This window comes from Streptomyces cinerochromogenes (assembly GCF_014648635.1).
GTDB lineage: Bacteria > Actinomycetota > Actinomycetes > Streptomycetales > Streptomycetaceae > Streptomyces > Streptomyces cinerochromogenes.
The window spans coordinates 57,422-112,253 of record NZ_BMRM01000022.1; the positions used below are offsets into that span (position 1 = coordinate 57,422).

55 protein-coding genes (1 of these 55 only partly in view) are annotated in these 54,832 nt (G+C 72.8%); 25 read left to right on the forward strand and 30 right to left on the reverse strand.

Annotated features, from left to right (window positions below; all coding sequences use genetic code 11):
• Window positions 1–743 carry the 3' portion of an OFA family MFS transporter gene (locus tag IEZ20_RS33320; protein WP_189305635.1) on the forward strand. Its footprint begins 664 nt before the window's first position, so the window shows 743 of its 1,407 coding nt (coding positions 665–1,407); the start codon falls outside the window, past its left edge; its stop codon occupies window positions 741–743.
• Window positions 744–796: 53 nt separating this feature from the next.
• Here IEZ20_RS33320 and IEZ20_RS33325 read toward each other — a convergent pair whose 3' ends face one another.
• Both IEZ20_RS33325 and IEZ20_RS33330 read right to left on the reverse strand, forming a co-directional pair.
• Entirely contained in the window at window positions 797–1,474 is a 678-nt protein-coding gene (locus IEZ20_RS33325) for a GntR family transcriptional regulator (RefSeq protein ID WP_189305637.1), read from the reverse strand.
• Between the two features lie 130 nt (window positions 1,475–1,604).
• Window positions 1,605–2,552, reverse strand: a complete 948-nt coding sequence (locus IEZ20_RS33330) for a beta-ketoacyl-ACP synthase III (protein WP_189305639.1) — start codon at window positions 2,550–2,552, stop codon at window positions 1,605–1,607.
• 353 nt (window positions 2,553–2,905) lie between these two features.
• Between IEZ20_RS33330 and fdhD the strand changes: the two genes are divergently transcribed.
• Window positions 2,906–3,754 (forward strand): formate dehydrogenase accessory sulfurtransferase FdhD, encoded by an 849-nt coding sequence (gene fdhD, locus IEZ20_RS33335; RefSeq protein WP_189305641.1) that lies wholly within the window; start codon window positions 2,906–2,908, stop codon window positions 3,752–3,754.
• A gap of 11 nt (window positions 3,755–3,765) precedes the next feature.
• On the opposite strand, the gene IEZ20_RS33340 is transcribed toward fdhD, so the two are convergent.
• Window positions 3,766–4,203, reverse strand: a complete 438-nt coding sequence (locus IEZ20_RS33340; RefSeq protein WP_189305643.1) for a MarR family winged helix-turn-helix transcriptional regulator — start codon at window positions 4,201–4,203, stop codon at window positions 3,766–3,768.
• 123 nt (window positions 4,204–4,326) lie between these two features.
• Here IEZ20_RS33340 and IEZ20_RS33345 point away from each other — a divergent pair, with 123 nt between their 5' ends.
• Window positions 4,327–5,244, forward strand: a complete 918-nt coding sequence (locus tag IEZ20_RS33345) for a quinone oxidoreductase family protein (protein WP_189305645.1) — start codon at window positions 4,327–4,329, stop codon at window positions 5,242–5,244.
• A gap of 115 nt (window positions 5,245–5,359) precedes the next feature.
• Complete coding sequence (locus IEZ20_RS33350; protein ID WP_189305647.1) at window positions 5,360–7,237, forward strand: sialidase family protein; 1,878 nt, start codon at window positions 5,360–5,362, stop codon at window positions 7,235–7,237.
• Here IEZ20_RS33350 and IEZ20_RS33355 read toward each other — a convergent pair.
• Window positions 7,187–8,254, reverse strand: coding sequence for a bile acid:sodium symporter family protein (locus IEZ20_RS33355; RefSeq protein WP_189305649.1), 1,068 nt, complete (start codon window positions 8,252–8,254; stop codon window positions 7,187–7,189). The genes IEZ20_RS33350 and IEZ20_RS33355 overlap by 51 nt on opposite strands.
• A gap of 144 nt (window positions 8,255–8,398) precedes the next feature.
• On the opposite strand from IEZ20_RS33355, the gene IEZ20_RS33360 reads away from it, so the two are divergent.
• Window positions 8,399–9,268, forward strand: a complete 870-nt coding sequence (locus IEZ20_RS33360; protein ID WP_189305651.1) for a LysR substrate-binding domain-containing protein — start codon at window positions 8,399–8,401, stop codon at window positions 9,266–9,268.
• Window positions 9,269–9,607: 339 nt separating this feature from the next.
• Window positions 9,608–11,437, forward strand: a complete 1,830-nt coding sequence (locus IEZ20_RS33365; protein WP_189305653.1) for an AMP-dependent synthetase/ligase — start codon at window positions 9,608–9,610, stop codon at window positions 11,435–11,437.
• 12 nt (window positions 11,438–11,449) lie between these two features.
• On the opposite strand, the gene IEZ20_RS33370 is transcribed toward IEZ20_RS33365, so the two are convergent.
• Window positions 11,450–12,238, reverse strand: a complete 789-nt coding sequence (locus IEZ20_RS33370) for a heparin lyase I family protein (RefSeq protein WP_189305655.1) — start codon at window positions 12,236–12,238, stop codon at window positions 11,450–11,452.
• A 324-nt stretch (window positions 12,239–12,562) separates the two neighbouring features.
• Here IEZ20_RS33370 and IEZ20_RS33375 point away from each other — a divergent pair, with 324 nt between their 5' ends.
• Window positions 12,563–13,399 carry an aldo/keto reductase gene (locus IEZ20_RS33375; RefSeq protein WP_189305657.1) on the forward strand — a complete coding sequence of 279 codons (837 nt, stop codon included), beginning with the start codon at window positions 12,563–12,565 and terminating at the stop codon, window positions 13,397–13,399.
• A 107-nt stretch (window positions 13,400–13,506) separates the two neighbouring features.
• Here IEZ20_RS33375 and IEZ20_RS33380 read toward each other — a convergent pair whose 3' ends face one another.
• Window positions 13,507–14,118: a hypothetical protein gene (locus tag IEZ20_RS33380; RefSeq protein WP_189305659.1), complete on the reverse strand. Its 612-nt coding sequence runs from the start codon at window positions 14,116–14,118 to the stop codon at window positions 13,507–13,509.
• A gap of 209 nt (window positions 14,119–14,327) precedes the next feature.
• Between IEZ20_RS33380 and IEZ20_RS33385 the strand changes: the two genes are divergently transcribed.
• The gene (locus IEZ20_RS33385) at window positions 14,328–15,032 is read left to right on the forward strand and encodes a glycoside hydrolase family 75 protein (RefSeq protein ID WP_189305661.1); all 705 of its coding nucleotides are present in this window, start codon (window positions 14,328–14,330) and stop codon (window positions 15,030–15,032) included.
• A 13-nt stretch (window positions 15,033–15,045) separates the two neighbouring features.
• Here IEZ20_RS33385 and IEZ20_RS33390 read toward each other — a convergent pair whose 3' ends face one another.
• From IEZ20_RS33390 to IEZ20_RS33405, 4 genes are all read right to left on the reverse strand, one after another.
• Window positions 15,046–15,753, reverse strand: a complete 708-nt coding sequence (locus IEZ20_RS33390) for an SDR family oxidoreductase (protein ID WP_189305663.1) — start codon at window positions 15,751–15,753, stop codon at window positions 15,046–15,048.
• Between the two features lie 73 nt (window positions 15,754–15,826).
• Window positions 15,827–16,756: a class I SAM-dependent methyltransferase gene (locus IEZ20_RS33395; RefSeq protein ID WP_189305665.1), complete on the reverse strand. Its 930-nt coding sequence runs from the start codon at window positions 16,754–16,756 to the stop codon at window positions 15,827–15,829.
• A 144-nt stretch (window positions 16,757–16,900) separates the two neighbouring features.
• Window positions 16,901–18,733: a glycoside hydrolase family 6 protein gene (locus IEZ20_RS33400; protein WP_189305667.1), complete on the reverse strand. Its 1,833-nt coding sequence runs from the start codon at window positions 18,731–18,733 to the stop codon at window positions 16,901–16,903.
• Window positions 18,734–18,849: 116 nt separating this feature from the next.
• The gene (locus IEZ20_RS33405) at window positions 18,850–20,325 is read right to left on the reverse strand and encodes a cellulose binding domain-containing protein (RefSeq protein ID WP_189305669.1); all 1,476 of its coding nucleotides are present in this window, start codon (window positions 20,323–20,325) and stop codon (window positions 18,850–18,852) included.
• Window positions 20,326–20,587: 262 nt separating this feature from the next.
• Here IEZ20_RS33405 and IEZ20_RS33410 point away from each other — a divergent pair, with 262 nt between their 5' ends.
• From IEZ20_RS33410 to IEZ20_RS33425, 4 genes are all read left to right on the forward strand, one after another.
• Window positions 20,588–23,500 carry a glycoside hydrolase family 48 protein gene (locus tag IEZ20_RS33410; RefSeq protein ID WP_189305671.1) on the forward strand — a complete coding sequence of 971 codons (2,913 nt, stop codon included), beginning with the start codon at window positions 20,588–20,590 and terminating at the stop codon, window positions 23,498–23,500.
• 100 nt (window positions 23,501–23,600) lie between these two features.
• The gene (locus IEZ20_RS33415) at window positions 23,601–26,270 is read left to right on the forward strand and encodes a cellulose binding domain-containing protein (protein WP_189305674.1); all 2,670 of its coding nucleotides are present in this window, start codon (window positions 23,601–23,603) and stop codon (window positions 26,268–26,270) included.
• Window positions 26,271–26,557: 287 nt separating this feature from the next.
• Window positions 26,558–27,016: a cyclic nucleotide-binding domain-containing protein gene (locus IEZ20_RS33420; protein ID WP_189305676.1), complete on the forward strand. Its 459-nt coding sequence runs from the start codon at window positions 26,558–26,560 to the stop codon at window positions 27,014–27,016.
• A 101-nt stretch (window positions 27,017–27,117) separates the two neighbouring features.
• The gene (locus IEZ20_RS33425) at window positions 27,118–27,447 is read left to right on the forward strand and encodes an STAS domain-containing protein (protein ID WP_189305678.1); all 330 of its coding nucleotides are present in this window, start codon (window positions 27,118–27,120) and stop codon (window positions 27,445–27,447) included.
• Here the strand turns inward: IEZ20_RS33425 and IEZ20_RS33430 are convergent.
• Both IEZ20_RS33430 and IEZ20_RS33435 read right to left on the reverse strand, forming a co-directional pair.
• Window positions 27,444–28,211, reverse strand: a complete 768-nt coding sequence (locus IEZ20_RS33430; RefSeq protein WP_189305680.1) for a class I SAM-dependent methyltransferase — start codon at window positions 28,209–28,211, stop codon at window positions 27,444–27,446. The genes IEZ20_RS33425 and IEZ20_RS33430 overlap by 4 nt on opposite strands.
• A 5-nt stretch (window positions 28,212–28,216) precedes the next feature.
• Window positions 28,217–28,522 (reverse strand): 4a-hydroxytetrahydrobiopterin dehydratase, encoded by a 306-nt coding sequence (locus tag IEZ20_RS33435; RefSeq protein WP_189305682.1) that lies wholly within the window; start codon window positions 28,520–28,522, stop codon window positions 28,217–28,219.
• 86 nt (window positions 28,523–28,608) lie between these two features.
• Between IEZ20_RS33435 and IEZ20_RS33440 the strand changes: the two genes are divergently transcribed.
• From IEZ20_RS33440 to narJ, 3 genes are all read left to right on the forward strand, one after another.
• On the forward strand, window positions 28,609–29,436 hold the full coding sequence (locus IEZ20_RS33440) for a helix-turn-helix domain-containing protein (RefSeq protein WP_189305684.1): 828 nt from the start codon (window positions 28,609–28,611) through the stop codon (window positions 29,434–29,436).
• Window positions 29,437–29,533: 97 nt separating this feature from the next.
• The gene (locus tag IEZ20_RS33445; protein WP_189305686.1) at window positions 29,534–30,397 is read left to right on the forward strand and encodes a Sco1979 family transcriptional regulator; all 864 of its coding nucleotides are present in this window, start codon (window positions 29,534–29,536) and stop codon (window positions 30,395–30,397) included.
• Between the two features lie 116 nt (window positions 30,398–30,513).
• A complete protein-coding gene (narJ, locus tag IEZ20_RS33450) occupies window positions 30,514–30,981 on the forward strand; it encodes a nitrate reductase molybdenum cofactor assembly chaperone (protein ID WP_189305689.1) in 468 nt (155 codons plus the stop codon).
• Between the two features lie 63 nt (window positions 30,982–31,044).
• On the opposite strand, the gene IEZ20_RS33455 is transcribed toward narJ, so the two are convergent.
• The 3 genes from IEZ20_RS33455 to IEZ20_RS33465 all read right to left on the reverse strand — a co-directional run bounded on the left by IEZ20_RS33455 (window position 31,045) and on the right by IEZ20_RS33465 (window position 34,336).
• The gene (locus IEZ20_RS33455; protein ID WP_189305691.1) at window positions 31,045–31,470 is read right to left on the reverse strand and encodes an OsmC family protein; all 426 of its coding nucleotides are present in this window, start codon (window positions 31,468–31,470) and stop codon (window positions 31,045–31,047) included.
• A gap of 192 nt (window positions 31,471–31,662) precedes the next feature.
• Window positions 31,663–33,759 carry a phage holin family protein gene (locus IEZ20_RS33460; RefSeq protein ID WP_189305694.1) on the reverse strand — a complete coding sequence of 699 codons (2,097 nt, stop codon included), beginning with the start codon at window positions 33,757–33,759 and terminating at the stop codon, window positions 31,663–31,665.
• 145 nt (window positions 33,760–33,904) lie between these two features.
• Window positions 33,905–34,336 (reverse strand): hypothetical protein, encoded by a 432-nt coding sequence (locus IEZ20_RS33465; RefSeq protein ID WP_189305696.1) that lies wholly within the window; start codon window positions 34,334–34,336, stop codon window positions 33,905–33,907.
• Window positions 34,337–34,420: 84 nt separating this feature from the next.
• On the opposite strand from IEZ20_RS33465, the gene IEZ20_RS33470 reads away from it, so the two are divergent.
• Window positions 34,421–35,194, forward strand: a complete 774-nt coding sequence (locus IEZ20_RS33470) for an MBL fold metallo-hydrolase (protein WP_189305826.1) — start codon at window positions 34,421–34,423, stop codon at window positions 35,192–35,194.
• Window positions 35,191–35,826 (forward strand): DedA family protein, encoded by a 636-nt coding sequence (locus IEZ20_RS33475; protein ID WP_189305698.1) that lies wholly within the window; start codon window positions 35,191–35,193, stop codon window positions 35,824–35,826. Before IEZ20_RS33470 ends, IEZ20_RS33475 begins: the two co-directional genes overlap by 4 nt.
• Here IEZ20_RS33475 and IEZ20_RS33480 read toward each other — a convergent pair.
• From IEZ20_RS33480 to IEZ20_RS33490, 3 genes are all read right to left on the reverse strand, one after another.
• Entirely contained in the window at window positions 35,809–36,933 is a 1,125-nt protein-coding gene (locus IEZ20_RS33480) for an MBL fold metallo-hydrolase (RefSeq protein ID WP_189305700.1), read from the reverse strand. The two genes, IEZ20_RS33475 and IEZ20_RS33480, sit on opposite strands and share 18 nt — an antisense overlap.
• Window positions 36,930–38,186, reverse strand: coding sequence for an aminotransferase class I/II-fold pyridoxal phosphate-dependent enzyme (locus tag IEZ20_RS33485; protein ID WP_189305702.1), 1,257 nt, complete (start codon window positions 38,184–38,186; stop codon window positions 36,930–36,932). The genes IEZ20_RS33480 and IEZ20_RS33485 overlap by 4 nt, the downstream gene beginning before the upstream one ends.
• A 109-nt stretch (window positions 38,187–38,295) precedes the next feature.
• On the reverse strand, window positions 38,296–39,150 hold the full coding sequence (locus tag IEZ20_RS33490; RefSeq protein ID WP_189305704.1) for a hypothetical protein: 855 nt from the start codon (window positions 39,148–39,150) through the stop codon (window positions 38,296–38,298).
• Between the two features lie 393 nt (window positions 39,151–39,543).
• Between IEZ20_RS33490 and IEZ20_RS33495 the strand changes: the two genes are divergently transcribed.
• From IEZ20_RS33495 to IEZ20_RS33510, 4 genes are all read left to right on the forward strand, one after another.
• Entirely contained in the window at window positions 39,544–41,340 is a 1,797-nt protein-coding gene (locus IEZ20_RS33495) for a thiamine pyrophosphate-requiring protein (protein WP_189305706.1), read from the forward strand.
• Between the two features lie 76 nt (window positions 41,341–41,416).
• Window positions 41,417–41,794, forward strand: coding sequence for a DUF2795 domain-containing protein (locus tag IEZ20_RS33500; RefSeq protein ID WP_189305708.1), 378 nt, complete (start codon window positions 41,417–41,419; stop codon window positions 41,792–41,794).
• Window positions 41,791–42,444, forward strand: coding sequence for a diguanylate cyclase (locus tag IEZ20_RS33505; RefSeq protein WP_189305710.1), 654 nt, complete (start codon window positions 41,791–41,793; stop codon window positions 42,442–42,444). The genes IEZ20_RS33500 and IEZ20_RS33505 overlap by 4 nt, the downstream gene beginning before the upstream one ends.
• Window positions 42,445–42,449: 5 nt before the next feature.
• Window positions 42,450–42,992, forward strand: a complete 543-nt coding sequence (locus IEZ20_RS33510) for a type 1 glutamine amidotransferase domain-containing protein (RefSeq protein WP_189305712.1) — start codon at window positions 42,450–42,452, stop codon at window positions 42,990–42,992.
• A gap of 142 nt (window positions 42,993–43,134) precedes the next feature.
• Here the strand turns inward: IEZ20_RS33510 and IEZ20_RS33515 are convergent, their stop codons facing one another.
• Window positions 43,135–43,422: a DUF6158 family protein gene (locus tag IEZ20_RS33515; protein WP_189305714.1), complete on the reverse strand. Its 288-nt coding sequence runs from the start codon at window positions 43,420–43,422 to the stop codon at window positions 43,135–43,137.
• A 57-nt stretch (window positions 43,423–43,479) separates the two neighbouring features.
• Here IEZ20_RS33515 and IEZ20_RS33520 point away from each other — a divergent pair, with 57 nt between their 5' ends.
• Entirely contained in the window at window positions 43,480–44,598 is a 1,119-nt protein-coding gene (locus IEZ20_RS33520) for a baeRF2 domain-containing protein (RefSeq protein WP_189305716.1), read from the forward strand.
• Window positions 44,599–44,664: 66 nt separating this feature from the next.
• Here the strand turns inward: IEZ20_RS33520 and IEZ20_RS33525 are convergent, their stop codons facing one another.
• Window positions 44,665–46,284, reverse strand: a complete 1,620-nt coding sequence (locus IEZ20_RS33525; RefSeq protein WP_189305718.1) for an ATP-binding cassette domain-containing protein — start codon at window positions 46,282–46,284, stop codon at window positions 44,665–44,667.
• A gap of 42 nt (window positions 46,285–46,326) precedes the next feature.
• A complete protein-coding gene (locus IEZ20_RS33530; protein ID WP_189305720.1) occupies window positions 46,327–47,007 on the reverse strand; it encodes a histidine phosphatase family protein in 681 nt (226 codons plus the stop codon).
• Between the two features lie 75 nt (window positions 47,008–47,082).
• Between IEZ20_RS33530 and IEZ20_RS33535 the strand changes: the two genes are divergently transcribed.
• The 3 genes from IEZ20_RS33535 (at window position 47,083) to IEZ20_RS33545 (ending at window position 49,768) form a co-directional block, all read left to right on the forward strand.
• The gene (locus IEZ20_RS33535) at window positions 47,083–48,573 is read left to right on the forward strand and encodes a bifunctional phosphatase PAP2/diacylglycerol kinase family protein (RefSeq protein ID WP_189305722.1); all 1,491 of its coding nucleotides are present in this window, start codon (window positions 47,083–47,085) and stop codon (window positions 48,571–48,573) included.
• Window positions 48,574–48,733: 160 nt separating this feature from the next.
• Entirely contained in the window at window positions 48,734–49,555 is an 822-nt protein-coding gene (locus IEZ20_RS33540; RefSeq protein WP_189305724.1) for a methyltransferase domain-containing protein, read from the forward strand.
• Window positions 49,556–49,597: 42 nt separating this feature from the next.
• Window positions 49,598–49,768, forward strand: coding sequence for a hydrophobic protein (locus IEZ20_RS33545; RefSeq protein WP_189305726.1), 171 nt, complete (start codon window positions 49,598–49,600; stop codon window positions 49,766–49,768).
• A gap of 30 nt (window positions 49,769–49,798) precedes the next feature.
• On the opposite strand, the gene IEZ20_RS33550 is transcribed toward IEZ20_RS33545, so the two are convergent.
• Genes IEZ20_RS33550 through IEZ20_RS33590 form a run of 9 tightly spaced genes read right to left on the reverse strand, consistent with a single transcriptional unit; the run spans window position 49,799 to window position 54,817 of the window.
• Entirely contained in the window at window positions 49,799–50,095 is a 297-nt protein-coding gene (locus IEZ20_RS33550) for a gas vesicle protein K (RefSeq protein WP_189305728.1), read from the reverse strand.
• Between the two features lie 9 nt (window positions 50,096–50,104).
• Window positions 50,105–50,290, reverse strand: a complete 186-nt coding sequence (locus IEZ20_RS33555; protein ID WP_189305730.1) for a gas vesicle protein — start codon at window positions 50,288–50,290, stop codon at window positions 50,105–50,107.
• On the reverse strand, window positions 50,287–51,135 hold the full coding sequence (locus IEZ20_RS33560) for a GvpL/GvpF family gas vesicle protein (protein ID WP_189305732.1): 849 nt from the start codon (window positions 51,133–51,135) through the stop codon (window positions 50,287–50,289). The genes IEZ20_RS33555 and IEZ20_RS33560 overlap by 4 nt, the downstream gene beginning before the upstream one ends.
• Window positions 51,132–51,473: a gas vesicle protein gene (locus IEZ20_RS33565; RefSeq protein ID WP_189305734.1), complete on the reverse strand. Its 342-nt coding sequence runs from the start codon at window positions 51,471–51,473 to the stop codon at window positions 51,132–51,134. Before IEZ20_RS33565 ends, IEZ20_RS33560 begins: the two co-directional genes overlap by 4 nt.
• Window positions 51,470–52,699: an SRPBCC family protein gene (locus IEZ20_RS33570; protein ID WP_189305736.1), complete on the reverse strand. Its 1,230-nt coding sequence runs from the start codon at window positions 52,697–52,699 to the stop codon at window positions 51,470–51,472. Before IEZ20_RS33570 ends, IEZ20_RS33565 begins: the two co-directional genes overlap by 4 nt.
• Complete coding sequence (locus IEZ20_RS33575) at window positions 52,696–53,337, reverse strand: DNA primase (RefSeq protein ID WP_189305738.1); 642 nt, start codon at window positions 53,335–53,337, stop codon at window positions 52,696–52,698. The genes IEZ20_RS33570 and IEZ20_RS33575 overlap by 4 nt, the downstream gene beginning before the upstream one ends.
• 1 nt (window position 53,338) lies before the next feature.
• Entirely contained in the window at window positions 53,339–53,596 is a 258-nt protein-coding gene (locus IEZ20_RS33580; protein WP_189305740.1) for a gas vesicle protein GvpG, read from the reverse strand.
• A 31-nt stretch (window positions 53,597–53,627) separates the two neighbouring features.
• Window positions 53,628–54,398, reverse strand: coding sequence for a GvpL/GvpF family gas vesicle protein (locus tag IEZ20_RS33585; RefSeq protein WP_189305742.1), 771 nt, complete (start codon window positions 54,396–54,398; stop codon window positions 53,628–53,630).
• Window positions 54,395–54,817: a gas vesicle structural protein GvpA gene (locus tag IEZ20_RS33590; RefSeq protein WP_189305744.1), complete on the reverse strand. Its 423-nt coding sequence runs from the start codon at window positions 54,815–54,817 to the stop codon at window positions 54,395–54,397. Before IEZ20_RS33590 ends, IEZ20_RS33585 begins: the two co-directional genes overlap by 4 nt.
• Window positions 54,818–54,832 lie beyond the last annotated feature (15 nt).

Below are 54,832 nucleotides of genomic sequence, written 5' to 3' on the forward strand. Positions count from 1 at the left end.
CGTTCTTCTTCAGGGACCCGCCGAAGAACTGGTGGCCCGCCGAGATCGACCCGCTCACCGTCTCCGGCGACCGCGGGAACGCGGCCTCCCTCGCCCAGAACCCGCCCGCGGTACGGCAGTTCACGCCGCGCGAGGCCGTCCGGACCGGGATGCTGCCGCTGATGTGGGTCTCGATCGTGATGACGGCCGGTGTGTCGATCTTCGGCATCTCCTTCCAGGTCGACTTCGCGAAGGACGTCGGCTTCGGCCCGCTGGTCGCGGCCTCCTCCATGGGCGTGATGGCGGTCATCAACGGCGTCGGCCGCGGGGTCGTGGGCTGGCTGTCGGACCGGTGGGGCCGCAAGAGGACCCTCGTCTTCGTCATCGTCGTCCTGGGGCTCGCCCAGTTCGGTGTCATCTGGGCCGGTGACGTCCGCAGCGAGCCGCTGTTCCTGGTCTTCGCGTTCCTGTCCGGCTTCGGCGGCGGCGCGTTCTACCCGCTGTTCGCGGCGCTCACCCCGGATTACTTCGGCGAGAACTACAACGCCACCAACTACGGCCTGGTGTACAGCGGCAAGCTGGTCAGCGGCCTGTTCGGCGGCGGTCTCGGCTCGATGGTGGTCGGCGCCTGGGGGTACGACGGGGCGTACGCACTGGCGGGCGGGGTGTCCATGGTGGCGGCGGGACTCGCCCTGCTGCTGCGGCAGCCGGGCCGGACCGGCGGACCGGCGGTGCCTTCCGCGAGGCCGCACCCGGCCTCCTGACGTCCGGCGGAGGGCGGGGAGCCGACCGCTCCCCGCCCTCCGCCGTGCGTTGCTCAGCTCGCGTCGCGTTCGTGGTACGACCGCCGGGTGTGCTCGGTGTGTTCGCGCATCAGCTCGGTGGCGCGCTGCTCGTCACGGGCGGCGATCGCGGTGATCAGCGCGCGGTGCTCGATCCACGACTGCCGGCCGCGCTGCCGGGCCACCGGCGTGTAGTACCAGCGGACCCGCCGGTCGACCTGGGCGGCGAGTCCGGTGAGGACGGTGTTGCCGGCCAGCTCCATCACCTTGGCGTGGAAGGCGGCGTTGAGGGCGACCGCGCGGTCCACGTCCTCGTCCGCCACCGCCTGCTCGCCCTCGGCGCACAGCTCCTCCAGCGCGGCGATGCCGGGGCTGCCCGCGTGCGCGGCGGCCAGCCGGGCCGCCTCCGCCTCCAGCAGGGTGCGGACCGTGAGCAGCTGGTCGGCCTCCTCCTCGGTCGGCTCGTGCACGAACGCGCCCTGGGCGGGCCGCAGATCGACCCATCCCTCGGTGTTGAGCCGCTGGAGCGCCTCGCGCACGGGCTGCCGCGAGACACCGAGGTGCCCGGCGAGTTCGCTCTCCACGAGGTGCTGGCCCGGCTGCAGGGCGCGGGTGGTGATCAGCTCCAGCAGTGCCTCGTACACGCGGTCGCGCAGCGGTCCGGGCCGTTCCAGTCTGGGCACCGCCCCCGGCGGCAGTCCGGTCGACAACATCGCGGTCCCCTCCTGGGCGGGTCTGGACGCGTGGGCGCTGGACGCAGGCGCTGGACGCTCAGTATCGATTGTCTTTCGTCTACAGTCTACGGCGCACGGCATCCGGGGGCGGGGCGCACGGAGTCCCTGTTCAGGGGCAGCGCACGACCTGTCCGGCGTACGACAGGTTGCCGCCGAAGCCGAAGAGCAGCACGGGGTCGCCGGTGCTGAGCGCGCCCTGTTCGAGCAGCTTGGAGAAGGCGAGCGGGATGCTGGCGGCCGAGGTGTTGCCGGACTCGGTCACGTCGCGGGCGATCACCGCGTTGACGGCGCCGAGCTTCTCGGCCAGGGGCTCGATGATGCGCAGGTTGGCCTGGTGCAGGACGACCCCGGCGAGGTCCTCGGGCGCCACCCCGGCCTTCTCGCAGGCCTGGCGGGCGATGGCCGGCAGCCGGGTGGTGGCCCAGCGGTAGACGCTCTGGCCCTCCTGGGCGAACCGCGGCGGCGTGCCCTCGATCCGCACGGCGTGCCCCATCTCCGGCACCGACCCCCACAGCACCGGTCCGATCCCGGGCTCCTCCCCCGGCGGGCAGGACGTCAGGACGGCGGCCCCGGCTCCGTCGCCGACCAGGACGCAGGTGCTGCGGTCGGTCCAGTCGGTGACGTCGGACATCTTGTCGGCGCCGATGACCAGGGCGCGGGTGGCCGCGCCGGCCCGGAGGGTGTGGTCGGCGGTGGCCAGGGCGTGGGTGAAGCCGGCGCACACCACGTTGACGTCCATGGCGGCGGGCTGCGGGATGCCGAGCCGGGCCGCGACGCGGGCGGCGGTGTTCGGGGAGCGGTCGATCGCGGTGGAGGTGGCGACGAGCACCAGGTCGATGTCGCCGGGGGTGAGCCCGGCCGCGGCGAGGGCCTTGGCGGCGGCGTGCGCGGCCAGCTCGTCCACGGGCTCGTCGGGGCCGGCGATGTGCCGGGTGCGGATGCCCACCCGGCTGCGGATCCACTCGTCACTGGTGTCGACCATGCCCGTCAGGTCCTCGTTGGTGAGCACCTGGGCGGGCTGGTAGTGACCGATGGCGGCGATGCGTGAGCCGTTCATTCCGGGAATCCCCCTCGTGGCCGTGGGTAGCGGGATGCACCAGTCTGATCAGTGACTCACGGGTACGACGGCAGGTGAAGCCACAGGAATCGGGCGCCGGGATTGTCGGCTCTCCTCAGACCCCCGGGTGTACGCGCGTCCACCACGGCACCGTCCGCCCTCCGCACCGAGCAGGGCGCGGCCGGTGCGCACGGCCGGTCTCCGGGCCCGCGCCGGGCGGGGCCCCGCCGGACCAGTCGTCCTCGGCGCCCTTGTCCGGCAGTGGCCTGCACGCCGTCCTTCCCGTGCAGGACAATGAGCCGTGAAGGGCCGTTTCGGCTGCCAGCGCGTACAGAACCGGGGCTGATCAGAACATGGGACGAGTCACGGAACGCCGCAAGGTCCTGCGCATCCGGGACGGCGCGGTCTCCGCCCGGCCGGACACGCTCGTCGCCGAGGAGCCCCTGGAGATCCGGCTGAACGGCAAGCCGCTCGCGATCACCATGCGCACCCCCGGCGACGACTTCGCGCTGGCGGCCGGCTTCCTGGTGAGCGAGGGCGTCCTGGCCTCGGCGGCCGATCTGCAGAACATCGTCTACTGCGCGGGCGCCACGGCGGACGGCTCCAACACCTACAACGTGGTCGACGTGAGGACCACGCCCGGTGTGGTCCTGCCCGACTTCACCCTGGAGCGCAACGTCTACACCTCCTCCTCGTGCGGGCTGTGCGGCAAGGCCAGCCTGGACGCCGTCCGTACGACCACGCGCTGGCCGATCGCCGACACTCCCCCGCTCCGGGTCACGCCCGAGCTGCTGGCGGCCCTGCCCGACCGGCTGCGGGCGGCGCAGCGGGTCTTCGACCGGACCGGGGGCCTGCACGCGGCGGCGCTGTTCGACGAGGACGGGCAGCTGCTGGACACCCGGGAGGACGTGGGCCGGCACAACGCGGTCGACAAACTGATCGGACGGGCCCTGCAGGACGACGCGCTGCCGTTGTCCCGGACGGTCCTCATGGTCTCCGGCCGGGCCTCCTTCGAGCTGGCGCAGAAGGCGGTGATGGCGGGCATACCCGTGCTCGCGGCGGTGTCGGCGCCCTCGTCGCTCGCGGTGGACCTGGCCGCGGAGACGGGGCTGACCCTGGTGGGCTTCCTGCGCGGCAGCTCGATGAACGTGTACGCGGGCGAGGAGCGGATCGTCCTGCGGGAGCCGGCCGCCCGGGGCTGAGCCGGCGCCGGTCAGGCGTCCGTGCCGGAGATCCGCAGCAGCAGGTCCAGGAACCGGTCCCGTTCGGCGGCGGACAGCGGGGCGAGCAGCGCGTCGTTGGCCTCGCGTGCCGCCTTCTCGCAGCGTACGAGGAGCCGGGCGCCCTCCTCGGTGAGGGAGACGGCGTTCTTGCGCCGGTCGCGGGGGTCGGGGGCGCGCTCGACCAGACCCGCGGACTGCAGGTCGTTGAGGATGCCGACGACGTCCTTGGGGTCGAGGCTCACACCGCGGCCCAGGTCGGCCTGGGCCACCGGGGCGAGGTCCCGGACGGCGGAGAGCACGACGTGGTGCCACATCTTCAGCCCCTCGGCGGCGAGGGCCTCGGCGACCAGGGCGCGGCCCCGCGCGGCGGCCCGTCCGAGGAGCCAGCTGGGCAGGGAGCGGATCGCGGGCAGGGGTGCTTCGGCCATGCCCGCAGCCTATCCGAAGAATCATTGGACTTCCCAACGAACCTCCCCTACCGTTGGGGCTCCCCACGAATTCATGGGTGTTCCCAACGATCGCGCCGGTCCGTCCGGCCGCTGGAGGTTGCGATGCGTCGCGTCCGGTACGAGTCCACCGGCGGCCCCCTGTTCCTGGAAGACGCACCCGTCCCCGGACCCGGCCCCGGAGAACTGCTGGTGCGCTGCGCGGCCGTCGGCGTCACCCTGCCGATGGTCCGCAAGGTGGCCGAGGCCGCGGAGCCGGTCCCGCTGGGCGGTGAGCTGGCGGGCGAGGTGGTCGCGGCCGGCGAGGGCGTGACCCGCTTCCGCCCCGGCGACCGGGTGACCGGGCTGTGCTTCGGGCACGGGTACGCCGAGTACGCCGTCGTGCACGAGTCCATGGCATCGCCGGTACCGGACGGCGCCGACGCCGTGACCGCGGTCGCGCTGGTGCGCAGCGGCCTGGTGGCGCTGGGCGCGCTGGAGGCGGCGCGGCTCGCACCGGGCGAGTCGGTCCTTGTCACGGCGGCGGCGAGCGGGGTCGGCCATCTCGCCGTCCAGCTGGCACGGGCCCGGGGCGCCGGCCGGGTCGTGGGAGCGGTGTCCGACCCGGCGAAGGCGGACTTCGTACGCTCGCTCGGCGCGGACGACTGCGTCCGGTACGGCGACGACGGCTGGGGCGACCCGGTCGACTGCGTCCTGGACGCCGTCGGCGGCGACCTGCTCGGCCCCGCCGTCGCCGCGCTCGCCCCGCACGGCCGCCTGGTCGCCTACAGCTCGGGCGGCGGCACCGTCCGGGCCTACGACCTGCTGGTGGGCGCCAAGTCGGTGATCGGCTTCCAGATGGCGCTGATCGCCCGGGGCCGGCCGGACCTGTACGAGCGGTGGCGGCAGGAGCTGTGGCGGCTGTTCGCCGAGGGCGCCGTGAAGCCCGCCGTGCACGCGGAGTTCTCCCTTCAGGACGCGGCGGCGGCACACGAGGCGGTGACGAGCCGGGCCAACCTGGGCAAGGTCGTCCTGCGCCCGTAACCGTCCGCACGCTTCTTGTGACGTGGACCACTCCCTACTACCGTCAATGAGACGCACGTTGGACGTGGGATGTCCGGATGTCCAGATGTCCGGCCGACGAAGGGCAGGTCGCACCGTGCCGTCATGTCTGCGGGTCCGTCTCAGATCATTGCCGGCCACCGCCGCCGCCACCGTCGCCGGCCTCCTCCTCGCCCTCGCCCCCGCCCATCCGGCCCATGCCCGACCGGCGGGCGGGAAAGCGGAGTTCGCGCAGCAGGTGCTGTTCAGGGCCGCCCAGGACCCCGGCTACGCGTGCTTCCGCATCCCGGCGGTCGTCCGGACGGCCGACGGCACGCTGCTGGCGTTCGCCGAGGGCCGGGTCCTCAACTGCGGGGACGCCGCCGACATCGACATCGTCCTCAAGCGCTCCACCGACGGCGGGCGCAGCTGGGGGCCGTTGCAGGTGGTCAACGAGGGCGCCGGCGACACCCACGGCAACCCGGCTCCGGTCGTGGACCGGGACACCGGCCGCATATGGCTCGCCGAGACCTACAACACGGGCCGCACCGACAGCGCCAGTTGCGCCGTCCCCTGCGACCGCACCCCGCATCTGCAGTACAGCGACGACGACGGCCTGAGCTGGTCGCGGCCGCGCGATCTGAGCCCGGAGATCCTGCCCGCCGACTGGAACTCCTGGTACGCCACCGGGCCCGTGCACGGCATCCAGCTCACCCGCGGCCGGTACGCGGGGCGCCTGCTCTTCGGGGTCAACACCGAGACCTGGAACGGCAGCAGGATCACCGCCAACCACGCGGCCCTGATCGTCAGCGACGACCACGGCGGCCACTGGCGGATCGGCGCCACCGACAGCTGGCCGGTCGCCGACGACGGCACCTTCCGGCAGAAGCCCTCCGAACTCACCCTCGCCGAGCGCGGGGACGGTTCGGTCCTGGTCAGCGGCCGGGAACAGGACGGCACCGACCTCGGCCACCGCACCCAGGCCGTCAGCCGCGACGGCGGCACGAGCTTCACCGCGCCCTTCCGCGACCTGCCCGGCCTGTACACCCCGCAGGTGCAGGGTTCGCTGCTGCGCCTCGGCGACCGCCTGCTGCTGGCCTGCCCCGGCGATCCCGACCGGCGCCGCACGATGATGGTCCGCTCCTCCTACGACGGCGGCCGGACCTGGGACAGCGTCGACCGCGGCACGGTCGTCACCACGGACTGGTCCGGCTACTCCGACCTGGTGCGCATCGGCTCCGGCACGGTCGGCCTGCTCTACGAGGGCGGCGCGGTGGACGCGCGCGACGAGATCCGCTTCGCCCGCTTCACCGAGGACTGGCTCGCCCCGCGCCGCGGCCCCGACCCGGTCACCGCCGACCTCGCCGCGCGCGCCCGCCCGGCGGCGGTGCTCGGCGACCCGGAGGAGGTGGACGGCGTCCTGGCAAGCGCCCTGGAGTTCGACGGCACCGACGACGCCGTACGCCTGCCGTACCGCGCCGGCCTGCCGCTGGGCACGAAGGACTTCACCGTGTCGCTGTGGTTCCGGTACACGGCGACCGCCGGGGAGCAGCCACTGCTGTGGATGGGCGGGACCGGCACCAGCCAGCCGCAGGTGTGGCTGCGCGGGGAACCGGCGAACAACCGGGTCCAGGGGCTGATCACCGTACGGAACGGAGCCGGCGCCCCGCAGACCGCGTACGTGCGCACGGGCGGTGCCTACAACGACGGAAAGTGGCACCAGGCCGTCCTGCGCCGAGGTGGCGGCCGGCTGTCGTTGTCCGTCGACGGTACGGCGTCCTCCGTCGCCGACGTCCCGGGCTCGGTGAGCCGGAACTCGCCGTTCGGCGTCCACCTCGGTCAGCGGATGGACAGCCGCGCCTTCCTCACCGGTGCGCTGGACGAGGTGCGCGTCTGGGACCGGGCGCTCACGGACGGGGAACTGGAGGACCCGGAGGTGCTGCGGTCACCGCAGGACACGGTGCTCCGGCTGCCCCTCGACCGGGTCCGCGGCTGACCCCCCGGGGGCGTCCGCGGCCGCCGCGGGATCGGCGTCCGTGGCCGCCTCGGGATCGCGGGCCCGGCGCTTGGCGATGACCGCGCACACCATCAGCTGCATCTGGTGGAAGAGCATCAGCGGCAGGACGGCCAGGGAGGCCTGGCCGCCGAACAGGACGCTCGCCATCGGCAGCCCGGAGGCGAGGGACTTCTTCGACCCGGCGAACTGGATGGCGATCCGGTCCTCGCGGCCGAAGCCCAGCGCCCTGGCGCCGTACCAGGTCAGGACCAGCATCACGGCCAGCAGGACGGCCTCGACGCCGAGCAGCCCGGCCAGCCGTACGGGACTGACCTGGTGCCACACGCCCCGGTTCATGCCCTCGCTGAAGGCGTTGTAGACGACCAGCAGGATCGAGCCGCGGTCGACGAGGCCGAGGACCTTCTTGTGCCGGGTGACGAACCCGCCGATCCAGCGCCGCAGCACCTGCCCGGCGAGGAACGGCACGAGCAGCTGGAGCACGATCTTCACCAGCGAGTCGGTCGAGAAGCCGACCTCCTCGCCGCCGAGCAGGCCCGCCGCGAGCAGCGGGGTGAGGACGATGCCGATGAGGGAGGAGAAGGACCCGGCGCAGATCGCGGCGGGCACGTTCCCGCGGGCGATCGAGGTGAACGCGATGGAGGACTGGATCGTGGACGGCACCAGCGTGAGGAAGAGCAGGCCCTGGTAGAGCGGCTGGTCCAGCAGGACCGGCACCGAAGCGCGCGCGGCCAGCCCGAACACCGGGAAGAGGACGAAGGTGCACACCAGCACGGTGAGGTGGAGCCGCCAGTGGCGCAGTCCGTCCAGCGCCTCACGGGTGGACAGCCGGGCGCCGTAGAGGAAGAAGAGGAAGGCGATCGCGGCCGTGGACGCGCCCGAGGTGACGTCGGCGGCGGCGCCGCGGGCGGGAAGGAGCGCGGCGAGACCCACCGTCCCGAGCAGCAGCACGATGTACGGGTCGATCGGCATCCAACTCGGCCAGCGCAGGCGTTTCACGGTGCTCCGATTGCTGTGGGTGACGGGCGGTCCCGGGCCGCAGGGCCCCTCTCCATCGTCCTCCTCCGGGCGCTGATCGGGAATCCCGCACACCGCTCTGACTGCCATCGTGATCCGCGATGAGCGCCGCTACGCTTGGCCGTCGTGTACGACCCCACCCATCTGCGCACCTTCCTGGCGGTCGCCCAGACGCTGAGCTTCACGCAGGCCGCCCGGCGGCTGGGGCTGCGCCAGTCCACGGTCAGCCAGCATGTGCGCCGGCTGGAGGACGCCGCCGGCCGGCAGCTGTTCTCCCGGGACACCCACTCGGTGGAGCTGACCGAGGACGGGGAGGCGATGCTGGGCTTCGCCCGCCGGATCCTGGAGGCGCACGAGCAGGCCGCGGCGTTCTTCACCGGCACGCGCGTGCGTGGCCGGCTGCGCTTCGGCGCCTCGGAGGACTTCGTGCTGACCCGGCTGCCGGAGATCCTGGAGGGCTTCCGCTACGACCATCCGGAGGTCGACCTGGAGCTGACGGTGGAGCTGTCGGGCACGCTGCACGAGCAGCTGGCCGCCGGAAAGCTCGACCTGGTGCTGGCCAAGCGGCGCCCGGAGGATCCGCGCGGCGAGCTGGTCTGGCGCGACGACCTGGTGTGGATCGGCGCCGAGCGGCTGCGCCTGGAACCGGACCGGCCTGTTCCGCTGATCGTGTACCCGCCGCCGGGCATCACCCGGGCCCGCGCCCTGGAGGTGCTGGAGGAGCAGGGCCGCCCGTGGCGGATCGTGTGCACGAGCGGCAGCCTCAACGGACTGATCGCCGCCGCCCGGGCCGGCCTCGGTGTGATGGCCCACTCCCGGCGGCTGATCCCGCCGGGCCTGTTCCGGCTGCCCGACCGCGCGGGCCTGCCGGATCTGGGCAAGGTCGACTTCGTCCTGGTCCACGGCCGCCGCCGGGGGCCGGCCGGGGAGGCCGCGCACGCGCTGGCCGCGGCGGTCCTGGCGGGCGGCGAGCGGCTGCGCCGCAGGAGCGGCTGACCCCGGGGCCCGCGATCCGCGCGGTCACCGCGGTAAGTCACCGCAGGCCGCGGTGCCGGAGCGGCCGGTGGCGCGCCGGAGCGCGGGGCAGGGGTTGCCCGGCGCGGTAATCGGCGCGTACAGATTCGGTGGAGATTACGGTACCGAAACTTACTGACCCGTCAGTATCGTGTCCGGCCCTTCCGCATGTGCGGGCATTTCAGGGGGGCCGTACAGGCGGAACGCGACGTTTGCTCGGTTTCCGCACCCCTCCCGCACACCGACCGGGTGGGGTAGCTTTCACCGCGCTGTGCGGTGATGGAGACCACGTCACTGAGGCGCGAGACACGGGGAGCGAGGTTGCGCGAGTTCACCAACCCTCCGCTGGCGTCGTCGCCGCCGCCGGTGGGCGGTCTGGCAGACGTCGTCTTCGACCATGCCCGGACCGACCCCCTGCACATCGCGCTCGGCCGCAAGGACGCCGCCGGACAGTGGCGGGACGTGACCTCCGCCGAGTTCCGCGACGAGGTCATGGCCCTCGCCAAGGGCCTGCTCGCCCGCGGTGTCCGGTTCGGCGACCGGGTCGCGATCATGTCCCGCACCCGCTACGAGTGGACCCTCTTCGACTTCGCCCTGTGGACCATCGGCGCCCAGGTGGTGCCCGTGTACCCCACCTCCTCCGCCGAGCAGTGCTTCTGGATGCTCCACGACGCCGAGGTCACCGCGGCGATCGTGGAGCACGAGGACCACGCGATGACCATCGCCACCGTCATCGACCGGCTGCCGAACCTGCGCCAGCTGTGGCAGCTGGACGCCGGCTGTGTGCAGGAGCTGTACGACGCCGGGGCGCACCTGGACGACGAGGTGGTGCACCGGCACCGGGAGGCGGTCACCCCGGACTCGGTCGCCACCGTCATCTACACCTCCGGCACCACGGGCCGCCCCAAGGGCTGTGTGATCTCGCACGGCAACTTCATGTTCGAGGCGGACACGGTGATCCAGCGCTGGGAGCCGGTGTTCCACTCGAAGAAGGGCGACGAGGCCTCCACGCTGCTGTTCCTGCCGCTGGCGCACGTCTTCGGGCGGATGGTGGAGATCGCCGCGATCCGCGGCCGGGTCCGCTTCGGGCACCAGCCGCAGCTGCACGCCGCCGCCCTGCTGCCGGATCTGGCCGCGTTCCGGCCGACGTTCATCCTCGCGGTGCCGTACATCTTCGAGAAGGTGTTCAACGCGGCCCGCCGCAAGGCCGAGAAGGAGGGCAAGGCCGGGCCGTTCGAGAAGGCCGTCGACATCGCCGTCAAGTACGCGGAGGCGGTCGAGGCGAAGGCCTGGGGCACCGGGCCCGGCCCGTCGGCGGGGCTGCGCATGCAGCACCAGCTGTTCGACAAGCTGGTGTACACGAAGGTCCGCGCCGCGATGGGCGGCCGGATCCGGAACGCGATGTCCGGCGGGTCGGCCATGGACCGCCGACTGGGGCTGTTCTTCGCGGGCGCGGGCGTGCAGATCTACGAGGGCTACGGCCTGACCGAGTCGACGGCCGCGGCGACGGCCAACCCGCCCGAGCGCACCCGCTACGGCACGGTGGGCCAGGCCATCCCGGGCGTGACCGTGCACATCGCGGACGACGGGGAGATCTGGCTGCACGGCGGCAACGTCTTCCAGGGCTACCTCAACAACCCGAAGGCCACGGACGAGACCCTGCACGACGGCTGGCTCGCCACCGGCGACCTCGGTTCCCTGGACGAGGACGGCTATCTGACCATCACCGGCCGCAAGAAGGAGATCCTGGTGACCTCCGGCGGCAAGAGCGTCTCGCCCGGTGTGCTGGAGGAGCGGGTCCGCGAACACCCCCTGGTCAACCAGTGCATCGTGGTCGGCAACGACCGCCCCTTCGTCGCCGCCCTGGTCACCCTGGACCAGGAGGCGGTCGAGCACTGGCTCCAGATGCGCGGCAAGCCGAGGCTGACCCCGGCCCAGCTGGTGCGCGACCCGGACCTGGAGACGGAGGTGCGGCGGGCGGTGGTCGCCGCCAACACCCTGGTCTCCCAGGCCGAGTCGATCCGCACCTTCCGCATCCTGGCCCAGCCGTTCACGGAGGAGCACGGACTGCTGACACCGTCGCTGAAGCTGAAGCGGAAGGCGATCGAGAAGGCGTACGCGAACGAGGTCGACGCGCTGTACGAGATGTGACCGGCCGTCTCCTCAGGCCAGTTGGTAGCCGCGCAGGCCGGTCAGCAGCAGATAGGTGTCCTGCAGGGAGCCGGAGGTGTCACCGAGGGAGCGGTAGATGCCCCACTTCGGGCGGACGCGGTCGGCGAGGAAGGTGTCGACACCGGTCCTGCTCTCGTCGACGACCGTCGTGGAGCCGGTCTTCAGGATCCAGCGGACGGAACCGGCCGAGCCGTCGCCGACCTTGATCTGGAAGTCCACGTCCGTCCACCTGTCGTGCAGCGGGTCGAGGTCGGTGCGGCCCACCAGGATGTCGTCGACGGCGAGCTTCAGCTCGATGGTCTGCCTGCCGTTCACCCGCCGCAGGGACTGCACGACGATCGGCGAGGTGCCGGTGCCCGGCTGCTTCATCTGCATGATGTGCGTGAAGGTGGTCGTCGCCTTCAGACTGGCGGGGATGTACATGGAGTACGTGATCCGCCAGGTCTGGCCCTCGGTCCACTTGAGGTAGCTGCTGCCGCTCGTGCGCAGTCCGGTGACCTCCTGCCGCTGGCGGTCGGTCGAGGTGTCCCGGTCGACCGTGTGCATGTCGAAGCGCCAGTTGTCGCCCGTGGCGCGGATGTGCGGCTGCCCGGCGGGGTGGGAGTTCGCGCGGTCGTCCTCGACGGTCTCGAACGCGCCGAGTCCGTCGCGGCTCGCGGACGGGGACCACTTGAGCCGCCAGGAGGCGGCACGGGCCGGCGTCGCCGCCGGCAGGCCGACGGCGGCGGAGGCCGCGCCGCCGAGAGCGGCACCCAGCAGGCCTCTTCTTGTCGCGTTCATGACATCACTCTCTTCGGTGGGGGACCCGGGCAGGAGGTGGCGGCCCCGGGGAGGGCCGGTTCACATGGGTGCACGAGGTTCAGTCATACGACCGGTGGCGCGATACAGGGTCGCGGCCCGGCGCGTACCGGTCAATGGCCCGGCCGGGAACGCCGGATACGTTTCCGGCCAAACTCGGCCCGCGGCACCGGCCCTCCGGCACTGACCCTCCGGCACTGACCCTCCGGTCAGTCGGTGCGGATTGCGCGATCAGGAATGCGGAACGGCCCGTGATCGTTGACCATGGGAGTACCACCTGTCGACAACCGAAGGATCAAGAGGCTCGTGAGCAGCAAGGTCCCCCCGATCATCCTCAACAACGGCGTCGAGATGCCCCAGCTGGGCTTCGGCGTCTGGCAGGTGCCGGACGACGAGGCCGAGCGGGCCGTCGCCACGGCGCTGGAGGCCGGGTACCGCAGCATCGACACCGCTGCGATCTACGGCAACGAAGAGGGCACCGGCAAGGCCATCGCCGCCTCCGGCCTGCCCCGCGAGGACATCTTCGTCACCACCAAGCTCTGGAACAGCGACCAGGGGTACGACTCGACGCTGCGTGCCTTCGACACGTCGCTGGAGAAGCTGGGGCTCGACTACGTCGACCTGTACCTGATCCACTGGCCGCTGCCGTCCCAGGACAGGTACGTCGACACCTACAAGGCGTTCGAGAAGCTGCTCGCCGACGGCCGGGTCCGCGCCATCGGCGTCTCCAACTTCCTGCCCGAGCACCTGCGGCGGCTGCTCGCGGAGACCTCGGTCGTCCCCGCGGTCAACCAGATCGAGCTGCACCCGCACCTGCAGCAGCACGAGGCGCGCGAGATCCACGCGCAGCAGGGCATCGCCACCGAGGCCTGGTCGCCGCTCGGCCAGGGCAAGGGCCTGCTGGAGGTGCCGGCGATCGTCGCGATCGCGCAGAAGCACAACCGCACCCCGGCCCAGATCGTGCTGCGCTGGCACCTCCAGCTGGGCAACATCGTGATCCCGAAGTCCGTGACGCCGTCCCGGATCAAGGAGAACATCGAGGTGTTCGACTTCAGCCTGGACGTCGAGGACCTCGCGGCGATCAGCGCGCTCAACGAGGACCGGCGGCTCGGCCCCGACCCGGCCACCTTCGACATGGCCTGACAGCCCGGCCCCGGCGACACCGCCCCGCGCCGCACACGGCCGTGCGCCCCGCCCGACCGCGGGCCGCACGGCCGTGCCATCGGCTCACCCCCCGGCGCCCGTCCGGCTCAGTCCAGGCGTACGTCCGCGTACACCACCTCGAACTCCTCCAGCCCGACGACGTCCAGGTGCGCCTTCGCCGACGCCTCGTGGCGCACGGTCGCCACGGCCGCGCGCGAGGCCGCCATGGAGGCGCGGTCGACGAACAGGGTGCCGGCCAGGGCCCGTCCCCGGTCGCGGTCGATCAGCAGGGCCGTCCTGGCCAGCCCGGGCAGCGACTCGGCCCTCGGCACCACCGTGGCCCGGAAGGTGTCGATGACCAGGTCCGCGTCGCGCGGGTCGAACTCCATTCTGGAAAAGCGCAGTCCGCCGCCCTGCCGCGGTGCCCTGACCTGGTGGAGCACCGCCGCCTCGTAGTTGGCGACCGACACGGTGCCCGCGAACGGTTCCAGCAGCGCCCCGCGCCGCTCCTGCATCACCTCGTCGCTGTGCCGCCGCTCCTCCTCGGTCTCCCACCAGCTCACCGCGAGGAGCTTGCCGAGTTCCCGGTCCGCGAACACGCCCGCCCCGCGGTATCCGGGGCGTTCCTCCAGCAGGTCCCGCCCCTCGCTGTTCAGTGACCGGACGGCCGTGTCGAGCAGCGCCGGGTCTCCGGTCGCGTACACCGCGCGTACGAACATGAGCCTCACCTCCGGGGTACGGGGACCGCCGAGACGGTGTCGGACATATCTGGATACATCCTGCCCGTCCAGTCTCTCCGGCCAGGCAATTCACCGCAATACGCACAGATTTCAGCCGTTCGCAACCCCAGGGTTGACGGAGGCATGGCGATGGGCCACGGTGGTGGCCACCCGGTAAGGAAACTTTCCTAACAGGAGGGTCCCCCCACGTGCGTCTTCGAACACTGACTCTCGCCGCGGCCTCCGGCACCGCCCTGCTCGCCGCGGGACTCCTGCCCGCCCACGCCTCCGCCGCCGCCCCCCGCTCCGCTCCCGGGTCCGCCCAGGAGGGCACGGTCAGCGCCGCCGACCTGCTCGCCAAGGTGACGTCCTGTTCGCAGATCTCCAACGGCAAGTACAAGACCGACGACGAGACATCGGCCACGGTCCCCGTGTGCGGCAAGAACGGCGCGGTGTTCTGGAAGGCCGACATGGACATCGACTGCGACGGCCAGCGCACCACCAACTGCAACGAGGACCGCGACCCCTGGTACCAGGACGACACCGCCTTCCACCAGTCCGACGGCAAGCCGCTGAAGGCGGAGACCCTGCCGTACGTCGTGGTGCCCAGCACCAGCAGCATCTGGAACTACACGAACGCCGGCATCAAGGGCGGCGGCGTGGTCGCGGTCATCTACAACAACAAGGTCGAGTACGCCGTCGTCGGTGACACCGGCCCCTCGAAGATCATCGGCGAGGCGTCGTACGCGACCGCCAAGGCACTCGGCATAGACCCCGACCCGGAGACCGGCGGCACCGACTCGGGCGTGACCTACATCCTGTTCAAGAACTCCAAGGTCACCCCCATCGAGAGCCACAGCGCCGCGGTCTCCCTCGGCGACCAGCTGGCCAAGCAGTTCATCGCCGCCAACTGAGGCGAGATCTACGTCAGTTGGGCTGGCCCAACGGGCGTATGACGACGGTGTTGACGTCGACCCCGGCCGGCTGCCGGATCGCCCAGACGACCGAGTCGGCGATCTGGTCGGCGGTGAGGAGATGCCCCGGGGGCAGGCTGCCGAGCCCGTCCCAGAACGGCGTCTCCACCCGGCCGGGGGCGACCAGCGTCACGCCGATCCCGAAGTCCGTGACCTGGCGCCGGGTGTTCTCGGCCAGCCCGGTGATCGCCCACTTGGTGGCGCCGTAGAGATTGCCCGGGCCGTTCACGAACCCGGCGACGCTGCCGACGAGGACGATCCGGCCGCCCGACTCCTTCAGCGCCTCCACGGAGGCCCGGATGAGCAGGGCCGGCCCGAGGACGTTGGTGAGCACCATGTCGGGCCAGCCGGCCGGGTCACCCTCGGCGACGGTGTCGTGGGTGGCGAAGCCGGCGTTGGCGACGACGGTGTCCAGCCGGCCGAACGCCGTGAGCGTGCGGTCGACCGCGTCCTGGACGTCCGCGAAGGCCGCCGCGTCACCGGCCACCGTCCGCAGTTCCTCCGGATTCCCGAGTCCGTCGGCGAAGTCCCGCAGCCGCCGCTCGGTGCGCCCGGTGACGGTGACCCGCCACCCGGCGTCCAGCAGCTGCCGGGCGACGGCCGCGCCGATCCCGGTGCCTCCGCCGGTGATGAGCGCGACCGGAGCGTTGTTCGTGGTCATGTACGGCCCCCTGTGGTGTCGGTGATCGCAGGGAGTCCATCACTTGGAGAGCACTCCAGGTCAAGTGTCCGCGTCACCCCCGGCGGACGGCCGTGTGCACGGTGTACGCGCCCAGCACGAACACGTCGGGCCGGACGTGCACGCTCGCCGGGTCGGACGGGTCCAGCAGCCGGTCGAGGGTGGCGCGGTCCTCGGCGTCCAGGGCGTCCCCGACGCCCTCGCGCAGCCGGGACAGGTGAGCGGCGACGTAGGCGCGCGCCCGGTCGCCGGCGGGGGCGGGCAGGTCGAGCAGGAAGGTCCGGGTGCGGGTGTGCTTGAGGCCGGCGGAGGTCAGCAGGGCGGGCCAGTCCTCGGTCTCGGCGACCGAGCCCGGCAGCTCGGCGCGCATCCGGGCGAACCACTCCTCCTCCAGCGCGTCCATCCGCGCCTGGAGGCCGGGGCGGCCGATGCCGATGTCCCGGGGCAGGAAGCGGGAGGGCAGACCGCCCTCCAGGAGGGCGAGGGTGCCGCCGGGGGCGAGCCGCGCGGCGAACGCGGCGAGCGCGGCCCGCTGGTCACCGAGGTGGTGCAGGCTGCGGCCGGCCCACAGCAGGTCCGCCGGGTAGTCCAACTCCTCCAGCACACCGGGCAGTTCTCCGGCGAGGGTGTCGAAGCGATCAGCCACGCCCTGGCGGGCGGCCCGGGCGCGGGCGCGCTCCAGCAGCGGCGCGGTGGCGTCGACGGCGACGACCCGGGCCCCGGGGAACGCCTCGGCGAACAGGCAGGAGACCACTCCGGGACCGCTGCCCGCGTCCACGATCAGCCCCGGCTCGGTCACCTCCTGTCCGAGCCAGGCCATGGCCCGTTCGTAGACCGGGCTGAACAGTTCCGCCTGCGACTCCAGCAGGGGGCCCATCTCGTTCCAGTCGATGTCCGTGCCGTGCCCGTGCCGGTGTCCGTGCCGGTGTCCGTGCCCGTGTCCGTGCTCGTGCTCGTGCTCGTGCTCGCGGTGGTCGTGCGCCATGGTGATCAGCCTCTCTTCCGGGTGCCGTCAGGGTGCGACGGCACACCGGGCGGAGGCCACTTCCGTTGCCGTTCCGGCAAAGCGGGATGCCGTGTCCGCCGGGGCCCGGGCGGGTGGCACCCGGGTCCCGGCGGGGTCACCGCGTCAGGACAGCGGCGGGTAGGCGTTCTGCATCAGCTGCTGGAACTGGGTGGAGAACCAGTGCCCGGCCAGCGGTGCGTTCGGCAGCGCGCCGCTGGGGTTGTTGCCGTTGCGGGCGTTGCCGCCGTAGGTCGGGTCGCACATCCGGTCGAAGCCCTTGCCCTCGTCGTTGTCGATGGCGGAGCTGGCTCCGTCCGACTCCCCCGGGGGCTTGATCCACACGTAGGCGTCGATCCCCGCCGCCGGGGCCGCGGTCGGCCGTTCGCCGAGGCCGGCACCGTTCTGGTTGCACCAGTTGCCGGCGTGGACGCGCCGGTCGATGCGGCTGCCGTTGACGTAGTCGTCGACGGAGGTCAGCGGGCCGGACTTGGTGGGCCGGGCGGAGCCGCCCCAGCCGTTGCGGGAGGTGTCGATCAGCATGCCGAGGTTGCTGTTGAACCCGGCCGAGACCAGCTTGTCGCGCAGCGCCTGGGCGAAGGACTGCTCGTCCACGTACTGGTTCCAGTCGACCCACTTCGACTGGCGCACGGTCTGCCCGTTGACGCTGTCGGTGACCTTGAAGTACGGCTCCTTGGTGGCGCCGTAGTTGGCCGTGTTGACGATGAAGCCGGTCACGTCGCTCGGGCTCGCGCCGTTGGTGGTGGCGACCTTGTAGAACTCCTGGACGGTGGGCCCGAGGTTGGAGTCCCAGCCGAGCCAGGCGTGGTGGCCGGCGTCGATGTAGTTGTAGACGTTCGGGATGGCGCCCAGCTTGTCCAGGGCGTAGCTGACGCCCTTCTCGTAGTTGCCGTTGGACTTCATGGTCGCGCAGGCGTCGGTGCTGCCGGCGGTGCCGCCCGCGTTGGTGACCAGGTTGGGCAGCGAGTCCGGTTCGATGACGGTGGCGATCCGCAGGCCCGCGTACTTGGCGTCGGAGAGGATCGACGCGATCGGGTCGATGTACTGGGTCTTGTACTTGTCGATGTCGTTCGGCCCCAGTTCGCCGTTGGAGGCGAGGGCGGAGCAGTCGCGGCCGGGCAGATCGTAGATGACCAGCTGGACGACCAGCTCGCCGGAGCCCTTCTGCTTCAGTGCCTCGTCCAGGTGGGCGCGCAGGCCCATGCCGCCGTTGACGCCGTTGATGGCGGCGATCCGGTCGAGCCAGACCGCGGTGGGCTGGTTGGCGACACGGCTGCCGCCCGGCTCGGCGGCGGCCTTGGCCGACCACTCGGGGTTCACGTAGCCCTTGGCGCCGGCGTAGGGGTTGTCGGCGCGGCTGCCGGTGCCCCCGTCGCCTCCGCCGCCGGTGCTGCCACCGGTGCTGCCTCCCGTGTCTCCACCGGTGCTGCCACCGGTGCTGCCACCGGTGCTGCCTCCCGTGTCTCCGCCCGTGCTGCCCCCGGTGCTGCCGCCGGTGCTGCCCCCGGTGCCGCCGTCGACGTTGCAGGTGACGCCGTCGAGCGTGAACGTGGCGGGGACGGAGTTGGTTCCGCTGTAGGAGCCGTTGAAGCCGAAGCTGACCGTGCCGCCGGTCGCGAGCGTGCCGTTGTAGCTCTCGTTGGCGGCGGTGACCGCGGTACCGCTCTGGGTGATCTTCGCGCTCCAGCCGCTGGTGACCTTCTGGGTGCCGCCGAACGTCCACTTCAGCGCCCAGCTCGACTTGGCGGCGCCGTTGTTGGTGAGGGTCACGGCGGCGGTGAAGCCGGTGTCCCACTGGCTCTGGATCTTGTAGTCGACGACGCAGGGCGCGGCGGCGGCGGAGGCGGAGCCGGAGGGCAGGGCCGCGAACGCCGTGCCGGAGGCGCCGGCGAGAAGCCCCAGGGCCACCAGCAGTGTGGTGTGGGTGGTACGACTCATGAGTGCGGGTTCCTTCGGTGTTCCGTTGGGATCTACGGGTCGGATCTATGGATATATGGGTCGGATCTATGGGTTGGGCCCATGGGCCGGTCTACGGATCGATCCACGGGTCGGGTCTACGGGTTGAGGGCGCGCAGGTGGTCGCGCAGCCCGATGCCGTACGCGGTGGGCGTGCCGTCGTAGGCGGAGATCAGGGACGGCCCGGAGGAGCAGTCCCAGGTGTTCCAGGTCCAGCCCAGGTACGACAGGTTCCGGTCGTCGAACCACTTCATGACCTGGTCGGTGAACCCGTGCGCGCAGGTGTTCTCACCGATCTCCCCGGCGACCAGCGGCACCTGGGCGGCCACCGGGGCGAGCGTGGAGTTCCAGCAGCTCTCGGTCGAGCAGGTGTTGAAGTTGTAGACGTGGTACGCGGCGGCGAGATTGCCGGCCGGGTCTGTGGGCCGGTACGTGGTCCACTGGCTGAGGTCGTTCGCGTACGCGAGCCCGCCGGCCATGATGACGTTCTCGGCGCCGGTGGCCCGGATGCTGTCCACGAGGTCCTGCATGCCGGCGACCTCGTAGGAGATCCCGGGGCAGGTGCCGCCGTCCCGCCAGCACTTCCAGGCGTCCGTGGTGCCGGCGGTCGCCCGGTCCGGGTAGGGCTCGTTGAACAGGTCGAACACGGTCGCCCGGTCGTCCTTGAAGGTGTTCGCCACCGACGCCCAGAACGCGGGGGCGTACCGCATGTCGGGCATCGGTTTCTGACAGGTGGCGTGCACGTCGGAGCAGCCGGCCGAGTTCCCGGTGTACTGGCCGTAGGACCAGTGCAGTTCGACGATCGGGGTCATGCCGTGCGCCTCGACGCGAGCCACCAGGTCCTTGACGGCGGCGATGTAGTTCGCACCGCCGTACTCGGGCTTGATGTTCGAAAGGCCCAGCCAGCACTCCTCGTTGAGCGGGATGCGGACGGCGTCGGCCTTCCAGTCGGCGATCGCCTTGATCGCCGCGTCGTCCACCGGGCCGTCCCAGATGCCGTAGCCCTGCACGCACATGAACTCGCCGCCGGAGCGGTTGACGCCGAGCAGGCGACGGGTCCTGCCGCCCGCGTCGGCGAACTTGTTGCCGGAGACGTGCAGGGCGGGCGCGGTGCCGCCGGCCGGGGGCGGGTCGGTCGGCGGCGGGTCGGTCGGCTCGCTGTCGACGTTGCAGGTGGTGCCGTTGAGCTTGAACACGGCGGGCGCGGTGTTGCCGCCCGACCAGGAGGCGAGGAACCCGGCGCTGACGCTCGCGCCGGTGCCGAGCGTGCCGTTCCAGCTCTCGTTGGCCGCGGTCACGGTGGTGCCGGACTGGGACCACGCGGCGTTCCAGCCCTGGGTGACCTTCTGCCCGCCGGCGAGGTCGAAGGTGAGTTTCCAACCGCTCAGCGCGGTCCGGTTGTTGGTGATCTTCACTGAGCCCTGGAAGCCGCCGTCCCACTGGCTGGTGACGGCGTACTCCACCGTGCACGCGGGCGTGGCCGCCTGGGCCGAGACCGCCGGGGCGAGCACGCTCGACGCGAGCGCGGCCGCCCCGACGACGGCTAAAAGTACTGAACGCGGGGGGTGTCGCATGAGCGACTCCTTGCAGTGTGGCGCGCCGTGACGGACGCGTCGACTGAACGGAATCGCTCCCACTGGTGCGAGTGAAGGTAGCGCCAAGTGGCTCGAATGCCCAGGGGAGTTGCTTGACTTTTCCGCAACCGGATCCGTCGAATCTTTTCGACTCTTCAAGCACCTTGACCGCCCCTGGCCCCGTCCCCACTATGGGAGCGCTCCCACTGGTTCAAGCCTTGACTTCTCCCCGAGCCGCCTGCCCGCAAGGAGGAACCAGCACATGGATCCCGGACGCAAACGCAGAACGGTGCGCCGGCTGTGGACCGCGGTGGCCGCCGCGTTCGCCCTGCCCCTGTCGATGGTCGCCACCGGAAACACCGCCGCCCACGCGGCGTCCGTGCAGTGCAGCGTCGACTACAAGACCAACGACTGGGGTTCGGGCTTCACGGCCGACCTCACGATCACCAACCGCGGCACGGACACCATCGACGGCTGGACGCTGACGTACGCCTACTCGGGCAACCAGAAGCTGACGAGCGGCTGGAACGGCACCTGGTCGCAGTCCGGCCAGACGGTCACCGCGAAGAACGCCTCGTACAACGGCACCATCGCGGCGGGCGCCGCCGTCTCCACCGGTGCCCAGTTCACCTACAGCGGCACCAACACCGCCCCCACCTCCTTCGCCGTCAACGGCACCACCTGCGCCGGCGCCCACCAGCCGCCGGTGACCGTGCTGACCAGCCCGAGCGCGGGCGCGGTCTACTCGCAGGGGCAGGCGGTGCCGCTCGCGGCGACCGCGGCGGCGGCCGACAACGCGACCATCAGCAAGGTGGAGTTCTACGACGACACCACGCTGCTGGGCACGGACACGAGCGCGCCGTACTCCCTCTCGGCCTCCAGCTTGTCCGTGGGCAGTCATTCCCTGGTGGCGAAGGCGTACGACAGCCTGGGCGCGTCCGCCGCCTCCACCCCGGTCGGCATCACCGTCGCCTCCGGCCCCGCCGTGGTCGCCTCGCCGGGCCAGCTCGGCGTGCAGCAGGGCAAGTCGGGCACCTTCGCGGTGAAGCTGTCGACGCAGCCGAGCGCGAACGTCACCGTGAGCACGGCCCGCACGGACGGCAACACCGGCCTGTCCGTGACCGGTGGCTCCTCGCTGACCTTCACCCCGTCGAACTGGAACACCGCGCAGACGGTGACCATCACGGCGGACTCCTCCGGCACCGGCAGCGCGACCTTCACCGCCTCGGCCACCGGCCACACCAAGGCGACGGTCACGGTCACCGAGCTGCCCGCGTCGAAGGCGTACGACGCCCGTTTCCTGGACCTCTACGGGAAGATCACCAACCCGGCGAACGGCTACTTCTCCCCCGAGGGCATCCCGTACCACTCGGTGGAGACGCTGATCGTCGAGGCCCCGGACCAGGGCCACGAGACCACCTCGGAGGCGTACAGCTACCTTCTCTGGCTCCAGGCGATGTACGGCAAGGTCACCGGTGACTGGTCGAAGTTCAACGGCGCGTGGGACCTCATGGAGAAGTACATGATCCCCACGCACGCCGACCAGCCGACCAACTCCTTCTACAACGCCTCCAAGCCGGCGACGTACGCCCCCGAGCTGGACACGCCGAACGAGTACCCGGCGAAGCTGGACACCTCGGTGTCCGTGGGCCCGGACCCGATCGCCGGTGAGCTGAAGTCGGCCTACGGCACGGACGACGTCTACGGCATGCACTGGATCCAGGACGTGGACAACGTCTACGGCTACGGGAACGAGCCCGGCAAGTGCGAGGCCGGCCCCACGGCCACCGGACCGTCGTACATCAACACCTTCCAGCGCGGTGCGCAGGAATCCGTCTGGGAGACCGTCCCGCAGCCGACCTGCGACGCCTTCAAGTACGGCGGCAAGAACGGCTACCTGGACCTGTTCACCGGCGACAGCTCCTACGCCAAGCAGTGGAAGTACACCGACGCCCCGGACGCGGACGCGCGCGCGGTGCAGGCCGCCTACTGGGCCGACGTGTGGGCGAAGGCGCAGGGCAAGGGCGGTGACGTGTCCGGGACGGTCGCCAAGGCCGCGAAGATGGGCGACTACCTCCGGTACGCGATGTACGACAAGTACTTCAAGAAGATCGGCAACTGCACCAGCCCGTCCTGCCCGGCCGGCACCGGCAAGGACGCCTCGCACTACCTGCTGTCCTGGTACTACGCCTGGGGCGGCGCCACCGACACCTCCTCCGGCTGGGCCTGGCGGATCGGCTCCAGCCATGTCCACGGCGGCTACCAGAACCCCCTCGCCGCCTACGCGCTCAGCTCCTACGCCGACCTGAAGCCCAAGTCGTCGACGGGTGCCACCGACTGGGGCAAGTCGCTCCAGCGGCAGCTGGAGTTCTACCAGTGGCTCCAGTCCTCCGAGGGCGCCATCGCGGGCGGCGCGACCAACAGCTGGCAGGGCCGGTACGCAAGCCCGCCGGCCGGCGCGTCGACCTTCTACGGCATGTACTACGACTGGCAGCCCGTCTACCACGACCCGCCGTCCAACCAGTGGTTCGGCTTCCAGGCGTGGTCGATGGAGCGGGTCGCCGAGTACTACCAGCAGACCGGGAACGCCCAGGCCAAGGCGGTCCTCGACAAGTGGGTGAAGTGGGCGCTGTCCAAGACCACGATCAACCCGGACGGCACCTACCGGATCCCCTCCACCCTCCAGTGGTCGGGCCAGCCCGACACCTGGAACGCGTCGAACCCCGGCTCCAACAGCGGACTGCACGTCACCGTCGCCGACTACACCGACGACGTCGGCGTGGCCGCCGCGTACGCCAAGACCCTGACGTACTACGCCGCCAAGTCCGGTGACAGCGCCGCCAAGTCCACGGCGAAGGCGCTGCTGGACGGCATGTGGAACAACTACCAGGACAGCCTCGGCATCGCCGTCCCCGAGACCCGCGCCGACTACAGCCGGTTCGGTGACAGCGTGTACGTGCCGAGCGGCTGGACCGGCACCATGCCGAACGGCGACGCGATCAACTCCTCGTCCACGTTCTCCTCGCTCCGGTCCTTCTACAAGAGCGACCCCAACTGGTCGAAGATCGAGGCCTACCTCAAGGGCGGCGCCGCGCCCGTCTTCACGTACCACCGGTTCTGGGCCGAGGCGGACATCGCCCTGGCCATGGGCTCGTACGCGGAGCTTCTCGAATAACCAGTCCCCGCCAAGGCTCCGTGTACCGCGACGGGCGGCCCCCACTCGCACTGGGGGCCGCCCCGTCGTCGCGCGTTCCCCTCCAGGAAGGACCCCCACCGTGCGAAGAACCCGTATCCTCACCGCCGTGCTGGCCCTCGCCGCGGGGCTGCTCGCCGGCACCCCGCCCGCACTGGCCGCCGGCACCCCGAAGACGGCCCTCGCCGCCGACACGTACACCTGGAAGAACGCCCGGATCGACGGCGGCGGCTTCGTCCCCGGGATCGTCTTCAACCGCTCCGAGAAGAACCTCGTGTACGCCCGCACCGACATCGGCGGCGCCTACCGCTGGCAGGAGTCGACGAAGAGCTGGACCCCGCTGCTGGACTCGGTCGGCTGGAACGAGTGGGGCCACACCGGGGTGGTGAGCCTGGCCTCCGACCAGGTCGACCCGGACCGGGTGTACGCGGCCGTCGGGACGTACACCAACAGCTGGGATCCGACGAACGGCGCGGTGCTGCGCTCCGCCGACCGGGGCGCGAGCTGGCAGAAGGCGGACCTGCCGTTCAAGCTGGGCGGCAACATGCCCGGCCGGGGCATGGGCGAGCGGCTGGCGATCGACCCGCACCAAAACAGCGTGCTGTACCTGGGCGCGCCCAGCGGCAAGGGCCTGTGGCGGTCGACGGACTCCGGGGCGACCTGGTCGCAGGTGACGAACTTCCCCAACCCCGGCACCTACCGGCAGGACCCGAGCGACACGACGGGGTACGCGAGCGACAACCAGGGCATCGTGTGGGTCACCTTCGACGAGTCGACGGGGTCGGCCGGGAGCGCGACGAAGACGATCTACGTCGGGGTCGCCGACAAGGACAACGCCGTCTACCGCTCCACGGACGCGGGCGCCACCTGGACCCGGCTGGCCGGGCAGCCCACGGGTCACCTGGCGCACAAGGGCGTCCTCGACGCCGAGAACGGCTACCTGTACCTCGCCTACAGCGACAAGGGCGGCCCCTACGACGGCGGCAAGGGCCGGCTGTGGCGGTACGCGACGGCGACCGGCACCTGGACGGACATCAGCCCGGTCGCGGAGGCCGACACCTCCTACGGCTTCAGCGGACTGACCGTCGACCGGCAGCACCCGGGCACGGTGATGGCGACGGCGTACAGCTCCTGGTGGCCGGACACGCAGATCTTCCGCTCCACCGACAGCGGCGGCACCTGGACGAAGGCCTGGGACTACACGTCGTACCCCAACCGCTCGAACCGGTACACCGTCGACGTGTCCTCCTCCCCCTGGCTGACCTTCGGCGCGAACCCGTCCCCGCCCGAACAGACGCCGAAACTGGGGTGGATGACCGAGTCCCTGGAGATCGACCCCTTCGACTCCGGCCGGATGATGTACGGGACGGGCGCGACGATCTACGGCACCGAGAACCTGTCCGCGTGGGACAGCGGCGGCACCTTCACGGTGAAGCCGATGGTGCGGGGCCTGGAGGAGACGGCGGTCAACGACCTCGCGGCACCCCCCTCCGGCGGCGCCCGGCTGTTCAGCGCCCTCGGTGACATCGGCGGCTTCCGGCACACCGACCTCACCGAGGTGCCGTCGATGATGTACACCTCCCCCACCTTCACCACGACCACCAGCCTGGACTTCGCCGAGTCCGACCCGGACACGGTCGTCCGCGTGGGCGACCTCGACTCCGGGCCGCACATCGCGTTCTCGACGGACAACGGCGCCGACTGGTTCGCGGGCACGGACCCCCCGGGGGTCAGCGGGGGCGGCACGGTGGCGGCCGCGTCCGACGGCAGCCGGTTCGTGTGGAGCCCGGCCGGCGCGGGTGTGCAGTACACGACGGGCTTCGGTACCTCCTGGTCGGCGTCGAGCGGCATCCCGTCCGGCGCGATCGTGGAGTCGGACCGGGTCGACCCGAAGACCTTCTACGGCTTCAGGTCCGGGAAGTTCTACGTCAGTACCGACGGCGGCGCGACCTTCACCGCCTCCTCGGCGACGGGCCTGCCGAGCGGTGACAGCGTGCGCTTCAAGGCGCTGCCCGGCACCAAGGGCGACATCTGGCTGGCGGGCGGTGCCGCGGACGGGGCGTACGGCCTGTGGCACTCCACGGACGGCGGCGCGAGCTTCACCAGGCTGCCGGGCGTCGAGCAGGCCGACACGATCGGTTTCGGCAAGGCCGCGACCGGAGCCTCGTACCAGACGCTGTACACCAGCGCCAGGATCGGCGGGGTGCGCGGCATCTTCCGGTCCACGGACAAGGGCGCGACCTGGACGCGCATCAACGACGACGCCCACCAGTGGGGCTGGACGGGCACCGCGATCACCGGCGACCCGCGGGTCTACGGCCGCGTGTACATCGCGACCAACGGCCGGGGCGTGATCTACGGCGACACCTCCGACACGAGCGGCGGGGGCGGAGGCGGTGACGGTGGTACGACACCGGATCCGACCCCGGCCGGCGCCTGCGCGGTGACCTACAAGATCACCAACCAGTGGTCGGACGGCTTCCAGGCGGACGTACAGCTCACCAACACCGGCTCGACGACCTGGAACGGCTGGTCCCTCGGCTGGTCCTTCCCGAACGGCCAGAAGGTCGCCCAGCTGTGGAACGCCGGCTTCACCCAGTCGGGGCCCGCGGTGACGGTGAAGAACGCGAGCTGGAACGGCACGGTGGCGGCGGGCTCCTCGGTGGCGTTCGGCTTCACCGGGAGCCGGTCGGGTGCGAACGGGAAGCCGGCCTCGTTCGAGCTGGGCGGGAAGACCTGCACGGCCTCCTGACCCCTCTGGTGCTCCGACGGTTCCCGTGGTGTGCTGGTAGGAGCGGGAAGGACGCGTTCGACCACGCGGAGAAGCGGCCGACTGCCGTGCACCGCGCAATCCGGATCCGCGAGAAGCGGGTGGCGCCCTTCCCGTTCCCTTCCTCCGTCCTCGCCCGGCCCTTCTTCGTGTGCTCCCGTGTCCCCGGGCCGAAGGGTCCCCGGCCCCGGGCCCATGCGACCCATGGTGGCGGGCGCCCGGCGCGACCAGGGTGGGGGGCAGGAGCCACCAGGAAGGGAGCCGGAGCGATGACCTCCGCCACCACCATGACCCAAGCCCTGCCGGCCGGCCGGCGCGAACCGCTGATGTGCCTCGCCCGCGAGGTCTCGTTCGAGGCCGGCACCCGGCTGTTCGAGGAGGGCCGGCGCGCCGACCGCTTCTGGATCGTACGCACCGGCACCGTGGCCCTCGACGCGCGGGTGCCCGGCCGCCGGCCCGCCGTCATCCTGACCCTCGGCCACGGCGAACTCCTCGGCCGGTCCTGGCACTTCCCGCCGTACCTGTGGCAGCTCGGCGCCGAGGCGACGAGTCCGGTCCGGGCCTGGGAGTTCGACGCCGGCTCCGTGCGCGCGCTGTGCGCCGCGGACCCCGGGTTCGGCCGGACGATCGCGGTGTGGGTCGGCCGGGTGGCCGCCGAGCGGCTGCACGCCTCCCGGGTCCGGCTGCTCGATCTCTACGCCCCCTACGGCAGCGGCGGCCTGGTCTGACCGCCGTGTCCGCGCCCGACGCGAGGGGGCCGGCCCGCACAGGACCCGGGTGGGGCCGTCCGGCCCTACCGGGTTCCCCGCGGCCCCGGTTCGCTGGGATCATGTCCGAGACCCACGAGCCGTCCGGGCCGGCCCTGCCCGCCGGCCCCACCGTGCTCCCGCTGCCCGGAGAGATCGATCTGCTGACCGCGCCCGCCCTGGCGGAACGGCTCGACGCGCTCACCGCCCGCCCGCGCCCCGACCTCGTCCTGGATCTCAGACCGACCGAGTTCATCGACTGCACCGGCCTGAGTGTGCTGTGCCGGGCCCGCGACCGCGTCCTGGCCCGCCGGGGCCGGCTGCGGCTGGTGACGGACAGCGCCCGCTTCCTGCGGATGCTCCGCGCGACGGGCCTGTGGGGCACCTTCGAGGTACAGCCGCAGCTGCCCTAGCCGCCGGCGGGAGCGTCCGTCGGTCCCGGTCTGCGGAAGGCCCGCAGGCTGAAGCGCGGGTCGGGGCGGGGGCGGTCCTGGTCGGGGAGTGCGGCCAGCCGCGCGGCGAACTCCTCGGTGCGCGGCTCACCCGGCGGCAGCTGGGTGAACCAGCCGCGGCGCAGGTCGGCGATGGTGCTGCGGGGGCTGCGGCCCTGTCCGGTGCCGCGGAAGGAGCCTTGGCCGGCGGGGCGGAGCCCCACGCGGACGGCGTGCGCGGTGACGGTGTCCGCGGCGTCGACGGCGGGGCGGCGCGGGCGGGCCGCGAGGACGGTGTCGATGTCGCTGCCGACGTTGTGCGCGGCGGCCTTGTCGACCGTGGTGACGTACACCCCGCCGGGCCGCAGCACCCGGGCGCACTCGGCGATCGCCGCGCGCAGGTCCTCGGGGTCGTCCAGCAGGTGCAGCAGCCAGATGCTGGTGACCGCGTCGAAGGTGCCGTCGGGGAAGGGCAGCCGGCGGCTGTCGGCCCGGACGACCGCGCCGGGCAGCCGGGCCGAGGCCCTGCGGACCATGGCCGGGGTGAGGTCCACGCCGGTCACCCGCAGCCCGGGGCGCGCGGCGGCGATCCGCCGGGTGACGATGCCGGTGCCGCAGGCGACGTCGAGGAGGCGGCCGGACGTGCCGGCCATCAGGCCGAGGACGGCCCGTGCGGCCTCGTGGGCGCGGGCCTCGCCGCCGCGCAGGGTGTCGTAGTGGCCGGCTTCTTTCTCGTAGTCGAGCACATCGCTCAGTGTGCCCCGTGGCCTGGTGCGATGTCCTCCACCCTGCGGGCGAGGGAGAAGTCCTTCCCGGTGACGGCGCCGCCCGCGCTGTGGGTGTTCACGCTGAGGGAGACGGTGTGGTAGCCGAGGGTGAGGTCGGAGTGGTGGTCCAGCTCGTCCTGGATGCCGGCGATGTGCACGACCAGCGCCGCCGCCGCGAAGTGCGAGCCGAGCCGGTAGGAGCGGGTGAGGCGGTCGCCGTCCAGGGACCAGCCGGGCAGTTCGGCCAGCCGGTCCTCGATCTCCTTCTGCGACAGCGGTTCGACGGCCATGGCCGGGCTCCCTTCGGTGCTGTCCCCGTGCGGGGAAGGCGGACATGGGTTCAGCCTGCCACGCCGGCGGTACTAGGGTCGGCGGTATGCCTCTCGCCGTGTCCGGTCCCTCCGCCTCCGCCGCCGTCACCGGCAAGGGTGTCGGCCCGCTGCTGCGCGCCTGGCGGGAGCGGCGCCGGATCTCCCAGCTGGAGCTGGCGCTGCGCGCCGACTCCTCCGCGCGGCACATCAGTTTCGTCGAGACCGGCCGGTCCCGGCCGAGCGAGGAGATGGTGCTGCGGCTCGCCGAGCAGCTGGAGGTGCCGGTGCGCGAGCGCAACGCCCTGCTGCTCGCGGCCGGTTACGCCCCGCGCTATCCGGAGACCCCGCTGGACGATCCGGCGCTGGACGCGCTGCGCGACGGCATGGAGCGGCTCATCCGGGGCTACGAGCCCTACCCCGCGCTGGTGGTCGACGCCGGGTACACGGTCGTCGCCGCGAACCGGGGCATCGCCATGCTGCTGGAGGGCGTGCCGGAGCACCTGCTGGCCCCGGCGCCGAACGCGATGCGGCTGACCCTGCACCCGGAGGGGCTGGCACCGCGCATCCGGAATCTGCGGGAGTGGCGCGGGCACCTGCTGGCCCAGATGGAGCGGGAGATCGCCCTGCACCGCTCGGACCGGCTCCGCGCGCTGTACGAGGAGGTGGCGGCCTACCCGGTGGCCCAGGAGCCGCCCGGCGGCGAACCGGCCGAGCCGGTACCGTACTTCGCGCTGCCGCTGCGCATCGAGCACGCCGGCCGGGTGCTGTCGTTCGTGTCCTCCATCTCCACGTTCAACACGCCGATGGACGTCACGGTCGCGGAACTCGCCATCGAGACGTTCCTGCCGGCGGACCCGGCGACCGCGAAGTACCTGCACACTCTGGTGGGTTGACCGGAACCGGGGCGGTCGGTCGCCTCGGGCACGTGTGCGAGACGGCGAGCCGTGACAGACTGCTGCCCGCGGATCGGCGCGTAGGGGAGGGCGTGGCGTGAGTGAGCGGCGGGCTGCGCCCACCGTGGGGCAGGTGGTGCTCGGCAAGCGGTTGCAGGAGCTGCGGGAGGCAGCGGGGCTCAGCCGCGACGAGGCCGCCCGGGTCCTCAGGGTGGCGTCGGCGACCGTACGGCGGATGGAGATGGCCGAGGTCGCGCTGAAGATCCCCTACGTGCAGGTGCTGCTGGGTACCTACGGGGTGCCCGAGGAGGAGGCCGACGCGTTCGTGCGGCTGGCCGAGGAGGCGAACCAGCCGGGCTGGTGGCAGCGGTTCCACGACGTGCTGCCGGACTGGTTCAGCCTGTACGTCAGCCTGGAGGGCGCCGCCCGGATCATCCGCTCCTACGAGCCGCACTTCGTGCCCGGCCTGCTCCAGACCGAGGAGTACGCGCGGGCGGTGCTGGAGGCCGGGACGATCGGGCAGAGTTCGCCGGAGACGGTGGAGCGGCATGTGTCGCTGCGCATGGAGCGGCAGCGGCTGCTGGAGCGGGACGATCCGCCCCACCTGTGGGTGATCATGGACGAGACGGTGCTCCGGCGCCCGGTGAGCATGCGCCCGGAGGTGCTGCGGGACCAGCTGGACCGGCTGCTGGAGTACGCCGTACGGGACCGGGTCACGCTGCAGATAGCCGAGTTCGCGGCGGGCCCGCACCCGGGGACGTACGCGCCGTTCACGCTGTTCCGGTTCGCCGAGCCGGAGCTGCCGGACATGGTGTTCACCGAGTACCTGACCGGCGCGCTCTACCTGGACGCGCGCCGGGAGGTGGCCGCGCACCTGGAGGTGCTGGACCACATGACGGCCCGGGCCGCGTCCGCCCGGCGCACGCTGCAACTGCTGCGGGAGCACCGCGAGCGGCTCTGAGCCCCGGGTGACCCGTACGGGTCTGCGGACGGGTGCGTTCCCGGGGCCGCCCCTAGCTTCTGAGTACGGGGTGCCCCGGAAAGGCGGCGGACGTCCGACGACGCGAAGGAGGCCTGATGCCCTCGGACGCGGTGCTCTACCAGGCGGCGGCCCTCTGCCTGACCTATCCGGACGACGACCTGATCGCCCGGCTGCCGCTGCTGCGCGAGGCCGCCCCGCAGCTGCGGGCGTTCACCGACCACGCGGCCCTCACCCCGCGGCGGGAACTGGCCGCGCACTATGTGCGGGTCTTCGGCCTCGCGGACCGGCACGGCCTCTACCTCAGCCGATGGCCCGACGGTGACGCCCGGCGCCGCGGGACGTCCCTGGTCCGCTTCCGGGAGGAGTACCGCCGGCACGGCCTGGAGTGCGGCGGCGGGGAACTGCCCGACTTCCTGCCGGCCGTGCTGGAGTTCACCGCGCGGACCGGCGACACCGGCCTGCTCACCGAGTACCGCGACGGCCTGGAACGGCTGCGGGTGCGGCTGACCGACTACGGCACGCCGTACGCCGGTGTGCTGGACGCGGTGTGCGCCACCCTCTGAGTGCCCCGGGAGCGCGCGGTGCCGCGCCCCTGGGCAGGGCGCGGCACCCGGGCCGTGAGGGCCTCAGGCCAGCTCGGCCGTCAGCGTGATCGTCGTACCGGTCAGTGCCTGGCTGACCGGGCAGTTCTTCTTGGCGTCCTCGGCGGCCGAACGGAAGCCGTCCTCGTCCAGACCGGGCACCTCGCCGCGCACGGTGAGGTGGATGCCGGTGATGCCCTCGCCCGGCTGGAAGGTGACGTCGGCCTTGGTCTCCAGCCGGGTGGGCGGGGTGCCGGCGCCGGCCAGGCCGTGCGAGAGGGCCATGGAGAAGCAGCTGGAGTGGGCGGCGGCGATCAGCTCCTCGGGGCTGGTCTTGCCGTTCGCCTGCTCGGCGCGCGAGGGCCACGACACCGGCTGCTGGCCGATGCCGGAGGAGTCGAAGGTGACGACTCCGTTGCCTTCGAGCAGGTTGCCTTCCCAGACGGTGTGCGCGGTGCGCGTGGTTGCCACGATGCTTCCTTTCGCGAGTGTCGCGGTTCCGGGGTTCCCGGATCCCCCTATCCGATCACATCCGGGCTCTTCGCACTCCGAAGACCGGCCCACGCGGCGTGAACGGCGGGTGACGTCCCCGGGAAGTCCTCGGCCAGGCCGCCGAGGACGTCGCCGGTACCCTTGCCGCGCGGGTACCCGGGGGCCGGACCATCAGGCGGCCCGCTCCTCCTCCACGTCCCGCACGAGAGGTACCTGGGGGCCCGACAACTCGCCCAGCCAGCGGCGCAGTACGCGGTGGACGTGCTCGGCACCGGCCGGTTCCCCGCCGTCCGCCGTCGGGGCGGACAGATCGCGCGGGGAGAGCAGGAACGGGCGGGACTGGGCGCCGCCGAGGCCGCCGTGGGAGCCGATCTGCTCCTCGAAGGCGAGGACCTCGCCGTCCACGGGGTCGTAGGCCGAGTTGACCATGATGTCGGCGGTGTGCGGGAAGGAGTGGGTGCGGCGGACCGCGTCGGCGGCGCCGGGGCCGAAGGGGGCCAGCGGTCCGGGCTCGTCGTCCAGCTCGGCCAGCGGGATCTCGGCACCGTGGGCGCCCAGGACCAGCCCGCCGTGCTCCTCGCTGCGCACCAGCAGGAAGCCGATGCCGGGGTGGTTGGCGAGGGTGGGGAGCAGGGCGGGGTGGCGGGCGTCGATCTCCTCCTTGGTCATGCGGTGCGGGACGTCCGGGAAGGAGACCAGGCCGAGGTTGCCGGAGGCCAGCACGATCGGCTCCGAGCGGCGGGCGGGCCGGTGCTGCTCGGCCCTGTCCTCCACCGGCCGGCGCAGGGCGGCACGGACGGCGGTGCGGGCCTCGGCGCCGCTGTGCGTCCGCTCCGCCCGGCGCGGGACGGGCAGTCCGCAGCCGGCCCGGACGAGGTCGCCGAGGGTGAGGCCGTAGCGGGAGCGGAAGGTTTCGCCGGGACTCTGTCCGTGGTCGGAGAGGACGACGATCCGGTAGGGGCGCGGGGCGTGTTCGGCGACGCGTTCGAGGAGGGCGAGGGACCGGTCGAGGCGCTGGAGCACCTTCTCGGCGTCCCGGCTGTGCGGACCGGAGTGGTGGGCGACCTCGTCGTAGGCGACCAGGTCGGCGTAGACGGAGGTGCGGCCTGCGAGCATGTCGCCCATGACCGCGGCGACCACGACGTCCCGTTCGACGACGGTGGCGAAGGCGCGGACGAACGGATAGAGGCCGCCCCGGGAGACGCGCGGACGCTGCCCGCGCAGGCGGGCGCGGGTGGACTGGCCGATCTCGCGGGCCACCTCGGCGACGAAGGACAGGGCGGTGCGGACGGCGTTGGCGGGGTCGGAGAAGTAGGCGAAGTAGCCGGCGCGGGAGCGGTTCTCCCGGCCGCGGCGGCGGGTGGCGATCGACAGCACGAGGGCCTGCTCGCCGGCCCCGCCGCTGAAGAGGTTGCCGCGGCTGGCGCCGTCGACGGTGAGCAGGCCGCCGTCGCCGGTGTGCCGTACGGCCCGGCGCTGCAGCTCGGCGGCGCTCGTCGGCCGGTTGCAGACCATCACCTCGCCGCGGTCCTTCTCGTACCAGCGGAAGGCGGGCACGTCGAAGGTACTGCCGTGCAGGATGCCGAGCTGGCTGGCCCCGGTCTGGCTGGACCAGTCGGTGCGCCACGGGGTGAGGCGGTGGGAGGAGCGGCCGCCGTCCGCCGTCGGCCGGCCGCCGCCGGGGGTCAGCCAGCCGGCCACCGTCGGCATCAGGCCCTTGCGGACGGCGTCCGCGAGGACGTCGTGGCCGACGCCGTCGAGCTGGACGCAGACCAGGCCCGGGGCGGTGGGGCAGGGCGGATGGGCGCGGCGGCTGCGGGTGGCGAGGCGGTGCAGCCGGCGGCGGTAGGCCTCGTCGTCGCGCACGGCGAGGGCACCGCCGGTGGCGGAGGCGACGGCGGACATCGCCGCGGCCACGATGACGGCGGTCTCCGGGGCGACCACGCCGCGGCCGGAGGGGTTGACGCGCAGGGCGAGCAGCAGCAGCGAGCCGTTGAGGAAGAAGACCAGCAGGCCGAGGACGAACGCGGGGACGAGCAGCAGCAGTCGGACCAGGACCGGCCAGGCCACGGCCGACAGGATGCCGAAGGCGCCGGCGCCGCAGGCCGCGGTGACGGCGATCCGGGTGGTGCTGTCACCGTCGGCGGACTGGAGCTGGAAGTCGGGCAGCAGCGCGGCGAGGACCAGCATGGTGACCGTGGAGACCGCCCATACGGCGACGCTCCGCCCGACCTGACTGGCGATCCGCCGCCACCGCACCCCTCGCACGCCCCGTACACCTCGTGTCCCGGCCCTCCCCCACCCCCGTGGGCGGGCGGGCCCCGTCTCGCTTCGCCGGCCCGGTCGGGCCGTGCTCCACCTTGTCACACGGGGTGCCGCCCGTCCGGGCGGGCCGTCAGGGGCTTCTCCCGGGTCACCGTCCGTCGTAGCCGGCCGTGGGCATCGACAGCCGCCGGTGCACCCGTGCCTTCATCTGCGCGTCGTACGCCGGCTCGGCCCGTCCCACCGTCTCCACCCGCACCCCCCGGCGCGCGCACTCGGCGGTGAACTCCTCCACCGACGACAGGGCCCGGCGCAGCACCCGGAGGCTGGGCGCGACGAACACGTCCACCCCGGGCCGCACCCCGTCCCAGAGCGCGCAGTGGTCGAAACGCAGACCGCCGACGAGAAGTTCCCGGGCGACCACGTAGCCGCGCTCGGCGGCCCAGCGGGCGCACATGGCGTGCTGGCTGCGCGAGTCCACGAGGAAGGGGTCGGCCTCCAGCTCCTCCAGAGGCGTCAGGCTCGCGATGGCGGTGACCCGCACCGTCGTGAGCGCGCCGAAGGCACCCCGCAGCTGTCCCATGGCGTCCCCCTCACCTCCGGGTTTCGCCGCCGACCCTACTCCTGCCCGTAGGCTTCGGGGAGTCGCGTGAAGGAGGCGAAGAGGGTGCCGGTGGAGATCACCTGGTGGGGTCACGCCACCTGTGCGCTGGAGGATGCGAACACCCGGGTGGTCACCGATCCCCTGTTCGCCCGCCGGCTGGCTCATCTGCGCCGGCGCCGGGGTGCCGTGCCGCCCGCCGAGGCCCGCCGCGCCGACGTGGTGCTCGTCTCCCACCTCCACGCCGACCATCTGCACGTGCCGTCGCTGGAGTGTTTCGCCCCGGGCACGCGCCTGCTCGTGCCCCGGGGCGCACCACGGGCGGTACCCGGTCTGCGCCGGCTGCGGCACCTGCGGATCACCGAGGTGGTACCCGGCGACGAGGTGCGGGCGGGCGGGCTGCTGGTCCGGGTGGTGCCGGCGCTGCACGACGGGCGGCGGCTGCCGGTGGGCCCGCGGCGCTCGCCCGCGCTGGGCTACGTCGTCCAGGGCGAGGCGCGCACGTACTTCGCCGGGGACACCGGGCTGTTCGACGCGATGGCGGAGCGGGTCGGGCCGGTGGACGTGGCGCTGCTGCCGGTGGGCGGCTGGGGGCCGTATCTCGGGGAGGGGCATCTGGACGCGGGGCGGGCGGCGCGGGCACTGGCCCGGCTGGCGCCGCGGGTCGCGGTGCCGGTGCACTACGGGACGTACTGGCCGATCGGCATGGACGCCGTGCGCCCGCACGAGTTCCACGCGCCGGGTGAGGAGTTCGTGCGGCTGGCGGCGGCCGCCGCGCCCGGGGTGGCGGTGCACAGGCTGGGGCACGGGGAGAGCGTGCGGCTGGAGGTCGCGCGGTGACGTGGCTCGCGGACGCGTCGAGAGCCGTGACGCCCGACTACACCCAAGCGGCGGGCTACCCGTCGTTGTTCCTGCTGGTGCTGATCGGGGCGCTGGTGCCGGTCGTGCCGACGGGGGCGCTGGTGAGTTCGGCGGCGGTGGTGGCGTTCCATCAGACGGCGCCGCTCTCCCTGGCGTTGGTGTTCGTGGCGGCCTCGCTGGCCGCGTTCCTGGGGGATGCGGCGCTGTACTGGCTGGGGCGGCGCGGGATGCGGTCGAAGAACGGGTCGCGGTGGCTGGAGGCGATCCGGGCCCGGGCGCCGGAGGAGCGGCTCGCGCAGGCGCGGGGGAAGCTGGCGGAGCACGGGGTCGCCGTCCTGGTGCTGTCCCGGCTCGTCCCCGCGGGGCGGATACCGGTGATGCTGGCCTGTCTGATGGCGGAGTGGCCGTTGCGGCGGTTCTCGCGGGGGAACCTGCCCGCCTGTCTGGCCTGGGCGGCCACCTACCAGGTGATCGGGATCCTGGGGGGTTCGCTGTTCCGGGAGCCCTGGGAGGGGGTCGTGGTGGCGGTGGCGCTGACCGTTCTGCTCAGCGTGGCGCCCGGTGCGTGGCGGCGCCTTCGCGCGGGGCGCGCGTCAGTCCAGGATTCTTGAACCGCCGATCGGCAGGTCCCACAGGTCCTCTCGCTCCAGCCCCGCCTTCTCCCAGGCCGTCCGCACCCGCGTGAGCGGTTCCAGCACGGGCTCCGCCGACAGGACGAACGTGGCCCAGTGCATGGGGGCCATGCGGCGGGCACCGAGGTCCAGGGTGGCCTGCACCGCTTCCTCGGGGTCGCAGTGGACGTCGCTGAGCCACCAGCGGGGGTCGTAGGCGCCGATCGGCATGAGGGCGAGGTCGATGCCGGGGTAGCGGCGGCCGATGCGGGTGAACCAGTGGCCGTAACCGGTGTCGCCGGCGAAGTAGACGCGCTGTCCGTCGGGCGCGGTGAGGACCCAGCCGCCCCAGAGGCTGTGGCAGGTGTCGGTGAGGGTGCGCTTGGACCAGTGGTGGGCGGGGACGAAGTCGAAGCGGACCCCGGAGAGTTCCGCGCCCTCCCACCAGTCCAGCTCGGTGACGACGGTGAACCGGCGGCGGCGGAACCAGCGGCCGAGTCCGGCGGGGGCGAACACGGGGGTGTCGCGCGGGAGCCGGCGCAGGGTGGGGGCGTCCAGGTGGTCGTAGTGGTTGTGGCTGATGACGACGGCGTCGACGCGGGACAGGGTCTCCCAGGGCACGCCCACCGGGGTGATGCGGGCCGGGGTGCCGAGGATGCGGCGGGACCAGACGGGGTCGGTGAGCACGGTCAGCCCTCCGACCTGGACGATCCAGCTGGCGTGTCCGGCCCAGGTGACGGCGAGGGTGCGGGTGTCGGTCCGGGGCGGCGGGGCCGGTGCGTACGGCAGGCGGGGGATGTCGGCGAGGCCGTCGGCGCCGGGGCGCACGGCGCCTTCGCGGGCGAAGCGGGCGAGGGCCTTCAGGCCGGGCAGCGGGGCGGTGAGCCGGTCGTGGAACGTGCGGGGCCAGACCCGGTGTTCGCCCAGCGGGCGGGGCTCGGCCAGGGGTGGGGACGGGGGCGCGAGGGGGGTCGGTGCGCCGGGTTCGGCGGCTCTCGTGCTCGTCGTGGCCGTGGCCGTCGTAGCCGTGGCCGCCGTGGTCGTTGCCGTTGAGGTCGTCGTTGTGGTCGTCGTGGCCGGGCCGGGCTCATGCGTCTGCTGCGTCATCGAGGGGACTCCCATCGCTGAGCGTCGCGGAGATCGTCGAAGGCCGACCTCAAGGAGGTCAACGCGCGTTGCACGTGGGGCAGTTCCAACGGGGCGGGTGACGTGAGGCATTCGGTGCGGTCCTCGTCCGTGCCGCCCAGCAGCGGCCCGGTGGCGAGCCGTACGCGCAGCGCGCCGAGGTCGTCGCCGAAGCGGTGGCCGCCGGGCGCGGGCATGCCGAGCCGGGCGGTGAGCAGGTCCTCCAGTTCCTGTGCGTCGCCGACCCCCTGGGCGGCGAGCGGTTCGCGCAGCGGGGCGAGGTCGGCGTACAGATGGCGGCCGGCCTGCGGGGGCCGGGCCAGCGCGCCGGCGGCGACGACCGCGGTGTGCGCGGCGGCGGCCACGCGCGCGTGCAGCCGTACGGTGGCCTCGCGGCGTTCGGTGACGGGCGGCGGTTCGTCGAGGGCGTAGCCGGCGGCCGCGGCAACCGGGGCGGCGATCCGGGCGCCGAGGGCGGTGAGGATGTCGAGCACGCGCGCGTGGAGGTGCCGTCCGGCACCGGTGAGCGGGAAGCGGGCGACGGCGGCGGGCCAGCCGGGCGGCAGCAGGGCGCCGGCCAGGTCGGTGACGACGGTGACCTGCTCGGGCCACATCTCGGCGGGGCTGAGCAGCACGGTCTCGCGCGGGGCGTGCACGGTGTCGCGCCAGGTCTCGTCGCTGACCAGGTGCAGACCCTCGGCGGTGGCGGCCTCCACGGTCTCGTGCAGCAGTTCGGGCGGGGCGACGGTGGCGGTGGGGTCGTCGGCGACGGACAGCACCAGCAGCCGCGGGTCGCCGCCCTCGGCGCGGACCCGGCGCACCGTCTCCAGCAGCGCGTACGGGTCGGGGACGCCGCCGCTCTCGGCCGGGGTCGGCACGTGGTAGGCGGGCCGGCCGAGCACCCGGGCGTACGGCGCCCACCAGGCGGCGCAGGGCCGGGGCACGAGGATGTCCGCGCCGTCGCCGGCGAGCGCGGCGGTCAGGGCGAGCAGCAGGGCGGGGGCGCCGGGGCCGGCGGCCACCTGGTCGGGGACCGTGGGCAGTCCGCGCCGGGTCCAGTAGCCGCAGGCGGCCTCCAGCAGGGCGGGGGCGCCGCCGACGGGCTGGGCGTCGGCACGGCTCGCGGCGGAGGCCAGTACGGCGGAGAGTTCCGGGAGCACGGGCAGGCCGTCGGCGGGGAGGGGCGGGCCGTAGCGGACGGGGCCGTGGTCCTCCCCGGGGTCCGTCCGCCGCATGTCCGCCTCCGCGCAGTCCGTGTGTCTTCCCGTGATCTCCGGGCGGTGCTCTCGGGAACCTGTCTACCCCCCGGACGGCCCTCCATGGGCGGTGCCGGAGTTGCCCAGGTCACACGCTGGGGGGTTCGCCGCTCAGGAAGCGCCGGCGGCCGTGCACCCGGTAGACGGCGCCCGCGCAGGCGGCGGCGAGGCAGGCGGCGCCGGCGGCGAGCGCCGGCACCGAGTCGTTGAAGGTGCCGCCCTGTCCCGCGTCCACGCCTCGCTGGACGGCTGCCGATCCGTGCCCGTCCGGGCAGTCCGCCCCGCGGGGGTCCTGGCACGCGTGGTCGTCGCGTGCCCCCTGGTCGCGCCCGGTGTTCCCCCACCCGGAACCGTCCTGCGCACCCCCGTCGCGCCCGGCGCCGACCTGCCCGGAATCCTCGCGTCCGGTGCTGTCGCGCCCGCCGGCGCCCGGCCCGGTGCTCTCCCGCCCCGCACCGTCCGGCCCGACACCGTCCGGCCCGACACCGTCCGGCCCGGCGCCGACCTGACCCGTACCGTCGCGCCCGGACCCGTCCTGACCGGGACCGACCGGGCCGGCGCTCTCCCGCCCCGCCGCCGGCTCCCCCGACCCCGGCTCCCCCGACCCCGGCTCCCCCACCCCGTCGCGCACGGCCCCGAGCCGACCGGCGCCGTCCGGCCCCACGACGGCGGCCCCGGCACCGTCGGCCCCCGCACCGTCCGGTGCCGCACCGAGCGGCCCGCCCCCGCCCCCGTCGGGCACCGCCCCCTCCAGCCCGCCCTCGGAACACGGCATGCCGGCCGGTGACGTGCCGTCGGGGGTGTCCGGCACCAGCGCGGTGACGGGATCGCAGGACGCGGTGGCGGTGGGGCCACCGGGAACGGCCCGCGCGACCGGGCCGGTGACGGCGAGCACGGCACCGGCGGCGAAGGCGACGGACAGGGCGCGGGCGGTGCGGCGCATGGGAGGGGCTCCTCGGCGGACTGCGGCGGACTGGGCGGACTGACGACGGGCTGCGAGGGACTGAGGGCGGGCCGGGACGGACTGCGGCGGTACGGCGGGCACCGGCGCACCGGTACGGCGGAGACGCCGTGCGGCGCCCGGGTACGGCAGGCGCGGGGGCTGGTACGGGGGCACGGGGCGTGCCCTCGCTGCCATGACAGCCCGCGCGTGGCCGTACCGCGCGCGGCCGGAGCCCATTCGCGGGACACACGGGGCCGGCCGGGTGACGGCGCCGGACGGCATCCCCACGGCACCGGGACGGCACGGGCCCGGAGGTTTTCCGTCCACCTCGCAGGTGACTCGGTATCCGCTGACCGGACCGTCCGCTTCATACTGCACCGGGGAGGTCTCTCCATGAGCACCAAGGTCGCCGACCACATCCTGGAACGCTTGCGCGCGTGGGGCGTGGAACAGGTCTTCGGCTATCCGGGCGACGGCATCAACGGGCTGCTCGCCGCCTGGGGCCGCGCCGAGGACCAGCCGCGGTTCATCCAGTCCCGGCACGAGGAGATGTCCGCCTTCCAGGCCGTCGGGTACGCGAAGTTCAGCGGGCGCATCGGGGTGTGCGCGGCGACCTCGGGGCCCGGTGCCATCCACCTGCTCAACGGTCTGTACGACGCGAAGCTGGACCACGTGCCGGTGCTGGCGATCGTCGGCCAGACCAACCGGACCGCGATGGGCGGCTCCTACCAGCAGGAGGTCGACCTCCACACGCTGTACAAGGACGTCGCCTCGGAGTTCGTGGAGACGGTGACGGTGCCCGAGCAACTGCCGAACGTGCTGGACCGGGCGATCCGCACGGCGTACGCCCGGCGCTGCCCGACCGCCCTGATCATCCCGGGCGACGTGCAGGAGCTGGACTACTCCCCGCCGACGCACGAGTTCAAGATGGTGCCCTCCAGCCTGGGCATGAGCGAGTACTCCATGACCCCGACGGACGAGGCGCTGCGCCGGGCGGCGGACGTGCTGAACGCGGGCGACAAGGTGGCCGTCCTGGTCGGCCAGGGCGCCGCCGGTGCGGTCGCGGAGGTGCGGGAGATCGCCGAGCTGCTCGGCGCGGGGGTGGCGAAGGCGCTGCTCGGCAAGGACGTGCTGAGCGACGAGCTGCCGTACGTGACGGGGCCGATCGGGCTGCTGGGCAGCCGGCCGTCGTACGAGATGATGCGGGACTGCGACACGCTGCTGACGATCGGCTCGTCGTTCCCGTACACGCAGTTCATGCCGGACTTCGGCAAGGCGCGCGGCGTGCAGATCGACATCGACCCGCACATGATCGGCATGCGCTACCCGTACGAGGTGAACCTGGTCGGTGACGCCCGGTCGACGCTGCGCCGGCTGATCCCGCTGCTGAAGACGGACCGCGGCGGACGCGAGTGGTACGACACGGTGTGCGCGAACGTGAAGCGCTGGCACGAGACGATGGAGCGGCGGGCCGCTCTGACGGCCGATCCGATCAACCCGGAGTACGTGGCCCGGGCGCTGGACCCGCTCCTGCCGGACAACGCGATCCTCACCTCCGACTCGGGTTCGGTCGCCAACTGGTACGCCCGGCACATCACGATGCGGCCGGGCATGCGCGGCTCGCTGTCCGGGACGCTGGCGACGATGGGGCCGGGGGTGCCGTACGCGATCGGGGCGAAGTTCGCCCACCCCGACCGGCCGGTGTTCGCGCTGGTCGGGGACGGGGCGATGCAGATGAACGGCCTGGCGGAGATGATCACGGCCGCGAAGTACCAGGACCGCTGGTCGGATCCGCGGCTCGTGGTCGCCGTGTGGAACAACCACGACCTGAACCAGGTGACGTGGGAGATGCGCGCGATGGAGGGAGCCCCCTCCTTCCTGCCGTCGCAGTCGATCCCGGACGTGCAGTACGCGGCGTTCGCCCGGTCGCTCGGGCTGACCGGCATCCGGGTGGAGAAGCCGGAGGACGTGGAGTCGGGCTGGCGGGCCGCGCTGGAGGCGGACGGCCCGGTGGTCATCGAGTTCCTCACCGACCCCGCCGTACCGCCGATCCCGCCGCACGCCACCTGGGAGCAGATGGAGGCGACGGCCGCGTCGATCCTGAAGGGGGACGCCGACCGTGGTTCGGTGATCAAGCAGGGGCTGAAGGCGAAGGTGCAGGAGTTCCTGCCCGGCCGGCAGAAGCAGTAGCCGTGCGGCACGGACCCCGTGTCGGACGCGCGGCACCGGGTACGCGGTGCGGACCTTCGACCCTCTGGAGGGAGATATGCAGCGAGGCAGCGACCGGCTGAGCGTCCATCGGGACGACGAGATGAAGCACGAACTGAAGGGACTGCTCCGGTCCGGCCATCCCACGCGTGTCGAGGAGTGGCACGACCCGGAGCCGGCCGCGGACGACGACCCGGAGGTCTGGAGCGGCCCGGTGGGCGGCCTGGGTTCTCCGGCGGCGCTGGAGCGGACCCGGCTGGAGCTGGCCCGGCACCTGAGCCGGCACGACTTCCCCGCGAAGGCGGGCGAGCTGGCCCGGGCGCTGCGCCGCGGCAACGCGCCGGGCGGACTGGTCGACGCGGTGGCCGGGCTCCGGCACGGGCACCGGTACGAGAACGTGCAGCAGCTGGCCGAGGCGCTGGTGGGCGGCGCATGAGCCGGGATCAGGCGGCGGAGATCGCGCGGGGCGCCACGGTCGACGTGGGGGACGTCACCACGCGGTTTCTGCTCTACGGGCTGCTGCCCGGCTGGTTCCTGCCGGGGCTCGCGGACTGGGCGATGCACCGGCGCACCCGGATCGAGGACACGACGGGGACGAAGGAGTCCCTGATCCACTCACTGATGATGGCCGAGGTGGGCCTGCCCATCGCGCTCACCCTGCGCTACGAGGTCAACCCGCTGCTGCTGTCGGTGCAGCTGGGCGCGGCGGCGGTGCACGAGGCGACGGCGCTGTGGGACGTGCGGACGGCCGTCGACAGCGACCGTGAGGTCAGGCCGGTCGAGCAGCACATCCACAGCTTCCTGGAGTCGCTGCCGTTCGGCGGGCTGGCCTCGCTGATGTGCCTGCACGCCGATCAGGTGCGGTCGCTGCTCGCCGGCGGGCGCGGGGATCCGGACGCCTGGCGTCTGGTGCCGCGCCGGCGCCCGCTGTCGGCGGGCTACCTGGCGGGCATCGGTCTCGCGATCGGCGTGTGCGTGCTGCTGCCGTACGGCGAGGAGCTGGTGCGCTGCCGGCGGGCGGCCCGCGCCCGGAAGCGGCGCGCCCGGGTCCACCGGGCGGTGCTGAGGAAAGTGAAAGGGAACTGAGAATCATGCGTATCGCGTTTCTGGTGGCACCGGAGGGTGTCGAGCAGGTCGAGCTGACCGAGCCGTGGAAGGCGGCCTCGGACGCCGGGCACGAACCGGTGCTGGTGTCGACCGAGCCGGGGAAGATCCAGGCGTTCAACCACCTGGACAAGGCGGACACGTTCCCCGTGGACGAGGTCGTGGCCGAGACGTCGGCCGGGTCGTTCGGCGGGCTGGTGCTGCCGGGCGGGGTCGCGAACCCGGACTTCCTGCGGATGGACGAGAAGGCCGTCGCGTTCGTGAAGGACTTCTTCGAGCGGGGCCGTCCGGTGGCCGCGATCTGTCACGCGCCGTGGACGCTGGTGGAGGCGGACGTCGTACGCGGCCGGGTGCTGACGTCCTGGCCGAGCCTTCGGACCGACATCCGCAACGCCGGCGGCACCTGGGTGGACGAGCAGGTGAAGATCTGCGACCACGGCTCCAACCAGCTGGTGACCAGCCGCAAGCCGGACGATCTGAAGGCGTTCTGCGACGCGTTCCTGCACGTGTTCGCCGGCGAGCCCGGCTGACCGCCGCGAGAGTCGACCGTACCGGGAGGTACCGGGAGACGGGAGAGTGTCGAGGGCCGGCCCGCCGGGGCCGGCCCTCTTCGGTGTGCGGTGGGGGTTTCGGTGTGCGGTGGGGGTCGGGGAGGAGGTCGCGGGGCCGGGGTCAGGTGGCGGGGGTGCCCGGAGCGGCCGCCTCGCCGCAGCTTCGTTCGCGGGCGCCCTCACGGGTGCGGCCCGCGCTCACCAGGCGGCGGGGGTTGCGGCGCAGATACTCGCCCTCCAGCTGTGCCATGCGCTCGTTGTGGGCCCGCAGCGCGTCGTTGGAGCCGTACAGGAGTGTGTCGTGGCGCGTGCGGTGGATGGTCTCCAGCTCCTTCATGAGCTGCTGGTCGTCCAGCCGGCTGGGGTCGACTCCGGTCATGGTGGTGCCCCGCTCGTCGTGTTCGTTCATGGGCTTCGGGTACCCGCCCGGCGTGCACTGCCCCCGAGCGATTTCCGGGAGGAATCCGTGGAGCTCGCGTTCCTGAATCCACTGTACGAACATCCGGGGCCCTGGGCCTCCGCATACATGGACCTGTCCCAGCACGACGCGGACATGCACCACCAGCGCCGTCTGGCGGCGGACGCGGTGTCCCGGCGTCTGCGCGAGCAGGGCGCCGACGAGGCCACCTGCCGGGCGGTACGGGACGCGCTGGAGGAGCTCGTGCGCAGCACCGAGCCGTACGGCAGGGCCGTGTTCGCCCGGGACGGCGAGGTGGCGCTGCAGGTCCCGCTGACCCAGGCCCCGCCCCAGGGCCTGGTGCACTGGGGCACGCTGCCGCATGTCACGCCGCTGCTGGACCTGGCCGGTGAGGACCCGGTGTCGCTGGTGGCGTACATCGACCGCACCGGGGCCGACTTCGAGCTGCGCAGCGCGGTGCTCCAGGAGGAGGCCGGGCATGTCACGGGCAGCCGGCAGTGGCCGATGCACCGGGCGAAGGCCTCCGACTGGTCCGAGCGGCACTTCCAGCTGAAGGTGGAGAACACCTGGGAGCACAACGCCCGGGAGATCGCCGAGGCGCTCGCGGCCTGCCAGGCCGAGACCGGGGCCGACCTGCTGGTCCTGTGCGGGGAGGACCGGGAGTGCCGGTCGGTGCGCGAGCAGTTGCCCAGGCATCTGCACGAGCGGACGGTGGAGGCCGCGCACGGCATCGGCAGCAGGCTGCTGCCCCGTGAGGTGGAGGAGATCCGTACCCGGCACGTCCGGGAGCGGATCCTGGCCGAGGTGGACCGCTACCGGGCCGCCCGGACGCGCGACGAGGAGCGGCGGACGGCCGCCGACGAGGGGGTGCCGCAGCTGATCGAGGCGGCCCGCGAACACCGGCTGGCCGAGCTGCTGATCCGCCCGGACGGACCGGACACGCACCGCGAGGTGTGGATCGGTGAGGCACCGGACCAGCTGGCGGCCCGCCGTACGGAGCTGAGGAACCTGGGCGAGGAGCACGCCTGGCCGGCCCGCGCCGACGACGCGCTGGTCCGTGCGGCCGTGGTGACGGACGCGCCGGTCCTGTCGCTGACCCCGGTCCTGGAGGCCACCGGCGAGGACGTCCCGGCGGGCGGCATGGGCGCGCTGCTGCGCTGGACGTAGCGCGGCAGGACGGTCTCGCGGCAGGACGGTCTTCGCGGGAGCGGGCGCCGAACGGGCGGGCCCGGGCTACCGGGCCCGCTCCACCCGCCGTTCGTCCCAGACCGGCTCCGCTGTCTCGCGGACCCGGCCGTCGCTGCCGAAGACCAGGAAGCGGTCGAAGGAGCGGGCGAACCAGCGGTCGTGGGTGACGGCGAGGACGGTGCCCTCGAAGGCCTCCAGCCCCTCCTGGAGGGCCTCGGCGGACTCCAGGTCGAGGTTGTCGGTGGGCTCGTCCAGGAGCAGGGCGGTGGCGCCCCGCAGCTCCAGCAGCAGGATCTGGAAGCGGGCCTGCTGGCCGCCGGAGAGCCGGTCGAAGCTCTGCTCGGCCTGCTGGGTGAGTTCGTAGCGGCGCAGCCGGGACATGGCGGCGCCCCGGTCCTGGGCGTGTTCCTTCCAGAGGATGTCGAGGAGGGAGCGGCCCTGGAGTTCGGGGTGGGCGTGGGTCTGCGCGAAGTGGCCGGGCACGACCCGGGCGCCGAGCTTCCACTTCCCGGTGTGCGCGACGTCCTCGCCGGCGAGCAGGCGCAGGAAGTGGGACTTGCCGGAGCCGTTGGAGCCGAGGACGGCGACCCGTTCGCCGTAGAAGACCTCCAGGTCGAACGGTTTCATCAGGCCGGTCAGCTCCAGCGCCTCGCAGGTGACGGCCCGTACGCCGGTACGGCCGCCCTTCAGACGCATGGTGATGTCCTGCTCCCGGGGCGGCTCCGGCGGCGGGCCGGCCTCCTCGAACTTGCGCAGCCGGGTCTGGGCGGCCTGGTAGCGGGAGGCCATCTCGTGGCTGACGGCGGCGGCCTGGCGGAGCGTCAGGACGAGCTTCTTCAGCTGGGCGTGCTTCTCGTCCCAGCGGCGGCGCAGCTCCTCGAAGCGGGCGAAGCGTTCGCGGCGGGCCTCGTGGTAGGTGGCGAAGCCGCCGCCGTGCACCCAGGCGTCGGCGCCGGCGGGGCCGGGCTCCACGGAGATGATCTTCTGCGCGGCGCGGGCGAGGAGTTCCCGGTCGTGGGAGACGAACAGGACCGTCTTGCGGGTCTGTCCGAGCTGCTCCTCCAGCCACCGCTTGCCGGGCACGTCGAGGTAGTTGTCCGGCTCGTCCAGCAGCAGGACCTCGTCGGTGCCGCGCAGCAGCGCCTCCAGCACGAGCCGTTTCTGCTCGCCGCCGGAGAGGGTGCGGACCTGGCGCCACTGGGCGCGCTCGTAGGGCACGCCGAGCGCGGCGGTGGTGCACATGTCCCACAGCGTCTCGGCCTCGTAGCCGCGGACCTCGGCCCAGTCGGCGAGGGCCTGCGCGTACCGCAGCTGGGCGGCCTCGTCGTCGACGGTCATGACGGCGTGCTCGGCCTCGTCGACCGCCTTCGCCGCCTCGCGGATGCGGGGCGGGGCGACGGAGACCAGCAGGTCCCGTACGGTCGTCTCGTCCCGGACGGAACCGACGAACTGGCGCATCACGCCGAGCCCGCCGCCGACGGTGACGGTGCCGCCGTGCGGTTTCAGCTCGCCGGAGACCAGGCGCAGCAGCGTCGTCTTGCCGGCGCCGTTCGGGCCGACCAGCGCGACGACGGCGCCCTCACCGACCCGGAAGGACACGTCGCCGAGCAGCGCCCTCCCGTCGGGGAGGAAGTACTCCAGGTGCGCGGCTTCGAGATGTCCCATGAGGAGGCATTCTCCGGGGCGGCCCGCGCCCGGGGCAAACTCTTATGCGCGGCCCCCGGCGGCCGCCCGGCCGGCCGCGCCCAGCGCCTGGCCCGCCGGGCCGCTCCCGCCCGCCGGTTCCACCGTGGCACCCTCCCAGGACAGGGCCTTCCAGCCGTCGGAGGGTGAGCCTTCGAGGACGACCACACCGGTGTTCTGCAGGGGGCGGGCGGCGGCGAAGGCGACGTCGACGTTGTCGGCGCGGGCGGCGGTCCAGACGCGGATCGCGGCACCGTGGCTGACCATGGCGACGGCACGGGCACCGCTCGCGGCGGCCTCGGCGACGACGGCGTCGTACCGGGCGAGGGCCTCCTGGCCGCTCTCCCCGCCGGGCATGCGCAGCGCGGTGTCGCCGGCCGCCCACGCGAACACCGTACGCAGGTACAGCCGGCCCCCCGGGCTGTCCCCGGGCAGCATCTCCAGGTCGCCGGCGGACAGCTCGCGGATGCCGGCGCGCACGGTCACGTCCAGGCCGCGGGCGGCGGCCAGCGGGGCGGCGGTCAGCTGGGTGCGGACCAGCGTGGAGGCGTAGAGCGCCTCGATGTCCTCACCGGCGAGCGCCCGGGGCAGCGCGGCGGCCTGCGCCTCGCCGAGGGGGGTCAGCCCGGGGCCGGGGACGGCGGTGTCCAGCAGGTGGTCCACGTTGGACGGGGTCTGACCGTGGCGGACCAGGAGCAGGCGCATCCGGGTTCTCCTCCCGCGCCGGCGGACGGCGCACCGGGGACACAAGAAACGGGCACTTCAGGGTAACCGCACCCCATGAGCCCAGACCTGGACCTGACGTCGGCCGCGACCGCCGCCCGCACCCCGCTGCGCACGCTCCTCGATCTCGACGGCCGGCTGTTCGAGGCCGCCGCCTCCCGGCGCTGGCCCGGCGCCGAACGCGTCCTGCCGCGGCTGAGCCGCAGCGCGAACCACGGTGTGCTGTGGTTCGCGACGGCCGCCGCGATGGCCGCGAGCCGCACGCCCAGGGGCCGCCGGGCGGCGGTGCGGGGGGTGGCCTCGCTCGCCCTGGCCTCGCTGACCGTGAACACGCTCGGCAAGCGCTCGGTGCGCCGCGCCCGGCCCGTGCTGGATCCGGTGCCGCTGGTGCGGCAGCTGAAGCGGCAGCCGATCACCACGTCCTTCCCGTCCGGGCACGCGGCGTCCGCGGCGGCCTTCGCGACCGGCGTGGCCCTGGAGTCCCCGGCCTGGGGCGCGGCGGTGGCGCCGGTCGCGTTCTCGGTGGCCGCGTCCCGTGTGTACACGGGCGTGCACTTCCCGAGCGACGTACTGGCCGGGGCGGCGCTCGGCGCGGGCGCCGCCTTCCTGGTACGGCGCCTGGTGCCGACCCGCGCCCAGGTACGGCGGCCCGCCCGGTCCCGGGCCGAGGCGCCCGCGCTGCCGGAGGGCGAGGGCCTGGTGATGGTCGCCAACCGGGCGGCGGGGAGCGCGGAGCGGGTGCGCGCGCTGCACGACGCGCTGCCGGAGGCGGAGATCGTCGAGTGCGCCCCGGAGGAGGTCCGGGACGAGCTGGAGAAGGCGGCGGCCCGGGCGCGGGTGCTCGGGGTGTGCGGCGGCGACGGCACGGTGAACGCGGCGGCCGAGGTCGCCCTGCGGCACGGCCTGCCGCTCGCGGTACTGCCGGGCGGCACCCTCAACCACTTCGCCTACGACCTCGGTGTGGAGGACGAACGCCGGCTGGCCCGGGCGATCCGGCACGGCGAGGCGGTCCGGGTGGACGCCGGCCGGTTCACCACCCGCGGCACCAGGCACCTGTTCCTCAACACGCTGAGCCTGGGCGTGTACCCGGAGCTGGTGCGGGCGCGCGAGCGCTGGTCCTCCCGGATCGGCGGCTGGCCGGCCGGGGTGCTGGGCGCGCTGCGCGTGCTGCGCGCCGGCCGGCACCCGCTGGAGGTGGAGGCGGGCGGCGGGCGGCGGCCCCTGTGGCTGCTGTTCGTCGGCAACGGCGTCTACCACCGCATGGGTCTCGCGCCGGGCCGCCGTACTGATCTGGCGGACGGCCTGCTGGACGTGCGGGTGGTGCACGGCAGCCGCAGGCCCGCGCTGCGGCTGCTCGCCGCGGCCCTGGCGGGCCCGCTGACCCGCTCCCCCGGGCACGCGGCGGTGCAGGTGCACCGGCTGCGGCTGACCGGCATCACGGCGGGCACCCCGCTGGCCTACGACGGCGAGGTCACCGACGTCTCGGGCGAGATGCTGCTGGAGAAGCTGCCGGAGGCGCTGACGGTCTACCGTCCGCTGACGTTCTGACACCCGGTCGGCGCCGGCCGGCGAGGAGCCGAGGACCTGATGACACGTCAGTCCGCATGGCAATACGCCCATCTCATCATTCGGCATGGGCGCGTACCGTTGCCCCCGTACCGGCGGGCGCGTCCGTCCGGTCCGCCTCCGAGGGTGAAGGGGTACAGCCATGCCGAAAGCGCAGGAGACCGCCGTCTACACGCACGGGCACCACGAGTCGGTGCTGCGTTCGCACACCTGGCGGACCGCCGCCAACTCCGCGGCCTATCTGCTCGGCGTGCTGAAGCCCCACATGCGCGTCCTGGACATCGGCTGCGGGCCCGGCACGATCACCGCCGATCTGGCGGCCCTGGTCCCCGACGGCCATGTCACCGGCGTCGACCGGGCGCCGGGCGTTCTGGAGCAGGCGCGGGCCACCGCCGCCGCCCGGGATGTGACGAACGTGGACTTCGCGGTGGCCGACGTCAACGGCCTGGACTACCCGGACGACAGCTTCTGTGTGGTCCACGCCCACCAGGTGCTCCAGCACGTCGGCGATCCCGTGCGGGCCCTGCGGGAGATGCACCGGGTGACGAGGCCGGGCGGGTTCATCGCCGTACGGGACGCGGACTACGCGGCGATGACCTGGTACCCGGCGGTGCCCGGCCTGGACGACTGGCTGGACCTGTACGCGCGGGTGGCCCGGGCCGGCGGCGGCGAACCCGACGCCGGGCGCCGGCTGACGGCGTGGGCGCGGGCGGCCGGGCTGGGTGACGTCACCTCCACCTCCAGCACCTGGACCTTCGCCACACCCCAGGAGCGGGCCTGGTGGAGCGGCCTGTGGGCGGACCGCACGGTCGCTTCCGCGTACGCGGAGCGGGCCGTGCAGGGGGGCCACGCGACGGCGGAGCAGCTGCGGGCCGTGGCGGAGGCGTGGCGGGAATGGGGGCGGCGGGAGGACGGCTGGTTCGCGGTCCTGCACGGAGAGATCCTGTGCCGGAAAGAAGCCTGATCCGCGGGCTTTGGGAAACCCGTGGCGCAGGAGGTTCACATCATGGTTCCCATCCTGCTGGTACTGCTTCTGGTGCTGATTCTCTTCGGTGCCGGATTCGCGCTGAAGATCCTGTGGTGGATCGCCCTGGTGGTGCTCGTCCTGTGGCTGCTGGGTTTCCTCGTCCGCGGTACGACGTCGGGCGGCGGCAGGGGTCGCTGGTACAGGTGGTGAGCGTCTCCAGGTGGTGAGCGTGTCCCCGCGCTAGGCCCCGTCGCGGGGAAGCAGCGGTCCGAGCGGCCCGAGGTCCAGGTTGAGGTCCTCGGGCCGCAGGCCGTACCGGTCCCGCAGCTCGGCCATCCGCTCCTCCAGCAGCATCAGCGTGAGCCCGATCCGCTCCTCCTGCTCCTCGGTCAGGTCACCCGTGTCGAACCGGCGCACGGCCTGCCGCTCCATGAGCTGGCGCAGCAGCTCGACCACGGTGAGCACGAGCTTCACCAGGTCGCGTTCGACGGTGTCGGGTTCCAGGTCGAGACGCTTGCGCGGACTGCGCGCGGTCATGCGGGGCTCCTAGGGCTCCTCGAAGGGCGACGGCACCTGCTCGTTCACGGAGCTGATCAGTGCGTTCAGGTCGATGCGGACGAGGTCGACGTCCGCGATGCGCAGGGTGATGTCGCCGGTGATGACGACTCCGCCGGCCAGCAGCCGGTCCAGGAGGTCGACCAGCGCGATCTCGCGGCGCTCGACTACGGTCACCGCCCCACCCCCGGTCCCTCTCCGGATTCCGCTCCGGTATGCACGCCGGATTCCGCTCCGGCCTCGGCCCCGTCCTGTGCTCCGGACGCCTCTCCGGAGAACGAGTACGCGGCCCAGGGGCCGGTGAGTTCCACACGGATCCCCGGCGCCTCGTCCTTCGTCCGGTCCACGAGTTCCACGAATTCCTCGGAATGGGCCCGCGGCACCAGGTAGGCGGCGTTGAGCACGTTCTGTCCCGGGGTACCGGAGATCGCGGAGTTCTGCGGGCGGTGCAGCCGCACGTCCTCGGCCCGCTCGGCGAGGCGTCCGTGCAGGGAGTGGGCGAACCGCTCGGCCCGCTGCCACCTCTCCTCCTGCGCATGGCTGCGCTCGCGCCGGCTGCGCAGGTAGTCCCGCCCGCTGGCGGGCCGCGCGGCGGCGACGGGCTCGGCCTCCGCGGGCTCGGGCTCGGGCTCCAGGTACACCTTCACACCCCACTCGACCCGGCCGTCCAGCCGGTCGAGCAGCCGCCGGAAGTCGTCCTCGCGGGCCTCGATCATCGAGCGCAGGGCGCTGTCGTCGCGGAAGACGGTCGCGAGCCGCAGCGGAAGCGGGGTGGTGACCGTGGTGAGCGCGTCGACCACCCCCTGGTGGGCGCGGGCGGTCGCGGCCAGCCAGTCCAGGTCCTCCAGATGGGCCTTCAGCGCCTCCTCGCAGAAGTCCGCCTCGGGGACCGTACTGACGACCGCGACCAGCCCGTGGTGGTGCAGCAGCGCCGCCGGGGCGCCCGCGACACCCGTCAGCTGGGCCTGCAGCGGTGTCCGGAAGGGGCGGCAGACGGCGTAGACGTACCGCAGTCGGGTCATGGTGCCTCCTTCGGGGCGCGGCCCGGCTCCAGCTCCTCCAGCCGCGCGAGCCGTTCACGCAGCTCGGCGTTCTCCCGGGCCAGCTCGTCCCGGCGGGCCCGGGAGGAGAGCGCGGGATCGGTCTCCCACCAGTCGATCCCCATCTCCTTGGCCTTGTCGACGGAGGCGACGATGAGCCGCAGCTTGACGGTGAGCAGTTCGATGTCGAGGAGGTTGATCCTGATGTCACCCGCGATGACGACACCCTTGTCGAGCACGCGCTCCAGGATGTCCGCGAGGTTCGCTCCCGAGCCCTGGCCCCCGTAGTAGGGCTCGGGAAACCGGTTGGGCGTCGTCATCGACGGCTCCCGCGCTCAGCGTACTCGGGCTCCTCTTCCTCGTACTCGTCCTCGTCCTCGTCCTCGTACTCCTCGTCGTCCGCCCGGCCCCCCTCGTCCTCGGCCTCGCCCTCGTCCTCGGCCTCGTCCTCGTACGAGCCCTCCTCGTCGTACTCGCCCTCGTAGGGCTCCTCCTCCTCGGCCTCCGCCTCGGGCGCCTCTTCCTCTCCTTCCTCCTCCTCTTCCTCTGCCTCTGCCTCCTCCGGCTCCTCTTCCTCGGCTCCCTCGGCCTCCGCCTCGGGCTCCTCCGGCTCCTCTTCCTCCGACTCCTCCGGTGCCTCTTCCTCCGACTCCTCCGCCTCCTCCTCGGCGATGGCGTCCTCGTGGCTGCGGACCACCTCGCCGTCGCGGATCTCGCCGCGCCAGCTGTCCTCCGCCTCCCCCTTGAGGGTGATGAAGCGGGCGAAGTTCTTCAGGTCCAGCCGTGCCCGGCGGCCCTGGGCGCGCCAGATGTTGCCGGTCTTCTCGAAAAGCCCGGTCGGGTAGTACTCCATGACCAGCAGGACCCGGGTGAGGTTCTCCTCCAGCCGGTGGAAGGAGACCACGCCCTTGGTGGTGCCCTTGGCTCCCTCCGAGGTCCACTGGATGCGGTAGTCGGGTATCTGCTCGGTCGTCTTCGCCTTCCAGCTCCGGGTCGACCAGAAGACCTTCGCCCGCCAGTCGGAGTGGGTGTCGTCGGCACGGCTCGCGCTCTTGACGCCCTTGGCGAAGGTGGAGAAGGACTGGTACTGGGTCCACTGGTCGTAGGCGGTGCGCAGCGGTACCCCGACGTCGACGGACTCCATGATGACGGTGGGCTTCTTGCCCGCGCCGCCCTTCTTGCCCTTGCTGCCGCCGAGGCTCTTCAGCGCACCCATCACGTTGTCCTTCGCGTGGGAGGCGCCCAGCTCCACGGCCGAGCGCAGCGGGCCCTTGCCCTCGGCGAGCTTGCGCCCGCCCTCGAGTGCGAGTTTGGCGAAGCCCGGGCTGTTGCCCTCGGCGATGTCGTTGAGCTTGACGGTGGTCTCGCCGAGCTTGCGCCCGAGGCCCGACAGCATGCGCTGGGCCTGCGCGGACAGGTACTCCTGTGCCTCCTCCTTCAGCCGGTCGGCCGCCTCACTGTGCGCGAGGGCGCTCAGCGGGCCGCCCTGGGCGGCCCCCGTGGCCTTGCCGGCCGCCGAGGTGGCGGATCCGAGGGTGTCGGTCATCGGTCATCGCCGCCTTTCGACTGCCGGGAGGCGGCACCGGAGGCCGCGTCCCCAGCCGAAGCCGTCTTCTTCGCAGCCGCCTTGCGGGGCCCGGCCGCCTTCTTGGCCGCCGTCTTCTTCGCGGGGGCCGTCTTCTTGGCCGCGGCCTTCTTGGCCGCCGTCTTCTTCGCCGGAGCCCTCCGGTGAGGTTCCTCCTCACGCGAGTCCTCGTCCCGCGACCGCTTTCCGCGACGGTCTTCGTCACGGTCGCCGCCGGACTTCTGACGGCCGTCCTCCTCGCCGTCCTCCTCGCCCGACTCCTCGTCGGACCGGGACGGCACGATGCCGGACAGCTGATCACGCACCTGCGCCGTACGCCCGTGCAGCCGGTCGGCGAGCGCGTTGATCTGCCGTTCGGCGACCGCGCCGGAAGCGGCCTTGCCGACGCCTCGCAGGTCCTGGCGCAGCTGGTCGCCGATCTCCTTGAACTGCGGATTGTTCTTCAGCTGCTGGTTCACCAGGTCCGCGACCGTCCGCGGGCTGAGGTTCAGCTTCTTCCCCGCGACCAGGGAGCCCACCGCGAGGGCCATTTTGAGCTTCTTGGTACGTCCGAGCAGGTATCCGGCCCCTACGGCGAGGCCCAGTGCGGTTCGGTTCATGTCACGTCCCGTTGCCTGTGGTGTCGCCGGAGCGCATAGCGGTCTCCAGCCGGTCGAGCAGTTCGTCCTCGCGCTGGTCGAACTCCTCCTCGGTGATCTCGCCGCCCTCCAGTTGCTCTTCCAGGCGGGCGAGTTCGGCCCGTACGGTGGCGGGGTCGTAGTAGATCCGCTCCGCCTCACGGAGCACCTGCCTGATGGCCCACGCGCTGCCGCGCACGGGCGCGAACGGCAGCATCAGTACTTCGCCGATCAGCCCCACGGTGTTCTCCTTTCCGTCCGGGCCGGGAGCGCTACTGCGCGCCGGCGTCCGCGCCGGCCGTGCTGCCCGCGGGCTGCGCCGGGCCGGGCTCGACGAAGCTGTACGGCGGCAGCGGCCCGTTGACCCTCAGGTCCAGATGGGCGTGGCTCTTGCGGACCTGCTCGGCGGTGGCCAGGAAGTCCTCGGCCGAGTCGCGTGGCACCAGGAACGACACGTTCAGCAGCCAGCCGGTGGACTCGGGCCCCACACTGACGGCGGACGCGACCGGTGCGAGCAGTCCCTGCACCGTCTGCGCGTCCTCGGCCTCCCGGGCCTTGACGGCGGCGGCGACCATCTCGCCGAGGCGGATCTTGTCGTCGTAGCTGCCGCCGCCGGCCCTGCGGTTGGCCTCGGCGAGGCCGCGGACGTCCGCGTTCTCGGCCATCACCAGGTGCAGGACGGCCTCCTCGACGTGCGTGGCCTTGACGTTGTACTCGACCTTGCCGTCCAGCTCGCGCAGCCGCTCCAGGTAGTGCTCCGCCCGCTCGGTGAGCACCTGGGTGACGGCGTCGTCGCCGTCGGCGACGCTGCCGAACCGCATCGGCAGCACACAGCCGCCCCCGCTCGCCTCGGCGAGCACGTTCTGGTGCGCGAGCAGGTCCCGGCGCTTGGGGCGCAGGTCCTCGGGCGCGTCACTGACGACGGCGGCCAGTTCACCCGCTGTGAGCACGCGGACGGTGCGCGGCGGCTCGCCCACCCCGGTCATGCCCTCGGGCAGCGCCGGGTGGGAGCGGGCGGTGATCCCGTAGACGTAGGTGCTCACTCCTGCTCCTCCTTACGCCGCGCCGGAGCCTTCCGGGCGCGCGGCCTCGACTCGGTCTCCCCTTCCTGACGCGCCTGGTTGAAGGCGTCGGATATGGTCTGCGCGGCGCCGGACAGGGCGCCCTTGGACTTGCCGCGGGCGCCGGACTCGGTGATGTCGCCCACGAGCTCGGGCAGACCCGGGCTCTTGTGGGGGCCCGACTCCAGGTCCAGGCGGTTGCACGCCTCGGCGAAGCGCAGGTACGTGTCGACGCTGGCCACGACGACCCGGACATCGATCTTCAGGATCTCGATGCCCACCAGGGAGACGCGGACGAACGCGTCGATCACGAGTCCCCGGTCCAGGACCAGCTCGAGTACGTCGTAGAGACCGCTGCTGCCGCCTCCGCCTCCGGTCTGCTGTGCCGGAACAACAGTCATGCCGGCGATTCCTCC

Excerpts from the sequence above, each read along its gene's own strand:
- IEZ20_RS33420 (WP_189305676.1), top strand. The coding sequence starts at position 26,558 with ATGACCTCCGCCACCACCATGACCCAAGCCCTGCCGGCCGGCCGGCGC.
- IEZ20_RS33410 (WP_189305671.1), top strand. The coding sequence starts at position 20,588 with ATGGATCCCGGACGCAAACGCAGAACGGTGCGCCGGCTGTGGACCGCG.
- IEZ20_RS33570 (WP_189305736.1), bottom strand. The coding sequence starts at position 52,699 with ATGACCGACACCCTCGGATCCGCCACCTCGGCGGCCGGCAAGGCCACG.
- IEZ20_RS33345 (WP_189305645.1), top strand. The coding sequence starts at position 4,327 with ATGCGTCGCGTCCGGTACGAGTCCACCGGCGGCCCCCTGTTCCTGGAA.
- IEZ20_RS33435 (WP_189305682.1), bottom strand. The coding sequence starts at position 28,522 with ATGGCCGTCGAACCGCTGTCGCAGAAGGAGATCGAGGACCGGCTGGCC.
- IEZ20_RS33500 (WP_189305708.1), top strand. The coding sequence starts at position 41,417 with ATGCAGCGAGGCAGCGACCGGCTGAGCGTCCATCGGGACGACGAGATG.
- IEZ20_RS33440 (WP_189305684.1), top strand. The coding sequence starts at position 28,609 with ATGCCTCTCGCCGTGTCCGGTCCCTCCGCCTCCGCCGCCGTCACCGGC.
- IEZ20_RS33510 (WP_189305712.1), top strand. The coding sequence starts at position 42,450 with ATGCGTATCGCGTTTCTGGTGGCACCGGAGGGTGTCGAGCAGGTCGAG.
- IEZ20_RS33545 (WP_189305726.1), top strand. The coding sequence starts at position 49,598 with ATGGTTCCCATCCTGCTGGTACTGCTTCTGGTGCTGATTCTCTTCGGT.
- IEZ20_RS33505 (WP_189305710.1), top strand. The coding sequence starts at position 41,791 with ATGAGCCGGGATCAGGCGGCGGAGATCGCGCGGGGCGCCACGGTCGAC.
- IEZ20_RS33425 (WP_189305678.1), top strand. The coding sequence starts at position 27,118 with ATGTCCGAGACCCACGAGCCGTCCGGGCCGGCCCTGCCCGCCGGCCCC.
- IEZ20_RS33565 (WP_189305734.1), bottom strand. The coding sequence starts at position 51,473 with ATGACGACGCCCAACCGGTTTCCCGAGCCCTACTACGGGGGCCAGGGC.
- IEZ20_RS33540 (WP_189305724.1), top strand. The coding sequence starts at position 48,734 with ATGCCGAAAGCGCAGGAGACCGCCGTCTACACGCACGGGCACCACGAG.
- IEZ20_RS33490 (WP_189305704.1), bottom strand. The coding sequence starts at position 39,150 with ATGCGCCGCACCGCCCGCGCCCTGTCCGTCGCCTTCGCCGCCGGTGCC.
- IEZ20_RS33530 (WP_189305720.1), bottom strand. The coding sequence starts at position 47,007 with ATGCGCCTGCTCCTGGTCCGCCACGGTCAGACCCCGTCCAACGTGGAC.
- IEZ20_RS33495 (WP_189305706.1), top strand. The coding sequence starts at position 39,544 with ATGAGCACCAAGGTCGCCGACCACATCCTGGAACGCTTGCGCGCGTGG.
- IEZ20_RS33380 (WP_189305659.1), bottom strand. The coding sequence starts at position 14,118 with ATGTTCGTACGCGCGGTGTACGCGACCGGAGACCCGGCGCTGCTCGAC.
- narJ (WP_189305689.1), top strand. The coding sequence starts at position 30,514 with ATGCCCTCGGACGCGGTGCTCTACCAGGCGGCGGCCCTCTGCCTGACC.
- IEZ20_RS33575 (WP_189305738.1), bottom strand. The coding sequence starts at position 53,337 with ATGAACCGAACCGCACTGGGCCTCGCCGTAGGGGCCGGATACCTGCTC.
- IEZ20_RS33405 (WP_189305669.1), bottom strand. The coding sequence starts at position 20,325 with ATGCGACACCCCCCGCGTTCAGTACTTTTAGCCGTCGTCGGGGCGGCC.
- IEZ20_RS33370 (WP_189305655.1), bottom strand. The coding sequence starts at position 12,238 with ATGAACGCGACAAGAAGAGGCCTGCTGGGTGCCGCTCTCGGCGGCGCG.
- IEZ20_RS33465 (WP_189305696.1), bottom strand. The coding sequence starts at position 34,336 with ATGGGACAGCTGCGGGGTGCCTTCGGCGCGCTCACGACGGTGCGGGTC.
- IEZ20_RS33535 (WP_189305722.1), top strand. The coding sequence starts at position 47,083 with ATGAGCCCAGACCTGGACCTGACGTCGGCCGCGACCGCCGCCCGCACC.
- IEZ20_RS33480 (WP_189305700.1), bottom strand. The coding sequence starts at position 36,933 with ATGACGCAGCAGACGCATGAGCCCGGCCCGGCCACGACGACCACAACG.
- IEZ20_RS33340 (WP_189305643.1), bottom strand. The coding sequence starts at position 4,203 with ATGGCCGAAGCACCCCTGCCCGCGATCCGCTCCCTGCCCAGCTGGCTC.
- IEZ20_RS33395 (WP_189305665.1), bottom strand. The coding sequence starts at position 16,756 with ATGGCGCACGACCACCGCGAGCACGAGCACGAGCACGAGCACGGACAC.
- IEZ20_RS33400 (WP_189305667.1), bottom strand. The coding sequence starts at position 18,733 with ATGAGTCGTACCACCCACACCACACTGCTGGTGGCCCTGGGGCTTCTC.
- IEZ20_RS33390 (WP_189305663.1), bottom strand. The coding sequence starts at position 15,753 with ATGACCACGAACAACGCTCCGGTCGCGCTCATCACCGGCGGAGGCACC.
- IEZ20_RS33485 (WP_189305702.1), bottom strand. The coding sequence starts at position 38,186 with ATGCGGCGGACGGACCCCGGGGAGGACCACGGCCCCGTCCGCTACGGC.
- IEZ20_RS33525 (WP_189305718.1), bottom strand. The coding sequence starts at position 46,284 with ATGGGACATCTCGAAGCCGCGCACCTGGAGTACTTCCTCCCCGACGGG.
- IEZ20_RS33550 (WP_189305728.1), bottom strand. The coding sequence starts at position 50,095 with ATGACCGCGCGCAGTCCGCGCAAGCGTCTCGACCTGGAACCCGACACC.
- IEZ20_RS33515 (WP_189305714.1), bottom strand. The coding sequence starts at position 43,422 with ATGAACGAACACGACGAGCGGGGCACCACCATGACCGGAGTCGACCCC.
- IEZ20_RS33325 (WP_189305637.1), bottom strand. The coding sequence starts at position 1,474 with ATGTTGTCGACCGGACTGCCGCCGGGGGCGGTGCCCAGACTGGAACGG.
- IEZ20_RS33590 (WP_189305744.1), bottom strand. The coding sequence starts at position 54,817 with ATGACTGTTGTTCCGGCACAGCAGACCGGAGGCGGAGGCGGCAGCAGC.
- fdhD (WP_189305641.1), top strand. The coding sequence starts at position 2,906 with ATGGGACGAGTCACGGAACGCCGCAAGGTCCTGCGCATCCGGGACGGC.
- IEZ20_RS33560 (WP_189305732.1), bottom strand. The coding sequence starts at position 51,135 with ATGACCCGACTGCGGTACGTCTACGCCGTCTGCCGCCCCTTCCGGACA.
- IEZ20_RS33330 (WP_189305639.1), bottom strand. The coding sequence starts at position 2,552 with ATGAACGGCTCACGCATCGCCGCCATCGGTCACTACCAGCCCGCCCAG.